This window comes from Marinobacterium sp. LSUCC0821 (assembly GCF_012848475.1).
GTDB lineage: Bacteria > Pseudomonadota > Gammaproteobacteria > Pseudomonadales > Balneatricaceae > Marinobacterium_E.
On the sequence record NZ_CP051666.1, the window covers coordinates 147501 to 205171 of the forward strand.

At 47.0% G+C, this 57671-nt stretch carries 58 protein-coding genes and 2 rRNA genes (2 of these 60 cut by a window edge); 38 read left to right on the forward strand and 22 right to left on the reverse strand.

Annotation, left to right across the window (positions count from 1 at the left end; all coding sequences use genetic code 11):
- The 3 genes from HH196_RS00775 to HH196_RS11530 form a co-directional block, all read left to right on the forward strand.
- Positions 1 to 2674 (forward strand): 23S ribosomal RNA (locus tag HH196_RS00775); it begins 213 nt to the left of the window's first position.
- Positions 2675 to 2833: 159 nt separating this feature from the next.
- Positions 2834 to 2949, forward strand: a 5S ribosomal RNA gene (gene rrf / locus HH196_RS00780).
- 556 nt (positions 2950 to 3505) lie between these two features.
- On the forward strand, positions 3506 to 3709 hold the full coding sequence (locus tag HH196_RS11530; RefSeq protein WP_248276907.1) for a succinate dehydrogenase assembly factor 2: 204 nt from the start codon (positions 3506 to 3508) through the stop codon (positions 3707 to 3709).
- 399 nt (positions 3710 to 4108) lie between these two features.
- On the opposite strand, the gene nadB is transcribed toward HH196_RS11530, so the two are convergent.
- Positions 4109 to 5716 (reverse strand): L-aspartate oxidase, encoded by a 1608-nt coding sequence (gene nadB / locus HH196_RS00790; RefSeq protein WP_169450205.1) that lies wholly within the window; start codon positions 5714 to 5716, stop codon positions 4109 to 4111.
- Positions 5717 to 5961: 245 nt separating this feature from the next.
- Between nadB and rpoE the strand changes: the two genes are divergently transcribed.
- The 18 genes from rpoE to rlmB all read left to right on the forward strand — a co-directional run bounded on the left by rpoE (position 5962) and on the right by rlmB (position 24115).
- The gene (rpoE, locus tag HH196_RS00795; protein WP_248276908.1) at positions 5962 to 6510 is read left to right on the forward strand and encodes an RNA polymerase sigma factor RpoE; all 549 of its coding nucleotides are present in this window, start codon (positions 5962 to 5964) and stop codon (positions 6508 to 6510) included.
- Between the two features lie 18 nt (positions 6511 to 6528).
- Positions 6529 to 7320, forward strand: a complete 792-nt coding sequence (locus HH196_RS00800) for a MucB/RseB C-terminal domain-containing protein (RefSeq protein WP_169450207.1) — start codon at positions 6529 to 6531, stop codon at positions 7318 to 7320.
- Complete coding sequence (locus tag HH196_RS00805; protein WP_169450208.1) at positions 7321 to 7749, forward strand: SoxR reducing system RseC family protein; 429 nt, start codon at positions 7321 to 7323, stop codon at positions 7747 to 7749. It begins immediately after the preceding gene.
- Between the two features lie 48 nt (positions 7750 to 7797).
- Positions 7798 to 9186: a DegQ family serine endoprotease gene (locus tag HH196_RS00810; protein ID WP_169450209.1), complete on the forward strand. Its 1389-nt coding sequence runs from the start codon at positions 7798 to 7800 to the stop codon at positions 9184 to 9186.
- Between the two features lie 107 nt (positions 9187 to 9293).
- Positions 9294 to 11093: a translation elongation factor 4 gene (lepA, locus tag HH196_RS00815; protein ID WP_169450210.1), complete on the forward strand. Its 1800-nt coding sequence runs from the start codon at positions 9294 to 9296 to the stop codon at positions 11091 to 11093.
- A 5-nt stretch (positions 11094 to 11098) separates the two neighbouring features.
- Positions 11099 to 11887: a signal peptidase I gene (gene lepB / locus HH196_RS00820; RefSeq protein ID WP_169450211.1), complete on the forward strand. Its 789-nt coding sequence runs from the start codon at positions 11099 to 11101 to the stop codon at positions 11885 to 11887.
- A gap of 21 nt (positions 11888 to 11908) precedes the next feature.
- On the forward strand, positions 11909 to 12280 hold the full coding sequence (locus tag HH196_RS00825; RefSeq protein WP_169450212.1) for a DUF4845 domain-containing protein: 372 nt from the start codon (positions 11909 to 11911) through the stop codon (positions 12278 to 12280).
- Positions 12277 to 12954: a ribonuclease III gene (rnc, locus tag HH196_RS00830; protein WP_169450213.1), complete on the forward strand. Its 678-nt coding sequence runs from the start codon at positions 12277 to 12279 to the stop codon at positions 12952 to 12954. The genes HH196_RS00825 and rnc overlap by 4 nt, the downstream gene beginning before the upstream one ends.
- Positions 12955 to 12956: 2 nt before the next feature.
- Positions 12957 to 13859: a GTPase Era gene (gene era, locus HH196_RS00835; RefSeq protein ID WP_169450214.1), complete on the forward strand. Its 903-nt coding sequence runs from the start codon at positions 12957 to 12959 to the stop codon at positions 13857 to 13859.
- A gap of 3 nt (positions 13860 to 13862) precedes the next feature.
- Positions 13863 to 14564 carry a DNA repair protein RecO gene (gene recO / locus HH196_RS00840; protein WP_169450215.1) on the forward strand — a complete coding sequence of 234 codons (702 nt, stop codon included), beginning with the start codon at positions 13863 to 13865 and terminating at the stop codon, positions 14562 to 14564.
- Positions 14565 to 15317, forward strand: a complete 753-nt coding sequence (gene pdxJ, locus HH196_RS00845; protein ID WP_169450216.1) for a pyridoxine 5'-phosphate synthase — start codon at positions 14565 to 14567, stop codon at positions 15315 to 15317.
- A complete protein-coding gene (gene acpS, locus HH196_RS00850) occupies positions 15314 to 15691 on the forward strand; it encodes a holo-ACP synthase (protein WP_169450217.1) in 378 nt (125 codons plus the stop codon). The genes pdxJ and acpS overlap by 4 nt, the downstream gene beginning before the upstream one ends.
- Before the next feature lie 68 nt (positions 15692 to 15759).
- A complete protein-coding gene (cysM, locus tag HH196_RS00855; RefSeq protein WP_169450218.1) occupies positions 15760 to 16659 on the forward strand; it encodes a cysteine synthase CysM in 900 nt (299 codons plus the stop codon).
- A 78-nt stretch (positions 16660 to 16737) separates the two neighbouring features.
- A complete protein-coding gene (relA, locus tag HH196_RS00860; protein ID WP_169450219.1) occupies positions 16738 to 19011 on the forward strand; it encodes a GTP diphosphokinase in 2274 nt (757 codons plus the stop codon).
- On the forward strand, positions 19011 to 19820 hold the full coding sequence (mazG, locus tag HH196_RS00865) for a nucleoside triphosphate pyrophosphohydrolase (RefSeq protein WP_169450220.1): 810 nt from the start codon (positions 19011 to 19013) through the stop codon (positions 19818 to 19820). Before relA ends, mazG begins: the two co-directional genes overlap by 1 nt.
- A 43-nt stretch (positions 19821 to 19863) precedes the next feature.
- Positions 19864 to 22464 (forward strand): phosphoenolpyruvate carboxylase, encoded by a 2601-nt coding sequence (ppc, locus tag HH196_RS00870; RefSeq protein ID WP_169450221.1) that lies wholly within the window; start codon positions 19864 to 19866, stop codon positions 22462 to 22464.
- 133 nt (positions 22465 to 22597) lie between these two features.
- Entirely contained in the window at positions 22598 to 23254 is a 657-nt protein-coding gene (gene adk, locus HH196_RS00875) for an adenylate kinase (protein WP_169450222.1), read from the forward strand.
- A gap of 123 nt (positions 23255 to 23377) precedes the next feature.
- Entirely contained in the window at positions 23378 to 24115 is a 738-nt protein-coding gene (rlmB, locus tag HH196_RS00880) for a 23S rRNA (guanosine(2251)-2'-O)-methyltransferase RlmB (RefSeq protein ID WP_169450223.1), read from the forward strand.
- Here rlmB and HH196_RS00885 read toward each other — a convergent pair.
- From HH196_RS00885 to HH196_RS00905, 5 genes are read right to left on the reverse strand one after another with little or no spacing between them, the layout of a single operon-like run.
- A complete protein-coding gene (locus tag HH196_RS00885; protein ID WP_169450224.1) occupies positions 24107 to 25255 on the reverse strand; it encodes an acetate/propionate family kinase in 1149 nt (382 codons plus the stop codon). The genes rlmB and HH196_RS00885 overlap by 9 nt on opposite strands.
- Before the next feature lie 2 nt (positions 25256 to 25257).
- Positions 25258 to 26196, reverse strand: coding sequence for a bifunctional enoyl-CoA hydratase/phosphate acetyltransferase (locus HH196_RS00890; protein ID WP_169450225.1), 939 nt, complete (start codon positions 26194 to 26196; stop codon positions 25258 to 25260).
- An 8-nt stretch (positions 26197 to 26204) separates the two neighbouring features.
- A complete protein-coding gene (locus HH196_RS00895) occupies positions 26205 to 26570 on the reverse strand; it encodes a histidine triad nucleotide-binding protein (RefSeq protein ID WP_169450226.1) in 366 nt (121 codons plus the stop codon).
- A gap of 13 nt (positions 26571 to 26583) precedes the next feature.
- Complete coding sequence (locus HH196_RS00900; RefSeq protein ID WP_169450227.1) at positions 26584 to 27198, reverse strand: LysE family transporter; 615 nt, start codon at positions 27196 to 27198, stop codon at positions 26584 to 26586.
- Between the two features lie 30 nt (positions 27199 to 27228).
- A complete protein-coding gene (locus HH196_RS00905) occupies positions 27229 to 28272 on the reverse strand; it encodes a YeeE/YedE family protein (protein WP_169450228.1) in 1044 nt (347 codons plus the stop codon).
- A gap of 260 nt (positions 28273 to 28532) precedes the next feature.
- Between HH196_RS00905 and HH196_RS00910 the strand changes: the two genes are divergently transcribed.
- Positions 28533 to 28988 carry an SRPBCC family protein gene (locus tag HH196_RS00910; protein WP_169450229.1) on the forward strand — a complete coding sequence of 152 codons (456 nt, stop codon included), beginning with the start codon at positions 28533 to 28535 and terminating at the stop codon, positions 28986 to 28988.
- A gap of 105 nt (positions 28989 to 29093) precedes the next feature.
- Here HH196_RS00910 and HH196_RS00915 read toward each other — a convergent pair whose 3' ends face one another.
- Positions 29094 to 30005 (reverse strand): LysR family transcriptional regulator, encoded by a 912-nt coding sequence (locus HH196_RS00915; protein ID WP_169450230.1) that lies wholly within the window; start codon positions 30003 to 30005, stop codon positions 29094 to 29096.
- Between the two features lie 131 nt (positions 30006 to 30136).
- On the opposite strand from HH196_RS00915, the gene ttdA reads away from it, so the two are divergent.
- The 7 genes from ttdA (at position 30137) to HH196_RS00950 (ending at position 37481) form a co-directional block, all read left to right on the forward strand.
- Positions 30137 to 31036 (forward strand): L(+)-tartrate dehydratase subunit alpha, encoded by a 900-nt coding sequence (ttdA, locus tag HH196_RS00920; protein ID WP_169450231.1) that lies wholly within the window; start codon positions 30137 to 30139, stop codon positions 31034 to 31036.
- Positions 31033 to 31641 carry a L(+)-tartrate dehydratase subunit beta gene (gene ttdB, locus HH196_RS00925; RefSeq protein ID WP_169450232.1) on the forward strand — a complete coding sequence of 203 codons (609 nt, stop codon included), beginning with the start codon at positions 31033 to 31035 and terminating at the stop codon, positions 31639 to 31641. Before ttdA ends, ttdB begins: the two co-directional genes overlap by 4 nt.
- 89 nt (positions 31642 to 31730) lie before the next feature.
- Positions 31731 to 32711: a TAXI family TRAP transporter solute-binding subunit gene (locus HH196_RS00930; RefSeq protein WP_371807843.1), complete on the forward strand. Its 981-nt coding sequence runs from the start codon at positions 31731 to 31733 to the stop codon at positions 32709 to 32711.
- Between the two features lie 98 nt (positions 32712 to 32809).
- Positions 32810 to 35038, forward strand: coding sequence for a TRAP transporter permease (locus tag HH196_RS00935; RefSeq protein WP_169450233.1), 2229 nt, complete (start codon positions 32810 to 32812; stop codon positions 35036 to 35038).
- 62 nt (positions 35039 to 35100) lie between these two features.
- Positions 35101 to 36168 carry a tartrate dehydrogenase gene (locus HH196_RS00940; protein WP_169450234.1) on the forward strand — a complete coding sequence of 356 codons (1068 nt, stop codon included), beginning with the start codon at positions 35101 to 35103 and terminating at the stop codon, positions 36166 to 36168.
- 10 nt (positions 36169 to 36178) lie between these two features.
- Positions 36179 to 36580 (forward strand): hypothetical protein, encoded by a 402-nt coding sequence (locus HH196_RS00945; RefSeq protein ID WP_169450235.1) that lies wholly within the window; start codon positions 36179 to 36181, stop codon positions 36578 to 36580.
- A 49-nt stretch (positions 36581 to 36629) separates the two neighbouring features.
- A complete protein-coding gene (locus tag HH196_RS00950; protein ID WP_169450236.1) occupies positions 36630 to 37481 on the forward strand; it encodes an oxaloacetate decarboxylase in 852 nt (283 codons plus the stop codon).
- 69 nt (positions 37482 to 37550) lie between these two features.
- Here HH196_RS00950 and purD read toward each other — a convergent pair whose 3' ends face one another.
- The 8 genes from purD to accB all read right to left on the reverse strand — a co-directional run bounded on the left by purD (position 37551) and on the right by accB (position 45404).
- A complete protein-coding gene (purD, locus tag HH196_RS00955; RefSeq protein ID WP_169450237.1) occupies positions 37551 to 38834 on the reverse strand; it encodes a phosphoribosylamine--glycine ligase in 1284 nt (427 codons plus the stop codon).
- Positions 38835 to 38855: 21 nt separating this feature from the next.
- Positions 38856 to 40433, reverse strand: coding sequence for a bifunctional phosphoribosylaminoimidazolecarboxamide formyltransferase/IMP cyclohydrolase (gene purH / locus HH196_RS00960; RefSeq protein ID WP_169450238.1), 1578 nt, complete (start codon positions 40431 to 40433; stop codon positions 38856 to 38858).
- A 23-nt stretch (positions 40434 to 40456) separates the two neighbouring features.
- On the reverse strand, positions 40457 to 40726 hold the full coding sequence (fis, locus tag HH196_RS00965) for a DNA-binding transcriptional regulator Fis (protein ID WP_169450239.1): 270 nt from the start codon (positions 40724 to 40726) through the stop codon (positions 40457 to 40459).
- 36 nt (positions 40727 to 40762) lie between these two features.
- A complete protein-coding gene (gene dusB / locus HH196_RS00970) occupies positions 40763 to 41737 on the reverse strand; it encodes a tRNA dihydrouridine synthase DusB (RefSeq protein ID WP_169450240.1) in 975 nt (324 codons plus the stop codon).
- Between the two features lie 139 nt (positions 41738 to 41876).
- A complete protein-coding gene (locus HH196_RS11535; RefSeq protein WP_248276867.1) occupies positions 41877 to 42626 on the reverse strand; it encodes a DUF3426 domain-containing protein in 750 nt (249 codons plus the stop codon).
- A gap of 3 nt (positions 42627 to 42629) precedes the next feature.
- Positions 42630 to 43520: a 50S ribosomal protein L11 methyltransferase gene (gene prmA, locus HH196_RS00980; protein WP_169450241.1), complete on the reverse strand. Its 891-nt coding sequence runs from the start codon at positions 43518 to 43520 to the stop codon at positions 42630 to 42632.
- Between the two features lie 61 nt (positions 43521 to 43581).
- Positions 43582 to 44925: an acetyl-CoA carboxylase biotin carboxylase subunit gene (gene accC / locus HH196_RS00985; RefSeq protein ID WP_169450242.1), complete on the reverse strand. Its 1344-nt coding sequence runs from the start codon at positions 44923 to 44925 to the stop codon at positions 43582 to 43584.
- Between the two features lie 23 nt (positions 44926 to 44948).
- Complete coding sequence (gene accB / locus HH196_RS00990; RefSeq protein ID WP_169450243.1) at positions 44949 to 45404, reverse strand: acetyl-CoA carboxylase biotin carboxyl carrier protein; 456 nt, start codon at positions 45402 to 45404, stop codon at positions 44949 to 44951.
- Between the two features lie 317 nt (positions 45405 to 45721).
- Between accB and HH196_RS00995 the strand changes: the two genes are divergently transcribed.
- Both HH196_RS00995 and HH196_RS01000 read left to right on the forward strand, forming a co-directional pair.
- On the forward strand, positions 45722 to 46765 hold the full coding sequence (locus HH196_RS00995; protein ID WP_169450244.1) for a DUF2333 family protein: 1044 nt from the start codon (positions 45722 to 45724) through the stop codon (positions 46763 to 46765).
- A 2-nt stretch (positions 46766 to 46767) separates the two neighbouring features.
- Entirely contained in the window at positions 46768 to 47535 is a 768-nt protein-coding gene (locus HH196_RS01000) for a ParA family protein (protein WP_169450245.1), read from the forward strand.
- 46 nt (positions 47536 to 47581) lie between these two features.
- Here the strand turns inward: HH196_RS01000 and HH196_RS01005 are convergent, their stop codons facing one another.
- The 3 genes from HH196_RS01005 to HH196_RS01015 form a co-directional block, all read right to left on the reverse strand.
- A complete protein-coding gene (locus HH196_RS01005) occupies positions 47582 to 48142 on the reverse strand; it encodes a hypoxanthine-guanine phosphoribosyltransferase (RefSeq protein WP_169450246.1) in 561 nt (186 codons plus the stop codon).
- 103 nt (positions 48143 to 48245) lie between these two features.
- Positions 48246 to 48779 (reverse strand): inorganic diphosphatase, encoded by a 534-nt coding sequence (gene ppa / locus HH196_RS01010; RefSeq protein WP_169450247.1) that lies wholly within the window; start codon positions 48777 to 48779, stop codon positions 48246 to 48248.
- 81 nt (positions 48780 to 48860) lie between these two features.
- Complete coding sequence (locus HH196_RS01015; protein ID WP_169450248.1) at positions 48861 to 49841, reverse strand: class 1 fructose-bisphosphatase; 981 nt, start codon at positions 49839 to 49841, stop codon at positions 48861 to 48863.
- 144 nt (positions 49842 to 49985) lie between these two features.
- On the opposite strand from HH196_RS01015, the gene mpl reads away from it, so the two are divergent.
- Genes mpl through HH196_RS01040 form a run of 5 tightly spaced genes read left to right on the forward strand, consistent with a single transcriptional unit; the run spans position 49986 to position 54260 of the window.
- On the forward strand, positions 49986 to 51362 hold the full coding sequence (gene mpl, locus HH196_RS01020) for a UDP-N-acetylmuramate:L-alanyl-gamma-D-glutamyl-meso-diaminopimelate ligase (protein WP_169450249.1): 1377 nt from the start codon (positions 49986 to 49988) through the stop codon (positions 51360 to 51362).
- Positions 51362 to 51985 (forward strand): flavin prenyltransferase UbiX, encoded by a 624-nt coding sequence (locus tag HH196_RS01025; RefSeq protein ID WP_169450250.1) that lies wholly within the window; start codon positions 51362 to 51364, stop codon positions 51983 to 51985. Before mpl ends, HH196_RS01025 begins: the two co-directional genes overlap by 1 nt.
- 15 nt (positions 51986 to 52000) lie before the next feature.
- Complete coding sequence (gene tsaB / locus HH196_RS01030) at positions 52001 to 52690, forward strand: tRNA (adenosine(37)-N6)-threonylcarbamoyltransferase complex dimerization subunit type 1 TsaB (RefSeq protein WP_169450251.1); 690 nt, start codon at positions 52001 to 52003, stop codon at positions 52688 to 52690.
- Positions 52687 to 53496, forward strand: a complete 810-nt coding sequence (locus HH196_RS01035) for an undecaprenyl-diphosphate phosphatase (RefSeq protein ID WP_169450252.1) — start codon at positions 52687 to 52689, stop codon at positions 53494 to 53496. The genes tsaB and HH196_RS01035 overlap by 4 nt, the downstream gene beginning before the upstream one ends.
- A complete protein-coding gene (locus HH196_RS01040; protein WP_169450253.1) occupies positions 53493 to 54260 on the forward strand; it encodes a class I SAM-dependent methyltransferase in 768 nt (255 codons plus the stop codon). The genes HH196_RS01035 and HH196_RS01040 overlap by 4 nt, the downstream gene beginning before the upstream one ends.
- On the opposite strand, the gene HH196_RS01045 is transcribed toward HH196_RS01040, so the two are convergent.
- A complete protein-coding gene (locus HH196_RS01045) occupies positions 54257 to 54463 on the reverse strand; it encodes a SlyX family protein (RefSeq protein WP_169450254.1) in 207 nt (68 codons plus the stop codon). The two genes, HH196_RS01040 and HH196_RS01045, sit on opposite strands and share 4 nt — an antisense overlap.
- A gap of 133 nt (positions 54464 to 54596) precedes the next feature.
- Here HH196_RS01045 and HH196_RS11610 point away from each other — a divergent pair, with 133 nt between their 5' ends.
- Positions 54597 to 55025 carry a cold-shock protein gene (locus HH196_RS11610; RefSeq protein ID WP_305791997.1) on the forward strand — a complete coding sequence of 143 codons (429 nt, stop codon included), beginning with the start codon at positions 54597 to 54599 and terminating at the stop codon, positions 55023 to 55025.
- Between the two features lie 113 nt (positions 55026 to 55138).
- The gene (locus HH196_RS01055) at positions 55139 to 55825 is read left to right on the forward strand and encodes a hypothetical protein (protein WP_169450255.1); all 687 of its coding nucleotides are present in this window, start codon (positions 55139 to 55141) and stop codon (positions 55823 to 55825) included.
- On the opposite strand, the gene HH196_RS01060 is transcribed toward HH196_RS01055, so the two are convergent.
- From HH196_RS01060 to gatB, 3 genes are all read right to left on the reverse strand, one after another.
- The gene (locus HH196_RS01060; RefSeq protein ID WP_169450256.1) at positions 55788 to 55949 is read right to left on the reverse strand and encodes an oxidoreductase-like domain-containing protein; all 162 of its coding nucleotides are present in this window, start codon (positions 55947 to 55949) and stop codon (positions 55788 to 55790) included. The genes HH196_RS01055 and HH196_RS01060 overlap by 38 nt on opposite strands.
- A gap of 19 nt (positions 55950 to 55968) precedes the next feature.
- Positions 55969 to 57336 carry an FAD-binding oxidoreductase gene (locus HH196_RS01065; protein ID WP_169450257.1) on the reverse strand — a complete coding sequence of 456 codons (1368 nt, stop codon included), beginning with the start codon at positions 57334 to 57336 and terminating at the stop codon, positions 55969 to 55971.
- 102 nt (positions 57337 to 57438) lie between these two features.
- Positions 57439 to 57671 carry the final stretch of an Asp-tRNA(Asn)/Glu-tRNA(Gln) amidotransferase subunit GatB gene (gatB, locus tag HH196_RS01070; RefSeq protein ID WP_169450258.1) on the reverse strand. Its footprint extends 1222 nt past the window's final position, so only the last 233 of its 1455 coding nucleotides appear in the window; its start codon lies beyond the right edge, outside the window; the stop codon is at positions 57439 to 57441.

The window sequence follows — 57671 nt, forward strand, 5'->3', positions numbered from 1 at the left end:
AAAAGAAATCAACCGAGATTCCCTTAGTAGCGGCGAGCGAACGGGGACCAGCCCTTAAGCTTGATTGGTGGTAGTGGAACGCTCTGGAAAGTGCGGCCATAGTGGGTGATAGCCCCGTACACGAAACTGCCTTTTAAGTGAAATCGAGTAGGACGGGACACGTGTTATCCTGTCTGAATATGGGGGGACCATCCTCCAAGGCTAAATACTCCTGACTGACCGATAGTGAACCAGTACCGTGAGGGAAAGGCGAAAAGAACCCCTGTGAGGGGAGTGAAATAGACCCTGAAACCGTGTACGTACAAGCAGTGGGAGCCGACTTAGTTCGGTGACTGCGTACCTTTTGTATAATGGGTCAACGACTTACTTTCAGTAGCAAGCTTAACCGAATAGGGGAGGCGTAGGGAAACCGAGTCTTAATAGGGCGTATAGTTGCTGGGAGTAGACCCGAAACCGGGCGATCTATCCATGGGCAGGTTGAAGGTTGAGTAACATCAACTGGAGGACCGAACCGACTACCGTTGAAAAGTTAGCGGATGACCTGTGGATCGGAGTGAAAGGCTAATCAAGCTCGGAGATAGCTGGTTCTCCTCGAAAGCTATTTAGGTAGCGCCTCATGTCTCACCTTGGGGGGTAGAGCACTGTTTCGGCTAGGGGGTCATCCCGACTTACCAACCCGATGCAAACTCCGAATACCCAAGAGTGCAATCATGGGAGACACACGGCGGGTGCTAACGTCCGTCGTGAAAAGGGAAACAACCCAGACCGCCAGCTAAGGTCCCAAACTTCTAGTTAAGTGGGAAACGATGTGGGAAGGCTTAGACAGCTAGGAGGTTGGCTTAGAAGCAGCCACCCTTTAAAGAAAGCGTAATAGCTCACTAGTCGAGTCGGCCTGCGCGGAAGATATAACGGGGCTCAAACTAGAGACCGAAGCTGCGGATGCTGTAAAGCATGGTAGAGGAGCGTTCTGTAAGCCGTTGAAGGTCAAGCTGTAAGGCAGGCTGGAGGTATCAGAAGTGCGAATGTTGACATAAGTAACGATAAGGGGAGTGAAAAACTCCCCCGCCGGAAGACCAAGGGTTCCTATCCAACGTTAATCGGGGTAGGGTGAGTCGACCCCTAAGGCGAGGCTGAAAAGCGTAGTCGATGGGAAGCAGGTTAATATTCCTGCACCTCACATAACTGCGATGGGGGGACGGAGAAGGTTAGGCTAGCACGGCGTTGGTTGTCCGTGTTTAAGGATGTAGGTTTAGGGCTTAGGCAAATCCGGGTCCTTCTAAGACTGAGATCTGATGACGAGTCGCTATATGCGATGAAGTAGTTGATACCAAGCTTCCAGGAAAATCCTCTAAGCTTCAGGTTATGTGGGATCGTACCCCAAACCGACACAGGTGGTCAGGTTGAGAATACCAAGGCGCTTGAGAGAACTCGGGTGAAGGAACTAGGCAAAATGGCACCGTAACTTCGGGAGAAGGTGCGCCGGTTTTGGTGATGGGACTTGCTCCCTAAGCTGAGGCCGGTCGAAGATACCAGGTGGCTGCGACTGTTTATTAAAAACACAGCACTCTGCAAACACGAAAGTGGACGTATAGGGTGTGACGCCTGCCCGGTGCTTGAAGGTTAATTGATGGGGTTAGCGTAAGCGAAGCTCTTGATCGAAGCCCAAGTAAACGGCGGCCGTAACTATAACGGTCCTAAGGTAGCGAAATTCCTTGTCGGGTAAGTTCCGACCTGCACGAATGGCGTAACGATGGCCACACTGTCTCCACCCGAGACTCAGTGAAATTGAACTCGCTGTGAAGATGCAGCGTACCCGCGGCTAGACGGAAAGACCCCGTGAACCTTTACTATAGCTTCACACTGGACTTTGACCTTACTTGTGTAGGATAGCTGGGAGGCTTTGAAACTTGGACGCCAGTTCGAGTGGAGCCAATCTTGAAATACCAGCCTGGTAATGTTGAGGTTCTAACTCTGGTCCGTAATCCGGATCGAGGACAGTGTGTGGTGGGTAGTTTGACTGGGGCGGTCTCCTCCCAAAGAGTAACGGAGGAGCACGAAGGTACCCTCAGCATGGTCGGAAATCATGCAATGAGCGCAAGAGTATAAGGGTGCTTGACTGCGACACAGACACGTGGAGCAGGTACGAAAGTAGGTTCTAGTGATCCGGTGGTTCTGTATGGAAGGGCCATCGCTCAACGGATAAAAGGTACTCCGGGGATAACAGGCTGATACCGCCCAAGAGTTCACATCGACGGCGGTGTTTGGCACCTCGATGTCGGCTCATCACATCCTGGGGCTGAAGCCGGTCCCAAGGGTATGGCTGTTCGCCATTTAAAGTGGTACGCGAGCTGGGTTTAGAACGTCGTGAGACAGTTCGGTCCCTATCTGCCGTGGGCGTTTGAGATTTGAGAAGAGTTGCTCCTAGTACGAGAGGACCGGAGTGAACGAACCTCTGGTGTTCCGGTTGTTTCGCCAGAAGCATTGCCGGGTAGCTACGTTCGGACGGGATAACCGCTGAAAGCATCTAAGCGGGAAGCCTCCTTCAAGATGAGATCTCACTGGGGCCTTGAGCCCCCTAAAGAGCCGTTCAAGACTAGGACGTTGATAGGCTGGGTGTGTAAGCGTTGTGAGGCGTTGAGCTAACCAGTACTAATTGCTCGTGAGGCTTGACCATATAACGCCAAAGCTGTCTGAGTGCATAACATCAGATGAACAGCTGAATGGTAACGTAAGATCGCAAGATCAGATCGATCCGGTTGTAGCTTGTATGATCGATACAGACAATTGATTACAGTTTCAAGGTTAACGTGAAAGCGGTAACCAACCAGTTTTGCCTGGTGACAATAGAGACATGGAACCACCTGATCCCATCCCGAACTCAGTCGTGAAACGTGTCATCGCCGATGGTAGTGTGGGGTTTCCCCATGTGAGAGTAGGTCATTGCCAGGCACCTAATAAACAAAGAACCCCAGTACCGAAAGGTCCTGGGGTTTTTTGTTTATCATGGGCAATGCCCCACTCTGCACTACAACGGGTCCATGTGACAAACCGATGCTCTGCAAGAGCAGGTTTGGACGTTGGCTATGCCAACGCCCGTAGGGTCAGAACCATAGGTTCTGATCATTGTAGGTCATTGCCCACTCCGTTAGACAAACTTGGCGCCAGTCCATCATTTTTATACACCGCTGCGCGGTGATCGCGGGTTACTCGGGTAAAACCCTCGCCCTTCGGGCCAGCTAAAGCTGTTCAAAACTGATTGATCAGTTTTGTTTCCGCTTCGCGTTAATGCGCTCCTACGTCCGAGCGAAGTAGGGAGGCTCTGCCAACTGCACCAGCAGATGACAGGATAAATCCTGTCACCAATACACAACCATCCCAACAGCTAATGGTGAATCCACCAGTTTTAGACTACACTTCACACCTCTTGAAAATCACCTTTAATGGAGTATGTGTGGTGTACAGCGAAGAGGCTATTCGTCGTTTAACGTGGCAAGCTAGGCGTGGGATGTTGGAGTTGGATGTCCTGTTTGTTCCCTTTATGGAGAAGGCTTTTCGTGGTTTAGAAGATGATGATAAGGATCGCTTCGTTAAACTTCTTGAGTGTGAAGACCAGGATCTATTTATTTGGTTTATGCAGCGTGGTGTGCCTGAAGACCCGGAATTGGCTAAGGCAGTGAAAATGGTCTTGGCCTTTGTTCAGTCCAAGTAAGTTCCAGCTACAAAGTCCACCCATAGAGCGAGTCTCTTTACTCGCTCTGATAGTAACTATCACTGCTGTTTATTTACTATCATCAGTTGCTCTATTTTCACTCGTTGTGATCGTAGCATTCGCAACACTCATCTATCTTCTTTATCCGATTGGGCGCAGTCGATATCTCGAGCTTACCTGGAATCCCGTTTCATCCTCAGTTGTTCTTTTTGATCAGAAAGGGGTGGCCGCTCAGGTTGAAGCCTTAGAGCAGGTTATACGCTTACCCTGGTTGGTGGCTCTAAGGGTTAGAGTGTTGGGCAGGTACCAATCAGATTGGATTTTTTGTTGGCGTTTTTGTTGTTCTGATAATGAGTGGAGAAAGCTTCAGGTGTTGGCGAAGCTATCCCCACTGTTTGATCAAGAGCTGACAGGCCAGATGTAATTTTCAGGCACTAAGACAGTGTCGTATAGGTCTGGTGAACTCTCTGGGTAATCGATTGTATAGTGCAGACCGCGCGATTCCGTACGAGCCATCGCGCAGCGAATAATTAGCTCTGCAACTGTCACTAAGTTTCGAAGTTCAATTAAGTACTTACCTACTTTGTAGTTGCTGTAATAGTCGTTTATCTCTTTTTTAAGTAGTTCAACGCGGTGTTGGGCGCGTTCTAAACGCTTATCACTCCTTACAATACCAACGTAGTCCCACATGAAACGTCTCAATTCATCCCAGTTGTGTGAGATCACAACATCCTCATCTGAATCTGTTACCTGAGTCTCATCCCATGCCGGGACATCCGGAAAAATGATCTCGCTCTTAGCTAACTCTTCAGCGATGCGCTTGGCTGCTGATGAACCGTATACGACACACTCAAGCAGAGAGTTAGATGCCAGGCGGTTGGCACCATGAAGCCCTGTAAAAGATGTTTCTCCGACTGCGTAGAGGCCATCAATATCTGTTTTGCCGTCAATATCGGTCATAACGCCACCACAGGTGTAATGTGCTGCTGGAACGACAGGGATCGGCTCTTTCGTTATGTCTATGCCGAGCTCTAAACAGCGACTATAGATAGTAGGAAAGTGCTCTTTAATAAACTCTGCAGGCTTATGAGAAATATCTAGGTGTACGTACTCACAGCCGATACGTTTCATCTCATGGTCGATAGTGCGTGCCACTATGTCTCGTGGCGCTAGCTCTGCTCGCTCATCAAATAGGTGCATGAAACGAGAACCGTCAGGAAGTTTCAATAGGCCGCCTTCACCACGTACCGCCTCCGAAATCAAAAACGCTTTCGCTTTTGGATGGTAGAGGCAAGTGGGATGGAATTGGTTGAACTCCATATTTGCGACCCGGCAGCCTGCACGCCAAGCCATGGCAATACCATCACCGGATGCTGCTCCATCTGGGTTCGTAGTATAGAGGTAGGCCTTCGAGGCACCGCCAGTCGCTAATATGACGCTTTTAGCTAGGAATAGATCTACCTGACCTGTCGCTTGGTTATGGATATAGGCGCCAATACAGGCGTTTTTACCAAGACCAAGCTTGCGGCGGGTAATGAGATCGACGGCGATACGATCTTCAAAAAGCTCTATATTACTAGCTGCTTTTGCCTGTTGAATTAGAGTTTGTTGGATTGCTTGGCCTGTAGCATCAGCTGAGTGAAGGATGCGTCGATGAGAGTGCCCACCTTCTTGCGTGAGGTGGTAGTGGTCATCCTCTTTTGTAAAGGGTACGCCCTGGTTGATGAGCCACTGAATACTCTTTGGGCCATCTTTTACGGTGTGTTCAACGGAGTCATGATGGCTAAGTTGTGCGCCGGCAACCAGTGTATCTTGAATATGATTTTCAGAGCGATCTTCATCCGAGAAAACGCCCGCAATACCACCTTGCGCATACCAGGTAGCACCCTGTTCAAGCTTCCCTTTACTTAAAACTTGTACCCTTAGATGTGATGGAAGGTTGAGTGCTGCTGTCAGACCTGCTGCGCCACTTCCTATGATCAAAACATCTGATTCAAATCTTGCCATTTAGTTATCAATACTTCCGTGAATTGGGGCTCTATTATGCGAAGAGATTAAGCTTTACGTAAGGTTTTTTTAAAAAAAGTCGAAATACTCGGGAACTTTTTCGAAAAAATACAATCTTAGTAGGTGTAAGGCACTGATTAGGTTGAAATTACGCGGCAATAACCCCGATACTGTATGCCTCTAGCCGATCTTCGGCAACTATAGGAAACGGTGTGACGGATTCGAGCCACAAAATTACTGATCAGATGCTGGTTGAACGTGTTCAAGCAGGGGATCAGCGTGCGTTTGATCTACTTGTTAAACGCTACCAGCACAAGATTATTGGGTTGGTTCAGCGTTATGTACATGATCATAGTGAATCACATGACGTGGCACAGGAAGCGTTCATCAAGGCCTACAAGGCCCTAGCGAATTTTAGAGGTGAGAGCGCCTTCTATACTTGGTTGTATCGAATCGCCATTAATACGGCAAAGAATTACCTAGTATCGAAAAGTAAGCGCCCACCTGGCACAGATGTAGATTTAGATGATCTTGATTCTGTAGCTGAGTTAACAGATCTCGATACGCCAGAAAATAATCTGTATCGAGATGAGATGCTCGAGGTGATGAATAGAACCCTCGAGAATCTTCCTGAAGAGCTTCGAGTTGCATTGCAACTGAGGGAGCTTGAGGGGATGAGTTACGATGAAATTGCTGAAGTGATGGGGTGTCCAATTGGCACTGTTCGTTCAAGAATTCATCGAGCTCGTGAAGCGATTGATAATGAATTGAAACCGTTGCTCTCCAATAATTGAGAGCGTTGAGGACCTAAGATGGCGACCAATACGGAAAATTTATCTGCACTAATGGATTCTGAACTTAATGAGTTCGAATTGCGTCGTACGCTTAAGCGTTGCGATGAAAATAGTGAAGATGCTGATACCTGGCGTCGTTACCACCTTGCTCGTACGTTGATGCGTGAGCAAAATGTTAGCTCAACAATCGATATCTCTGCAGGCGTAATGGCTGCAATCACTGAGACAGAGCAACGTGAAGTTTCAGAGACTCCACGTTCTAAGTGGACATCACTTACCAGCATGGGGCTTGCAGCATCGCTCACACTTGCTGTCATGATCGGTCTTAACAACAGTAATTTCACGGATGTGAATACGTTGAGCCAGAGCGGTGTTATTGAGCGTTCAAACAGTAACTCTAGCCTGATGCGTACATCTCTTTCGGGTGCTGAAACTATAAATGATTCGGCTCCATCTCTAGAGGTCATTCGACTCTCAGAAGGGTTGCGTGGTCAGATAGATGAGCATAAGGCGCTTCTTGCTGGCTCTAATGCTGAGTGGCAGGTTGATTGGCTGCCAGCAGGTTTTGAGAAGGTATCCGATCGTGTAGCGCAGGATTCTCAAGCGATTCTATTCAAAAAGGGTAATCAATCGCTGACTGTGGTTGTTAAACCGCTGACGGAAGCTTCTCCAGCAGAGGGTGCCTTTGTTGAACAGGGTGTTGTTGCTGTAGGTCGCGCAGTTGATCAATACTTCGTCTCTGTAGTTGGTGATCTTACTTTGAGTGACGCCGATCGCGTGGCTGCTAGCGTGGTACACAAATCACTTTAAATGATCGAAGAAACAGCTCTAGTCTCTCAAGTCGATGGATCGCGTGTTTGGATAGAAGTTGATCGCCGCAGCGCTTGTGCTGCTTGTGCCTCCGCTGATGGCTGTGGTCAAAAGCGGATTAACGACTGGTTCCCTTCCAAACGTGTCACAGTTGAAGTTGATAATCCCAACAACCTAATTGTCTCTCCTGGCCAAACTGTCACAGTGGGTCTTGAAGAGGGGGCTTTAGTGAAAGCTTCTCTCATACTCTACCTATTACCGCTTTTAGGTTTAATTCTCTCCCCAATCCTAATATCTATTTTTGGTTTTTCAGAAATTTTTCAGATACTCAGCGCTATCCTTGGTTTCAGTGTCGGGCTGCTATTTACCAGAGCTCTCGGCCGCAAAGGTGTTGCAGCGGGTGACTTACGTCCACAACTGCTTCACTGATTAAGTTGGAGATTTTTCTCCCTTATTTGAAACATTGAGGAAGTTGTTATGTCCCTTTTTCGATCATCAATATTTATAGTAACGCTGTTTGTATCTTCTATCGGTTGGGCAAAGGATTTGCCGAACTTTACCCAGCTCGTTAAAGATCTATCCCCGTCGGTTGTTAACATTAGCTCTATTCAAAATGTAAAACCGAATAGCGAAATGCAGATGCAAGGCCCAAATGGTGAGCAGATTCCTGAGATGTTCAGGGATTTCTTCCGAGGTTTTCAAAACCCGGACCAGCCTAGAACCCATCCGCAATCCTTAGGCTCTGGCTTTATCATATCTGCCGATGGTTATATTTTGACCAATCATCACGTAATTGATCAGGCCGATCAGGTGTTAGTGCGACTCAATGATCGTCGTGAAATAGAGGCCAAGATTATTGGTTCGGATAAGCGCTCAGATGTCGCCCTTCTTAAAGTAGATGCATCGGATCTTCCAGCGCTTAAAATTGGTAGCTCCGCTGACCTTGAGGTGGGTGAGTGGGTGCTTGCGATAGGTAGCCCCTTTGGTTTCGATTCAACAGTGACTGCAGGGATCGTGAGTGCTAAAGAGCGCTCTTTGCCAGGCGACTCATATGTACCATTCATTCAAACAGATGTAGCCATAAACCCAGGAAACTCGGGTGGTCCGCTATTTAATATGGATGGTGAGATTGTGGGTATTAACTCACAGATCTACACCCGTTCTGGTGGATTTATGGGTGTCTCTTTCTCGATTCCAATTGATGTGGCTATGGAAGTTGCAGATCAGCTGAAAGAGAAGGGATCTGTTACCCGTGGTTGGTTGGGCGTTGGTATTCAAGAGGTGACGCGCGATTTGGCAGAGTCCTTTGGTCTAGATAAACCAGCGGGTGCATTAGTGGCGCAGGTTATGCCGGATAGCCCAGCACTGGCTGCAGGTTTTGAAGCGGGTGACGTTATTTTGAAGTTTAACGGTCGTGAAATTGGTCTCTCTTCTGAATTGCCAGCTCAGGTTGGTCGTGTAGCGCCAGGTGAGAAAGCGAAGGTAGAGATATTCCGTGCCGGCAAACACAAAGTTATGACGGTTGAGATCGGTGAGTTGCCATCACAAGAGGTGCTCGCGAGTTCTGCCAATCCGCCAGAGCCTAAAGCGACAAAGAGCCTGGGGTTAAATGTTCGTGATTTAGATTCACAGTTATCTGAACGTTTAGGCGTCTCTTCTGGGGTATTCGTTGAGCAGGTCTCTAGTGGTCCTGCTGCGAACGCAGGTATTCGTCAAGGTGACGTTATAACCTCGCTGGCGGGTAGCGAAATAGATTCGGTTGAAACACTGAGTTCGGTTGTGGCCGATCTGCCTTCTAACAAACCTGTTCCGGTTCGTGTGCTGCGTGCTGGTAACCCAGTCTTTATGGCGATTCGAGTTGAATAAATCTTGCGTTAGCTAACTGCTACCGTTTCTATCTATAGGGCGTGATTTCTAGTAGAATCACGCCCTTAATTTATTTAGTGCTTGCATCTCTAAAGGTTCTTATCCGAGTGAGTAATTTAGATCACATACGTAACTTCAGTATCATCGCCCATATCGACCACGGTAAGTCGACTTTAGCTGATCGTATTATCCAAATTTGTGGTGGTCTTTCTGACCGTGAAATGGCTGCGCAAGTCCTCGATTCGATGGATATCGAACGTGAGCGTGGTATCACAATCAAAGCTCAAAGCGTGACGCTGAATTACACTGCGCGTGATGGTAAAACTTACCAGCTAAACTTTATCGACACGCCAGGACACGTAGACTTCTCTTACGAAGTATCTCGTTCACTTTACGCCTGTGAAGGTGCGCTTCTTGTTGTGGATGCTGCGCAAGGTGTTGAAGCTCAGTCTGTTGCAAACTGTTATACAGCGATTGAGCAAGGTCTTGAAGTACTTCCAGTCTTGAACAAGATGGATTTGCCACAGGCGCAACCTGAAGTTGTCCGCCAAGAGATTGAAGAAGTTATTGGTATCGATGCATCGCATGCAGTGCCTTGTTCAGCTAAGACAGGCATGGGTGTTGAAGATGTTCTCGAAGAGTTAATTACCGCTATTCCACCACCTAAGGGTGATCGTGAAGCACCATTGCAAGCGCTTATTATCGACTCATGGTTTGATAACTATCTTGGCGTCGTGTCATTGGTGCGTGTTACTCAGGGTACTCTGCGTCGTAAAGATAAAATCTTAGTTAAATCGACCGGTCAGAGTTACTTGGCCGAGATGGTCGGTGTATTTACTCCAAAACAGACAACGACTGATCTTCTACAGGCGGGCGAAGTAGGTTTTGTAGTCGCAGGTATTAAAGACATTCATGGTGCCCCTGTCGGTGATACGCTGACGCACCAGAAGACCCCTGACGTAGATGCGCTACCTGGTTTCAAAAAGGTGCAGCCGCAAGTCTACGCAGGTCTCTTCCCAACGAGCTCAGATGACTATGAAGATTTCCGTGAAGCGCTTGATAAACTGACGCTCAACGATGCTTCGCTGTTCTTCGAGCCAGAGACATCTGATGCTCTGGGCTTTGGCTTCCGTTGTGGCTTCTTAGGCATGCTACATATGGAGATCATCCAGGAACGTCTTGAGCGTGAGTACGATATTGACCTCATCACCACTGCTCCCACCGTAGTGTACGAAGTAGAGATGAATAACGGCGACGTGATCCACATAGATAGTCCATCAAAACTGCCGGATCCAGGCGGCATTCGCGAGATGCGTGAGCCTATCGTTGTAGCGAATATTCTAGTGCCACAGGACTATCTAGGCCAGGTAATAGGTCTCTGTGTAGAGAAGCGTGGCGTGCAGAAAAACATGCTCTTCGTCGGCAAGCAGGTACAGCTTCAGTATGAACTACCGATGGCGGAAGTGGTCCTCGACTTCTTTGATCGTCTGAAGTCTGTCAGCCGTGGTTATGCATCGCTTGAGTACAACTTTGTTCGCTTTGAAGCTGCTAAGTTGGTTCGCATGGATATCCTAATTAACAATGAGAAAGTAGACGCACTTGCGGTTATCTTGCACAGAGATAACTCGATGTACCGCGGCCGTCTTCTTTGTGAAAAAATGAAAGACCTTATTCCACGTCAGATGTTTGATGTTGCCATTCAAGCGGCGCTGGGTGGAAAGATTATTGCCCGTACAACCGTCAAAGCTCTTCGTAAGAACGTACTAGCGAAGTGTTATGGTGGTGACGTGAGTCGTAAGAAGAAGCTTCTTGAGAAACAGAAAGCGGGTAAGAAACGCATGAAGCAGGTCGGTCGCGTGGAGATTCCTCAGGACGCCTTCCTTGCAGTTCTTAAAGTAGATGGCTAATAGATATGAATTTTGATTTTGCGCTAATCCTAGTTGTTGTCACGCTGGTTACCGGTATTCTTTGGGCCGTTGATCTTCTCTTCTTCGCTTCTAAACGCAATCGAAAAGATGGCGCTTTAGGTGATAACAGCTTAGGCGGTGAAGTGGCTAAACCTTACTGGGCTGAGTTTTCGAGTTCAGTTTTTCCTGTATTAGCTGCAGTGCTTGTATTGCGCTCTTTCATCTATGAACCCTTCCAAATTCCTTCAGGTTCAATGTTGCCTACCCTAAAGGTTGGTGACTTCATTCTGGTAAATAAATATCACTACGGGCTGCGCACACCGGTTGGCAATATCAAGTTTCTAGATAACAACGAACCACAGCGTGGTGATGTGATGGTGTTTAAATATCCAAAAAATCCAAGCATCTACTATATTAAACGTGTGATCGGTCTGCCTGGTGATGAGATTGTTTACAAAGACAAAATGCTGTTTGTAAACGGTGAGCTGCAGGCACAAACCCTGTTGGCACAGATGCCGCCAGTTGAACCTAAGCGTCTGTTGGTTAATGAGAATCTTTCAGGCGTTGAACATGAGATCTACCGTGATACTCAGGCGCCTGTTATGTCTGGTGGATGGAAGGTGCCTGAAGGTCACTACTTTATGATGGGTGATAACCGTGATAACAGTAACGACAGTCGTTACTGGGGTTTTGTTCCTGATGAGCTAATCGTTGGTAAAGCGGTAAGTGTCTGGATGCACTGGCAGCAACTTCTTAGCATTCCTGATTTCACGGTAATGCGATCGATCCAATAACGAAACCTTCTGGAGGTCGTGATGAATCGAAATAGCCAAAAAGGTATAGGTGGTTTAGCGCTAATGGTACTCCTCTTTTTAGGGGGTGTCGTATTTAGCATGGGGATGAAACTTTTCAGCCCCTATACCACTCACGAGACGGTTAAGTCTGTTGTTCAATCTGTATCTGTGGATCCAACAGAGCTTGCCAAACCCAACGCTGAAATTCGTCGTGATATCGAGCGTCGTTTCACAATCAATCAGGTCAAGTTGCCGGATCGTGATTCCCTACAAATTATTCAGAACGAGAGTGAACTTACATTCTTGCTCGACTATGAAGTGCGCGTCCCAATGTTTTTTAACATTGATGCCGTTGTGATGTTTAAAGAAGAGTTTAAAGCGACTAAACCTTGATCCGACCAGTAACTGAACTTTATCGAACCCTAGGGTACACCTTCAAAGATGTAACCCTGCTTGAACTTGCGCTAACTCACAGAAGTTGTGGCAAGCGCAATAATGAGCGTCTCGAGTATCTAGGTGACTCGATTCTTAACTTTGTTATAGCTAACGCGCTATTTCATAAGTTTCCAGAGGCTAAAGAGGGTGAGATGAGCAGGCTGCGTGCCAAGCTCGTTAAAGGTGAAACACTTGCCGTGATTGGTCGTGAGTGGGGATTGGGTGATTACTTGCGTCTTGGCTCTGGCGAGTTGAAAAGCGGTGGTTACCGTCGGGACTCTATTCTTGCAGATGCAGTTGAAGCTATTATCGGATCTATTCACGAAGATGTTGGCTTCGATGAAGCTGCTTCATTTGTCCTTGCCCATTTTGAGAAGCGTTTAGACGAGTTGGATCTGCAAACTTCCATTAAAGATTCTAAAACGCGCCTTCAAGAGTTTTTACAATCGCGTCGTAAACCTCTGCCAGAGTATCAGCTCGATAAGGTAGAGGGTGATGCACATGATCAAACTTTCTTTATTAGCTGTAACGTGGCTCTGCTAAGTACACCAACCAAAGGTGTTGGAAGCAGTCGTCGCCAAGCTGAACAAGAGGCTGCAAAAGCAGCGCTTAAAGCCCTGGATGTGAAATAGGTATGGATAATCAAACTCGTTGTGGTTATGTGGCTATCGTTGGTCGACCTAACGTTGGTAAAAGTACCCTGCTTAATAGAATTCTTGGGCAAAAGCTCAGTATCACATCTAAAAAGCCGCAAACAACACGCCACCAAATTCTAGGTATCAAAACCGAAGATGAGTTGCAGGTTATCTATGTGGATACACCTGGGTTGCACAATGACACGGGCGGTAATGCACTCAACCGCTACATGAATAAAGCTGCCAGTGAAGCGCTGCGTCATGTTGATCTTGTGGTCTTTATTGTCGATCGCACCGCCTGGACAGATGAGGATCAGATCGTCCTTGAGAAGCTTGAACATGTTAAATGTCCGGTGATTTTGGCTGTCAATAAAGTCGACATTCTTAAGGAAAAAGAGAGTTTATTGCCTTGGATTGAGTCGTTGAACACCAAGCGTGAGTTTGATCAGATCATTCCTATCTCGGCACACAAAGGGCATAACGTTGATCAACTTGAATCTGCAGTAGAGAGCTACATGCCTGAAGGGATGCACTTCTATCCTGAAGATCAGATCACCGATCGCAGCTCGCGCTTTGTCGCTTCTGAATTAGTGCGCGAGAAACTGATGCGTAACCTCGGAGATGAAGTTCCTTACGGTACAACTGTTGAGATCGAAGAGTTCACCCAAGACGAACGTGGTCTATTGACCATCAGTGCTCTCATTCTTGTTGAGCGTGAGGGACAAAAACGCATCGTGATCGGCGATAAAGGTGAGCGTATCAAAGTGATTGGCCGTGATGCGCGCTTGGACATGGAGAAGATGTTCGACGCCAAAGTGATGCTTAATCTTTGGGTTAAAGTTAAGCGTGGTTGGGCTGATAATGAGCGTGCCCTTGCTAGTTTAGGCTACCGTAACGACTAATTAATGGCCGCTTATCCGGATCAAGTTGCAGCCTATGTGCTGCACGTTAGACCCTATCGCGAAACCAGCGCACTCGTAGATTTACTGACGCTTGAATTTGGAAAAATTTCTGTTGTTGCTAGAGGTGCTAGGCGCCCTGGTTCCCAGCTGCGTCATACTCTGCAGCCATTCAACGCACTCTCTATCCGTTTTTCTGGTCGATCAGACTTAAAGACCCTCAACCAAGCAGAGTCTGTTGAGGTTTTGCCTACTTTAGCAGGTGATGCACTTTTATGTGGTCTCTATGCCAATGAGCTTCTAGAGCGATTACTGCACCCAGCAGAACCCATACCGCAACTTTTTCTCTATTACCGTTATCTGTTAAATGAATTGCGTTCGGGTGCTTCAATTGAGGAGACTTTGCGTATATTCGAGCAGAAGCTTTTAAAAGAGCTTGGGATCTGGGTCGATCTATCAGGGTGTAGCGAAGCCTACTATCGTTATGACGCTGGTTTAGGGCTAAGGGTCGCACTTGATAGTTCTTCGGCTCACTATACGGGAGAGCAGCTTCGCGCCATTGAGATTGGCGAGTATACTGAAGCAACGACTAAACGTGCCGCTAAAAAACTGATGCGGGCATTAATACAGGAACAGTTGGGTGATCGCCCATTAAGAGCTCGCGAGTTGTTCAAACCGCGAGTAAGAGAAGTCACAGGAGATAACTAGGTGCTACATCCAAACCGCATTCTGCTCGGTGTAAATATTGATCACATCGCAACACTTCGCCAAGCACGTGGCACTCAATACCCAGATCCAGTTTATGCTGCATCGATTGCAGAGCATGCTGGTGCTGACGGTATCACTGTTCACCTTCGTGAGGATCGTCGCCATATTCAGGACCGCGATATTCGCCTGCTTGCGCAAACGCTGCAGACTCGAATGAACTTCGAGATGGCTGTGACTGACGAGATGGTCTCCTTTGCTGAAGAGATTAAGCCTGCACACGCCTGTTTAGTTCCAGAAAAACGTGAAGAGCTCACCACTGAGGGTGGTTTAGATGTGATTGGTAATGAACAAAACATTGCTAAAGCCTGTCAGCGCCTAGCTTCAGTGGGTGTAGAGGTCTCTCTCTTTATCGATCCAGATAACCAGCAGATTGATGCCGCTAAGCGCTGTGGTGCACCAGCGATTGAACTGCATACAGGTGCATATGCAGACAGTGAAGGCGCAGAACAATTGGCTGAATTTGAGCGTATCAAGGCAGCCGCTGAGTATGCATTTTCAATTGGTCTAATTGTTAATGCGGGTCACGGTCTGCACTACCAGAACGTTGAACCGATCGCTGCTATTCCAGAGTTGAACGAGCTTAATATCGGTCATGCCATTATTGCTAGAGCGCTATTTACTGGTTTGGATCAAGCGGTTCGTGAAATGCGAGACCTAATGCTAAATGCACGAGCGATGGCGGAGTCGTTGTGATTAAAGGGATTGGCCTCGATATTGTTCAGATAGATCGTATCGAGTCTGCTCTTACTCGCACAGATGGCTTTGCCGCACGCATCTTAAATGATCGTGAGCAGCTGGAGTTTCGTGTTTCGAAACAGCCCGCACGCTTCTTAGCGAAACGTTTTGCAGTCAAAGAGGCGGTATCTAAAGCACTGGGTACCGGTATTGGTCGTGGTGTTAGTTTTCAAGATATTGAGCTAATGAAGCGCGAGACTGGTCAGCCTTATATTGAGCTTTCAGGTGGTGCTCAGGAAGTCTCTGATAAGCTGGGTATTAGTGATTGGTTCATAAGCTACAGTGATGAGCAAAATTATGTAGTTGCTCAGGCGGTAGGTGAGGGGCATTAATATCAAGCTTTGCCCACTACATACTGATAAAATAGCTATAAAAGTATTTACACATATAAGATTTTGATATGAAAAGCAGCGATTACCCAACTATTGCACAGTGCGTTGGCAATACTCCACTCGTTCGGCTTCAGCGTATTGAAGCGGCTAACAACAATATCATTCTCCTCAAATTGGAAGGCAATAACCCTGCTGGTTCCGTAAAGGATCGTCCTGCGCTCAGTATGATAGAGCTAGCTGAAGAGCGTGGTGATATTAAGCCAGGTGACACGTTGATTGAGGCGACGTCAGGTAATACCGGTATAGCCCTAGCAATGGCAGCTGCAATCAAGGGTTACACACTCAAATTGATCATGCCAAATAACATGAGTGAAGAACGTAAGTCAGCGATGAGTGCCTATGGCGCTGAGCTGATCGAAGTGACGCAGGCTCAAGGTATGGAAGGTGCTCGCGATCTTGCGGATGCAATGCAAGCGCGCGGTGAAGGTAAGGTGCTTAACCAGTTTGGTAATATGGATAACCCAGAGGCGCACTACCGCACAACCGGTCCAGAGATTTGGCAGCAAACCCAGGGTGAAGTCACCCACTTTGTCAGTTCGATGGGTACCACGGGTACCATTATGGGCACTTCACGTTTTCTGAAAGAGAAGAACCCTGCAATACAAATTGTAGGATTGCAGCCATCTGAAGGTTCACAAATCCCAGGAATTCGTCGTTGGCCTAAAGAGTATCTACCAACAATTTTCGAAGAGAGCCGTGTCGATCAGGTACTTGATGTCTCTCAGAAAGAGGCGGAAGATACAATGCGTCGTCTGGCGCGTGAAGAGGGAATCTTTTGTGGCGTCTCGTCAGGTGGTTCAGTTGCTGGCGCATTGCGTCTAGCTGAAACGGTTAACGATTCGGTGATTGTGGCCATTATTTGTGACCGTGGTGATCGTTATCTCTCCACAGGTGTTTTTTCAAAATAACGTTTTACTCGTTACACGTTATTCAGAGTTGGACTGTAGTTTGAGTCCGCTACTCGGTGTTGTTAGGAGTAGCCAAGAATGGTTAAGGTTCGCGAAGAGCAACCAATACGTCAGGATGGCTCGGTCGATTTAGATCTTTGGATTGACCGCCTTCCAGATGATTTTAGTTTTGAAGATGAAGAGCGCTTTAGATCAGCCTGTTCACTTGTAGAGTCATCTCTAGCTGAAGAGAGTGAAGCAGGTGAGGCCTGGGCTCCTGGTCAGAATGCTTTTGTTACTGGGCTTGAGATGGTCCAGATTCTAGTCGATCTTCAACAGACCGAAGAGACGCTATTAGCTGCGCTACTTTACCGTGCAGTGCGTGAGCGTCGTATTCCCCTCGAACGTATCAAAAACCGTTTCGGCAAAGAGGTTGCACACCTAATTGATGGTGTGTTGCAGATGGCCGCTATTGGCACTCGTAAAAATCCTCGTGGTGAAGATGATGTACTCGGTAGTGGCGCAAGTCAGACGGATAACGTCCGTAAGATGCTTGTAGCCATGATCGATGATGTACGTGTAGCGCTGATCAAATTGGCTGAACGTACCTGTGCTATTCGTGCCGTCAAAGACGCAGATCGTCGTAAGCGCTTTATTGTTGCCCGTGAAGTATTTGATATCTATGCCCCGCTGGCACATCGATTGGGCATAGGTCATATCAAGTGGGAGCTGGAAGATCTATCCTTCCGCTACCTTAAGCCAAATGACTACAAAGGCATCGCTAAGCTTCTTGCAGAGAAACGTCTAGATCGCCAGCAGTACATCTCAGATGTGGTATCACTCCTTAAGGATAAACTTAAAGAGGCGGATATCGAGGGTGAAGTTTCGGGTAGGGCGAAGCATATCTACAGTATCTGGCGAAAGATGCATCGTAAGAACATCGATTTTAGCCAGGTATATGATGTGCGCGCCGTGCGTATTCTGGTTCCAGAAATTCGTGATTGCTATACGGTGCTCGGTATTGTGCATGGTGCTTGGCGTAATATCCCACACGAGTTTGATGACTATATCGCGTCACCTAAACCAAACGGCTATCGCTCGTTGCATACCGCTGTTTTCGGTCCAGGGTCACAGGCGCTCGAGATCCAGATTCGAACCTTTGCTATGCACGATGAGGCTGAGTTAGGTGTATGTGCCCACCACCTTTATAAAGGTACAGATACTCGCTCTCGCTCGGATGGCTATGAAGAGAAGATCTCCTGGCTACGTCAGGTACTTGAGTGGCATGAGGATCTGGGTGATACCGAAACCCTTGGTGAGATGCTGCACTCTGATGTGACTCAAGATCGTGTCTATGTATTTACACCTGATGGTCACGTTATCGATCTCCCTGTTGGCGCTACACCTGTTGATTTTGCATACCGTGTCCATACTGAAATAGGACATCGTTGTCGTGGAGCGCGCGTATCGGGTCGTATCGTTCCGCTAAACCGCCCATTAAAGACGGGCGATCAGGTTGAGATTATGACCACCCAAGAGGAGAGACCAAGTCGTGACTGGCTCAACTCAAACTTGGGTTATGTCACCACCTCGAAAGCGCGTGCGAAAATCGCCCATTGGTTCAAAACTCAAGCAAAAGATCAGAATGCTGATGCCGGTCGTGACATCATTATTCGAGAGTTTAAACGTCTTGCTCTCAATGTAGCTGATGCTGATTTGTCCTCAATTGCTAAGCGCCTGCGCCACAAGAGTGCCGATGATATGTATGCGGCTTTGGGTGCGGGGGACCTTCGTATAGCGCAAATCATATCTGCTGCTCAAGCTAGAGAAGAGGAGGCACAGCGTGACTCCCAGCTCGATCTCAATGTGCCTGCTACGCATGACAAATCAACGAGTTCGAAAGCTGCTAACTCTTCAGGAGTGCAGGTTCTGGGTGTTGGTAACCTGCTGACCCAATACGCGAGCTGCTGTAAGCCTGTGCCTGGCGATGAGATTATTGGCTTTGTTACCCAAGGCCGTGGTGTATCGATACACCGTGAAGATTGTCGTGATCTCCAACGACTCCGTGAGAAAGAGCCTAACCGAATTATCCAAGTGGATTGGGATGATCAGGCTGAAATTACATACCCGGTAGATATTGTTATAGAAGCTTATGACCGTTCTGGTCTTCTGCGTGATGTCATGATTGTGTTAGCAAACGAGCGAATCAACGTGCTCGCAGCTAATACGTTGACGGATAAGCACAATAACCAAGCCAACCTTGCACTGACATTAGAGATCAGTCGACTTGATAAACTAGGCAAAGTGATGGATCGCATTAATCAGATCCCTAACGTAAGTGACGTACGTCGTGAACGGTCGGGAGCGCATTAATGGCTAACTATACACTCAAGGATCTTATCTACCTTATGGAGCGACTACGTTCTCCTGAGGGTGGATGTCCTTGGGATCTTGAGCAGACCTACGCCACGATTGTTCCTCATACGCTCGAAGAGGCCTATGAGGTTGCCGATACGATTGAGCGAGAGGACTGGAGTCATCTTGAGGATGAGTTAGGGGACCTGTTGTTTCAGGTTGTTTTCTATACTCAGCTAGGTCGTGAAGATGGCCGCTTTAACATGGACACTGTGATACAAGGTTTGTGCGAGAAGTTGGTTCGTCGCCACCCGCATGTTTTTCCTACAGGGGAACTCTATGCAGATAGCAGTGACGTCGCCATTGAGGTTAGCGCTGTAAATCAGCAGTGGGAAGCGATAAAACAGCAAGAGCGTGACAAAAAAGAGCGTGCTCGCATACTTGATGAGATTCCACTCTCACTCCCAGCTATGTCGCGTGCTGTAAAGCTTACAAAACGCGCTTCTAAGGTGGGTTTTGATTGGGATGACGCCTCAGGTGTTTTAGATAAAATTGAAGAGGAGTTGCTCGAGCTTCGTGAAGCGATGGCTATTGGTAACTCCCAAGAAGTGCGTGAAGAGTTAGGCGATCTTATCTTTGCTATGGCCAATCTGGCTCGTAAGCTCGATGTAGATCCTGAAACAGCAGTTCGCGAAACCAACAGTAAGTTCGAACGTCGCTTTAACTATGTTGAAGATCAGGTACTCGCTTCTGGTAAAGAGTGGGCAACATACGATCTACAACAGTTAGACCTCTGGTGGGATGAAGCCAAGGAGAAGGGACTTTAATTATAAGGCGCTTTAATTAACTAATTGGCGAAGAGAGGGTCCAATGAGTTCACTTCATGAAGATTTACGAGATGATGTTAGACGTCTCGGTGATAGTTTAGGTCGAACAATATCAAACGACCTTGGTCCTGAGATGGTCAATACTATCGAGCAGATCCGTCAGCTCGCTAAAGAGGGGCGCTTAGAGGATGAGTCTGGGCCTCTGCAAAAGGCGTTAAAGGCTCTCCCAGATCAGCAAGTTCTTCCTGTCGCTCGTGCATTCACTCAATTCCTGAACTTAGCCAATATTGCTGAAGAGCATCACAGGGTAAGACGTCATCGTCAGGCGCAAGGAAAAAAACGCCGTGAAGATATCGAAACCCTTGTCGCGGGACTTAATTTAAAAGGGATAGACTCAGACGCTATCCATCAACAACTGTGTGATCTCGATGTTGAGCTTGTGCTTACAGCTCATCCAACTGAAGTCAATCGTCGAACCTTAATCAACAAGTACGATCAGATCACAGAGTGTCTAGAGATGCTCGATCATGGCATCGATAGCTCATCTCGCCTTGATGAGTTAATCAATCAAATTTGGCATACAGACGAGATTCGAAAGCAGCGCCCAACGCCTGTCGATGAGGCTAAGTGGGGCTTCACAACGATTGAAAACTCGTTGTGGAGTGCTGTTCCTGCATTTTTAAAATTGTTAAGTCAGCAGATGGAGAGCTCGCTTGGTAAGGGGCTACCTCTGCATAAATCTCCGGTGCGGTTCTCCTCTTGGATGGGTGGCGACCGAGATGGTAACCCTAATGTGACAGCCAAAGTGACAGAAGAGGTGTTGTTGCTGGCGCGTTGGCAGGCGGCCGACCTCTATTTTAACTCTGTGGATGAGTTGCGTTCAGAACTCTCCATGAGTGCCGCATCAAGTGAACTACTTGCTACGGTTGGCAATGTTTCAGAGCCTTACCGTGCGCTATTAGGCACTCTTCGCTCTAAGTTGTCTGAAACACGCCAGTTACTTCAGCTAACTCTCAAAGGAGAGTTAGAAGATCCTGAATTACCAATTACAACATCAAGTGATCTACTTGAGCCTCTCATGCTCTGTCATCGATCCCTAGCTGATTGTGGGATGCATTTGATCGCTAAGGGAAAATTGGAGGATTTGATTCGTCGTGTCGCCTGTTTTGGTGCAACACTGATTAAGTTGGATATTCGTCAGAACTCAGAGGTTCATGCGGAACTTTTAAATGAGATCACAGAGTTTTATCAGTTGGGCTCTTACCTCGATTGGAGTGAGGAGCAACGTCAAAGTTTCTTGCTAAAAGAGCTACAAAGTCAGCGTCCAATTTTGCCCAAGAGCTGGGCTCCTTCGGCAGTTAGCCAGGAGGCGATCGATACCTTCAGGGTCATTGCAAAAACAGCACCAGAAGCGTTAAGTACCTATGTCATATCAATGGCTAGTCAGCCTTCAGATGTTCTGGCTGTAATACTGATGCTTCGCGAGTTTGGTACTCAACATAATTTGCCTGTCGCGCCACTCTTTGAAACCCTTGCCGACTTAGATAATGCTCCTGCAGCGATTTCAGCGCTTTTGGATATTCCTTGGTATCGGGATTATATCCAAGGTCGACAACAGGTGATGATTGGTTACTCAGACTCATCAAAAGATGCCGGGCAGATAGCTGCGGCTTGGGGGCAGTATCGAGCTCAGAAAGCACTATCGGCTCTCTGTCATGAACGAGCAATTCAACTGACGCTGTTCCACGGACGTGGTGGTACTGTTGGGCGTGGTGGTGGTCCAAGTCATACTGCAATTCTGGCTCAGCCACCGGGTTCTGTTTCTGGCAGCCTTCGCGTGACAGAGCAGGGGGAGATGATTAGGTTCAAGTTTGGTGTTCCTGATCTAGCTATTCGTAATCTTTTCCTCTACACGGGTGCCGTATTAGAGGCGAGCTTATCTCCTGGCCCAGAACCTAAGGATGCTTGGGTAGTCTTTATGGACCAGATGGCGAATGATGGACTGAAATCCTATCGTGCAGTGGTTCGTGATGACCCTATGTTTGTTCCATATTTTCGTGCTGCCACACCAGAACAGGAGTTGGCTAAACTGCCGTTAGGTTCAAGGCCAGCCAAACGTAAGGTGGATGGTGGAGTAGAGAGCCTGCGCGCTATTCCATGGATTTTTGCATGGACTCAAATTCGCCTCATGCTTCCCGCTTGGTTGGGTTCCGATGACGCTCTTGGGAACGCAGTCGCTGCTGATAAAGGTGAACTGTTACGGGATATGTATAAGAATTGGCCATTTTTTGCCGCTTATGTTGACCTGTTAGAGATGGTTTTAGCCAAGACGGATGCAGGTATTTCAGAGTACTATGAGCACCGTTTAGTTTCTGCAGAGCTTCGTGTTTTGGGCTCAAGCCTTCGACAGAGACTAGAGAAGTTAACCGAACTGCTGCTTAGCCTCAAAAGTGAGAAGAGTTTGTTAAGCAGTGCACCAGTGATTAAACAATCGATAGAGGTGCGTAATCCCTACTTGGATCCACTGCATCTGCTGCAGGCGGAGTTGCTATTCAGAGATAGGAATCAACCAGACTCAACCCTTGAGCAAGCGTTGATGGTCTGTATGGCCGGTATATCTGCCGGAATGCGAAATACAGGTTAACAATTTCTTATGACAAAAATGCCCGCTAGGCTATGGTCGTATGGTATTTTAGCGGGCAATAATTTAACGTCAGTTACAGAATTTTTTGGTGTCGCACTGGCTGCGGCCTTTTTATTTTTAAGGAGTTACTTTAATGCGAATTATTCTTCTCGGAGCACCAGGTGCCGGTAAGGGGACTCAAGCTCAGTACATCACTGAGAAGTACGGTATCCCACAGATCTCCACTGGTGACATGCTTCGTGCTGCGGTAAAAGCTGGTACCCCGCTGGGTATTGAAGCTAAGAAGGTAATGGACGCGGGTGGATTGGTATCTGACGATATCATTATCGGTCTTGTTAAAGAGCGTATCACCGAGTCAGACTGTGCTAACGGTTTCCTATTTGATGGTTTCCCACGCACTATTCCTCAAGCAGATGCATTGAAAGAAGCGGGTGTAGAGCTAGACGCAGTTGTTGAAATCGACGTTGCTGATGAAGAGATCATCAAGCGTATGTCTGGTCGTCGTGTTCACCCTGGTTCAGGTCGTACCTACCACGTGGTATTTAATCCACCAAAAACTGAAGGTAAGGACGATGTCACAGGTGAAGACCTAGTACAACGTGAAGATGATAAAGAAGAGACAGTTCGTCTACGTCTAAACGTATACCATGATCAGACTAAACCACTGATTAGCTACTACCGTGGTTGGGCAGAAGCAGAGGCTGCAACAGCACCTCGTTACATTTATGTGCCAGGTGTAGGTTCAGTTGATCAGATTCGTGATAACGTATTTGAAGGTCTAGCTGGCTAAGTTACCTCATATATCATTAAAAGCCGCGATTAATATCGCGGCTTTTTTGTTTCTATCTGCTCTTCAGGGATGTGCCTTGCTTGGCGTTTATTGGATAATAGAGCTCAATTAATTGGAGCAGTTATGAAATTCGAAATGGTCTTTGGTATTCACGCAGTCACTACACTTCTTAGTCGTGACCCAGAACGTGTGAAAAAGTTGTTTGTTGTACAGGGACGACTGGACCAAAAGATTGAGTCTATTCTGGATCTGGCTGCTGGGCAGGGAATCAGCGTCGAGCGTGTCAATAAAAACCGTTTAGACGATCGAGTACAGGGTGTGCACCAAGGCGTTGTAGCTGAAGTGAAACCTATGCCACAGTTGGGCGACAAAGAGCTTGATAACCTGCTTGATCAAATTTCAGGAACACCGCTACTTTTAGTTTTGGATGGTGTGACGGATCCACACAACTTAGGTGCATGTTTGCGAACGGCCGATGCGGCGGGTGTTCATGCAGTGATCGCGCCCCGTGATAAATCAGCACCATTAAATGCAACCGCTTCTAAAGTGGCTTGTGGTGCTGCTGAGGCAATTCCATACTTCCAGGTAACCAACCTTTCAAGAACACTGACTCAACTTCAAGAGCGTGGTATTTGGATCGTTGGAACAGCGGGCGAAGCGGATGCAACGATCTACCAGTCAGATCTTAAAGGTCCTTTGGCGCTTGTGATGGGTGCTGAAGGGAAGGGGATGCGTCGTTTAACGCGTGAGAACTGTGATCTGTTGATCAACATTCCGATGGCGGGTGAGGTATCAAGTCTGAATGTTTCGGTTGCAACCGGTGTGACACTATTTGAAATTGTGAGACAGCGCCTAAGCTAGGGCTGTCGCATATTTCGCAAGCATCCACTCCTCATCGGTAGGGACGACCTGAACCCTAACCTTTGATTCAGCAGTAGCGATCTCTATTTGGTTGCACTGATTAAGCTCGCTATCTATCGCTAATCCTAGCCATTCAAGTTGATTACACACTTTTTCACGGATAAGAGGGGCGTGTTCACCCACGCCACCAGTGAAAATCACTCGATCTAAACCACCTAAAATCGCCGCCAAACGGCCGATTTCTTGGGTAATGTGATAGCAGTAGTAATCGACGGTAAATTTCGCTTCCTCTAGATCCGATTCGAGCAGCGTTCGCATATCACTGCACAGGCCAGATAGACCTAGCCAGCCGCTCTGTTTGTAGAGAAGTGTTTCGAGCTGATTTGCATCCATCCCTTCACGCAACAAATGAATCATTACGCCTGGATCTAAGTTTCCAGTACGTGAACCCATGGGTAAGCCGTCGACTGCTGAGAAGCCCATGCTGGATGCTTTCGACTTGCCGCCCATCATTGCACAGGCAGAAGAGCCTGCACCCAAATGCAGTGCGATGGTTCTCTCATTTGAATTTATAGCGAGCTGCTGTGACTCAGAGATATAGGCATACGATAGCCCATGAAAACCATAGCGACGAATACCCATATCGCGAATCGATTTAGGCAGCGCATAGCTGGTTTCAAGCGCTGTTTGGCCAGCGTGAAACATCGTATCAAATGAGACAATATTGAGTGACTCAGGGTGTGCCTCACGAACCTGCTCAATCAAACGAATATTGAATGGTTGATGCAGCGGTGCGAGCGAGTTGAAGCTCTTTAATTGCTCAAGAATTTCATCATCAACCACTTCAGATTTAGAGAAAATACCACCACCATGCACTACGCGGTGTGAAACGACTAATGAGTCATCCTGTAGTTTAAATCGGTTAAAAAGAAGCTCCACAACCTGCGCATGAATCTTTGCAGGATCTGTGAGATCTACATTCGAAATATCGATGCACTCTCCATCTACCTGAAGTGATAGATGTGGAGAGCCAACTCCCGTCAGCGAAGCACTGGCAAGTTTGCTTAACACGCCATCCTGCTCTTTATAGAACGCAGCTTTTAAACTGGATGAGCCTGCATTGAGGGTGAGGATATTCATGATTAGATCTTGCGGCGGTGATGCACCATGTATGATGCCAATGCACAGCTTGCTAAGCGAGCTACTACACCATCTGCACGGCTTGTTAGAATAATGGGAACACGAGCACCTACTGCAATTCCTGCTGACTTAGCACCAGCAAGATAGATCAGCTGTTTAGCGATCATGTTGCCGGCCTCAAGATCAGGGGCTACTAGAATATCGGCCTCCCCAGATACCGGAGAGTTGATATGTTTATCTATGGCAGCTTGGCGAGAGATGGCGTTGTCGAAAGCGAGTGGGCCATCGATAATTCCGCCGGTGATCTGTCCACGATCTGCCATCTTACAAAGTGCAGCAGCATCTAGCGTGCTCTGCATGTTGGCTTTAACTTTCTCTACTGCAGCTAGTACGGCAACTTTTGGGTTCTCATTACCTAGAGCATGAGCAAAGTCGATTGCGTTTTGTACAATGTCACGCTTCATCATCAGATCAGGAGCGATATTAATTGCAGCGTCGGTGATGATCAGAGGCTTGTGATAGCTAGGGACATCAAAAACAAAAATGTGACTTAAGCGTCGTTCAGTTCGCAAGCCGCTGCGTTTATCGAGGACTGCTGAAAGTAGTTCAGAGCTCCCAAGAGAGCCTTTCATCAAACTATCGCCTTCACACTGCTGTATCAACTGACATGCGACTTCAGCCGCTTCATGACTGTGTTCTGTATCGATAAGGCGAAAAGCCTTGATATCAGCATTGAGCTCCTCAGCAGCAGCTTCAATTTTGGCTTTAGGGCCAACCAGCGTTGGCTCTATCAGACCTTGCTCTGCGGCCTCTAAAGCACCGCCGAGACCATTGCCATCAACCGGATGCACAACCACCGTTCTAATAGGCTTTGCATGTCGCGCCTGTTCGATAAAGAACTCTAGCTGATTGTTTTGTGGCAGGTCTTTAATCACAGTCATTTTAGATCCTATAGTGGCGTCTTAAGGGTGTCAGTGTATGGCGGCCATCCCATCGCTTTACCACCTAGAAGGTGAAGGTGAATGTGGTACACCGTCTGACCACCATGATCGCGACAATTGATGACAGTTCGGTAACCATCTGCAGAAAATCCTTCCTGACGTGCGATTTTTGCAGCCGCAATGTTCAGATGGCCAAGTACTTCTGCGTCTGCATCGGTGGCGTCATCAAGAGTCGAGATATGTTTGCGTGGAATCACTAGACCATGAAAAGGGGCCTGTGGGTTGATATCCATAAACGCGATGACGTGTTCATCTTCGTAAACGCGCTTGGCTGGAATTTCACCAGCGACAATTTTACAAAACAGACAATCCATGCCTAACTCCTTATTAAAGTGTTGCAGTAGACAATACCAGACCGGCCAGTATCAGTGCACTCCCAGATGCCCGATTTAGCCAGGCTCTTCCTTTTGGATCTTGAACAAACCTACGCAGACGTGCAGCGATACCCGAGTAACCGGTCATCACTATCCAATCAACTAATACAAGCGTCAGGCCAATAATCCAAAGCTGAGGTGCTTGAGGCTCTGCTGGATTCAAAAATTGCGGTACTAGAGCTAGTAGAAACACCATGCCCTTAGGGTTGGTGATATTAACTAAATAGGCGCGAATGAAGCGCTCTCGCTTCTTAAGAGGCTCAGCATTATGAAGTTCGAGCTCAGCCTGCGAACGGATAATCTGTATACCCAGCCAAATAAGGTAGGCGGCACCTATGTATTTAATGACTGTGAATAGAATGGGTGAGGTTGCAATGAGTGCCCCTAAGCCAAGTGATACCACCAGCATCTGGGTGCCATAGCCACAAATAAGGCCAAACACAGCTGGTGCTGCACCTCGTAAACCATTTGAGAGCCCAAAACTCACAGCGGTAGCAAAGCCTGCGCCAGGGGATAGCGAGATCATGATGGCTGCGCCTAATAGGGCAAGCCAGAGTTCAAAGGACATAGAAATTGCTCAGTAGTTAGAGCGGATAATTTAGGCTGTCTCGCGACGGTAGTCGAGTACCCTGTCAGTGATACCAGCACTTAGCCACATGAAGAACAGTGCGACCCAAGCGGTGAGGGCCATAACTGCACCACCAGTAACACCTGCGCCGACTGCGCATCCGCCTGCAAGCATGCCACCAAATCCCATGAGTGCTGCGCCGACCAAGTAGCGTGTTAAGCCTGTCTGCTCCGTAAAGGTTTGAATAACAAACTCTTTAGTCAGCCATGAAGCGAGGAAAGATCCTGCAAAAACACCCAAAACAATGCCGATATCAAAAGAGAATGGGAATTCAGGTTCGTTAATCAGTGCCATCAATGTATCGGCAGAAGGGCCCGTAAAGCTGACACTCTTGACAGCGATAATGTCGAAAGAGTTGGCTGCATGCCAAGAGGTGAGCCCCCAGCCAAGCGCGATACTACCGCCAACAACGACAGCGCCAAATTGGTAGTACCCCTTGGTTCTGTTTTTGATGGCTAAATAGATAGCGGCGATAAATAGAAGTACTCCCATAGCGATTGCACCATACTCTGGAAGGTACATTGAAAGGTCGCGCGAACTCCCCTCTACTAGCCACCATGAAGAGGCTTCGCTTCTAGCGGGTGAAAGAATGCCGCGCAGAGCAGCCTGGGAAACAATCGTAACCACCAGTCCGGCAACCAGTGCGCGAAGGTTGCCTGTGGCAGAGAGAACAAGAAGACGACTCGCACAGCCGCGAGCCATGACCATTCCGATGCCAAATAGCGTACCACCAAGGATAGCTCCGGACATTGAGCCTGTGGTCACGAGTTGACGAATACTGCTCTTCTCAAGATTGCCATTGAGCATCAGCAACTGAGTCAAGATAAGCGCCGTAGAGAAGGTGAACAACCAAATCGAAAACTTAGCACCTGGTTTATTGCGCCAAAATTCAATACAGGCAGCGCGCAAACAGAAGCGACTCTGTTGCGCAAACGCCCCGAATATCAGACCTGTTACAAGTCCTAAAAATAGCGCGACCTCTTCGCTGGTAAACTGTTCAAAAAACTCTGGCATCACTCAATCTCACAGGTGTTTGCGCCATTTTGCCTTGGCTGATGTAAGAACGCGAATTAATTCAATTAACAGTTGATGGTGATCAATTTTGGAGCCCTGTGATCACTAATTAAGGAATTATCAGTAATTCCTATTCAACGGCTGCTCACGACCCAAAACGGTCCATTAGAAGGTCAATATTTGGCCCATAGGCGACGGTTCTATCGAGCCTCTATACGCTATACTTATTTTTATATTATTTAATAAAAGGATCACGCTTTATGACGGCTAACACTGGTTCCGTGAAACTTCATAGGATTCTTAGAGCACCTGTATCTCTTGTATTCAAAGCATTCACAGATAGGGGGGCGTTGGAGCGTTGGTTACCACCACACGGTTTTACAGGCTCAATTCACGAATTCGATGTCCGTGTAGGAGGAGGCTATAGAATGTCCTTCACCAATTTTGGGACAGGGAGTTCTCATTCTTTCAGTGTCAGTTACACTGAGTTAACTCCCAACGAAATGATTCAACATACAAATAAATTTGATGATGAAAACCTAAAGGGGGAAATGCTTGTAACTATCCACTTGAAATCCGTTTCTTGTGGTACGGAACTTTTAATAACTCAAGCAGGTATTCCCTCAGTTATACCTGAAGAAGGGTGTTATTTGGGATGGCAAGAATCCCTTGATCAACTTAAAAATCTTGTTGAGCCTGATATCCCTGATCACTAAAAAGGTATTAAGTAGTGAAGTGCCAATACGTCAAGAATGTGCCGTTAAGCGAAGCTTAGCTGAGCGGTCAAAGACGACCCATGGCGGACTCTAAGAGAGCCAAATTTACCAATAATCTGTGCTCGTTGTTTGGGTAAGGAAAGAACTTTCTAAATGATCAAGAAATAGAGCAGTTCTGGTTGCTAGCCTAGCTTTCTGTTGATACACAGCATAGATATCTGCTGCAGGAGTTTCATAATCTTCTAACACTAACTCAAGTGCTCCCTCACGGATGTGCTTGGCTAAATCCCATTGCGCGCGCATCACTAGGCCATGTCCATCTATAGCCCACTGCAAAGCGACCTGGCCATCATTACTGCTAAGTTTTACAGGCACCCTAATACTATGAACATCATTACCTTTAGAAAGTCGCCATAAATTTGCTGTCTCGTCATTCTGACGCAGAGCTATAGCTTTGTGATTTAGAAGATCGTTTGGTGTCTCAGGTCGTCCAAACTGATCGAGATACTTAGGACTCGCACATATAAAACGCCTGTTTGGTGCGATCTTTCTTGCAATCAAGCGAGAGTCAGGAAGTTCACCAAATCTAATTAGGATGTCTACAGCGTCATCTGGTGGCAATACATGCTTATCGCTCAGTGTTAGCCTGACTGCTAAGTCGGGATGCAAGTCAGAAAATTCAGATACTAGAGGGGCTATATATTTGCGTCCAAAACCCAATGGTGCATGGATGTTTAATTGCCCAGCTGGATTTGAGCTTTGGTTGCGAATGGCTTCCTGCATTAAATCCATATCACTGACTAGCTTTTGGGCATAGCTCAAATAGATTTCCCCCTCTGGCGTCAGCGAAATCTTCCTTGTTGTTCTATTGATTAACTTAACACCCATCTGATCTTCAATTGACGCCAATTTTTTTGTGGCAGCAGAAGGAGTGATATCCATTTCCAAAGCTGTTGCTGACAATGATCTTTTTTGACAGAGGCTGATGAAGAATCTCATCGATGCTGCAGAGTCCATTATTTCCTCAAAAGAAATTCTGTTGTGAGTAAAAGTAATATTATCTGAGAAATTCACTCTTTAATATGACCAAACACAATAATTATCGAAGAAGCGAATTGAATGCTTCTTTAAGCAACGAGGAAATAAGCGTGGATAGAACTGCTGCTACTGAGTCGCTAACTGACACTCTGGCTAAGTTTACTGCCTACATCGGCAAACGACTCCCCACTGATGTTAAGCAAAAGCAAGCTGAATTAAGAAAGAAAGAAACCAATCCCATGGCGATTGAAATCTTTGATGTTATGGCTGAAAACCAAGAGCAAGCTGACAAGCTTGATAGACCTAGTTGTCAGGATACTGGTGTTATTCAGTATTTCATTCAGGCAGGTTCAGGCTTTCCTATGCTTGGTGAACTCGAGACTATCCTAGAAGGTGCTACTCGAGGGGCAACCGAGATTGGTCCACTTCGACACAACGCAGTTGAATCATTCATCGAGAAAAACACAGGAACTAACACAGGTTCTAAAATTCCTTGGTTAGACTGGGAAATTATTCCTGGTGAAGATTACGCGATCATTGATGTCTACATGGCAGGCGGCGGCTGTACTTTACCTGGTGCTGCAACTGTATTGATGCCAGGTCAGGGGTACGAAGGCGTTGCTGAATTTGTACTCGATGTAATGACATCTCGTGGTCTAAATGCATGTCCGCCACTACTTGTTGGTGTGGGCGTTTCTACCTCAGCTGAAACGGCAGCAAGGCTTTCTAAGAAGGCGATTCTTAAGCCTGTTGATGCGCGCAATCCCAACGAACAAGCAGCTTTGCTAGAAGACTTGCTTACCGATGGTATCAATGAATTAGGTATCGGTCCTCAGGGTCTAACTGGTGACAACACTGTAATGGGTGTGAACATTGAGTCGTCTGCTCGTCACCCATCGACTATCGGTGTTGCAGTGTCTACAGGTTGCTGGGCTCACCGTCGTGGTCGTATCAAGATTAATGCCGACCTCTCTTACGAAATCCTATCTCATGAAGGCGTACAGCTATGAAAAAGATCCTAAAAACTCCGATCTCAGCAGAAGATTTAGAAGATCTTAAAGTAGGTGACGTTGTCTATCTAGACGGCACTTTGGTGACTTGTCGTGACGTAGCACATCGCCGATTGATTGAACTTGGTCAGGAACTGCCAGTTGATATTAGAGGCGGTGCTATTTTTCATGCTGGACCAATCGTGCGTGAAAAAGAAGATGGTTCCTACGAAATGGTTTCCATTGGGCCAACTACCAGTATGCGTATGGAAAAGTTTGAACGCGAATTCATCGCTCAAACAGGGGTGCGCTTGATCATCGGTAAAGGTGGAATGGGGCCAGAAACTGCAGCAGGTTGTCAGGAAAACAAAGCAGTTCATGCAGTATTTCCAGGTGGATGTGCAGTGGTAGCAGCGACCAAGGTTGAGGCGATCGAAGGTGCTGAGTGGAAAGATCTTGGTATGCCAGAAACTCTTTGGGTTAACCGAGTTAAAGAATTCGGTCCTTTGATTATTTCGATCGATACCCACGGCAACAATATCTTTGAGATCAATAAGAAAACTTATAACGAGCGTAAAGCTGGTGTTCTCGCCAAGATCAGCGAGAAAGTTAAGTTCATTAAATAATTTGGTTGAGGGTGCCATTCATCCTCGAAATTTTGTTTCGGACCACTAGGAACGTAACATTAACTCTAAAACTCGCAATGGAGAGTAATATGACAATAATGAAAACTCTTAGCATGTCAGTGGCTTTAGCAGTCGCTTCAACTTCTGCACTTGCTGTTGATAAATCTGGCTGGCCTGATAGCTTCACTGTCGGCACAGGATCGCAGGGTGGTACTTACTTCGGTTATGGTACTGCTTGGGCGAACATCGTTGCTGAGGAAACTGGTGTTCCTGGTGGTGCAGAGGTTACTGGTGGTCCAATGCAGAACATGGCTCTAGTTCATACGGGTGATAACTCATTCGGTATGACTACTATGGGTCCTGCTCGAGAGTCTATCGATGGTAAAAACGCTATTGCTCCAGGTCTGCCAATGACCAATGCATGTGCGATGTTCCCTATGTATCAAACTCCATTCTCAATCACTACGCTGAAGTCTTCTGGGATTACTAAGGTTTCAGAAATTCCTGCTGGTGCGAAAATTGGTTTTGGTCCAGCGGGTTCAACTTCTGATACGTACTTCCCACGTATGATGGATGAAGCTCTTGGAGTTAAGTTCGAACGTCGTAATGGTGGTTGGTCTGATCTAGGTGGTCAGCTTCAGGATGGTCTTCTTGATGTTGTAGCATTTGCTGCAGGTGTTCCAGTTCCTGCTGTAAGTCAGCTGGAAGTGCAGACTGATATTAATATCATTGAATTCACAGAAGAGGAGCAGGCGAAAATTACTGCAGCCTTCCCTGTGTCTAAATTTGATATTCAGCCAGGTGCATACAAAACTCTAACTAAACCAGCTCGCTCTGTTTCTATGTGGAACTTTGCGATTGCTAACTGTGACCTCCCTGAATCATTCGTTTATGAAGCTGTTAAGGCTGTAATGGGTGATAACGCACGTATGGTTAAGGCGCATAAAGCTGCTAAAACTACACTTGCAGAACACTGGGATAAAAACGGATTCATGCCATGGCACCCAGGTGCTGCTAAGTGGTTCAATGAAAACGGCGGTAACATTCCAGCTAGTCTGATCCACAAATAATAGATCCACGACCTACAGTTCGGTTTCTTGACTAAGCACCTGGAAACCGAACTTTCTTCTTAATCTTGGTCGATATTGTTCGACGTGAAGGTTTAGCCATGACTGATAAGAATAACGCTCTCCCAGACGATGATCATATGATTGCTCACGGTGTCGATGATGAACCCGTAGAATCGAATCGTCGAATTTATACTGGAAAATCGTTCCAATTTGTTACGTTTGCAGCTGTTATTTATGCTGCATTCCATATGCTGGCACTTAATGGTGTTGGGATTAAAGCTCTTACAGGTGGATTGGTTGATATACCATTCTTACCAGATTTCCCAATTGAAACTTGGAATTTCCGTATTGCCCACGTAGCGGGTGCACTGATTCTTGGCTTCTTGATGTTCTCTTCAACTAGATTCCCTGAAGAGGGGGAGAAGTCTAACAAGGGCGTTAGATTTTTAGCATACCCTCTGCTTGTTAGCGCATTGTTTTCGCTTGGTATGGCTTTGTACTTCGCTTGGGAAATTGCTTCTGGAACCATGTGGAACGGAATCGACAAGGGTATTCGTTTTAACGAAATTTGGTTATTTGGTACTCCACTATGGATTGCTACAGCTGGATCAATTCTCCTCTCATGGTTCGATCGTCAAAGTCGTGGTCGATTTGCGCCACATGACTTTGTGTTGGTTGTTTGTTGTCTTGCAGTTGCAACTTACCTAATCACTATTTATGGCACTTTAATGCGCAACTCAACAGGTACTGCCTTTGCTCCTGTGGGTATATCTATGGCTGCTGTAGCAGGTACGGCTCTGATTATGGAGCTTACACGCCGAGTTGCGGGTTTGGCACTTGTTGCGATCGCTTCAGTATTCCTGGTTTATGTATTTATTGGTGAGTTCCTACCTGGCTTCCTAACTTCGCCTCCTATTTCGTGGGAGCGCTTCTTTAGTCAGGTATATACCGATGCTGGCGTACTTGGGCCAACGACATCAGTATCTTCAACGTACATCATTCTCTTTATCATTTTTGCTGCTTTTCTTCAGGCATCAAAAGTGGGTGATTACTTCGTTAACTTCGCTTTCGCAGCTGCAGGTAAGGCTCGTGGCGGTCCAGCTAAAGTGGCAATTTTTGCCTCTGGTCTAATGGGTATGATCAACGGGACATCAGCAGGTAACGTTGTTGCGACTGGATCTCTTACTATCCCGCTAATGAAAAAGGTTGGATATCACAAGAACACCGCAGGTGCGATTGAAGCGGCGGCATCTACTGGCGGTCAGATTATGCCTCCGATTATGGGTGCGGGTGCATTCATCATGGCAGAGGTAACTGGTATTCCTTACTCGGATATCGCAATCGCTGCTGTTATCCCAGCCATTTTGTACTTCGTTTCAATCTACTTCATGGTGGATTTTGAAGCAGCCAAAATGGGTATGAAGGGTATGCGTGAAGATGAGCTGCCAAAAGTGGCTAAGCTGGCTAAGCAAGCCTACCTATTCCTTCCTATCTTAATCCTGATAGTTGCTTTGTTCATGGGTTACTCTGTTATTCGTGCGGGTACTCTTGCAACAGCTGCTGCTGCCGTTGTGAGTTGGTTCTCTCCATACAGAATGGACCTCAAGCGAATCTATAGTGCATTTGAAATTGCAGGGCACATGTCTATTCAGATCATCGCTGTCTGTGCATGTGCAGGCATTATTGTGGGTGTTATCTCACTTACAGGTGTTGGTGCTCGCTTCTCAAATGTTCTTCTAAGCCTCGCTGATGCATCACAATTGCTAGCCTTGTTCTTTGCAATGTGTATTGCGATCTTATTAGGTATGGGTATGCCAACTACCGCCGCTTATGCAGTGGCTGCTTCAGTAGTTGCACCTGGCTTAGTTGATTTGGGTATCCCACTGCTGACAGCACACTTCTTTGTGTTCTATTTCGCAGTTGTGTCTGCAATTACTCCTCCTGTAGCACTAGCGTCCTTTGCAGCAGCAGGTATTTCTGGTTCGAATCCGCTTCAGACATCTGTAGCGTCATTCAAAATCGGTATTGCAGCGTTTGTTGTACCATTCATGTTCTTCTACAACTCAACTTTGCTAATGGAAGGTGAGTGGCTACATGTACTGCGTTCTGGTACGACTGCAATTGTAGGAATATTCCTTCTTGCTGCAGCTGTGCAAGGCTGGTTTATCGGAGCACGTGCAAATAACTTCTACCGCATACTTTTAGTAGCCGCAGCATTTATGATGATTTCAGGTGGTCTTATGACCGACCTAATCGGAGTGGCAATAGCAGTTGGAGTTGTGTTGCTACAGCGAGCTACTCGCGACCGAAATCAAGCAGTCGCTTAATCAAAGTCGTCTTTAGGACCTCGGTCTTAAAGACGACTCTCCCCAACTAAAAGGCAGATTTTATGGCTTTTCGTATAGCAATAATTCCTGGCGATGGCATCGGTAAAGAAGTAATACCCGAAGGTATTAAAGCTCTGAACGCTATTTCAGAAAAATATGACGTGATATTTGAGTTTCAGTCATTCGAATTCTCTTCATGTGAATATTATTTGAAACATGGAAAGATGCTTCCAGATGATTGGAAGGAAATACTTTCAGGTTTTGATGCAATCTTTTTTGGGGCTGTGGGTTGGCCTGAAGCAGTTCCTGATCACATCTCATTATGGGGATCTCTTCTTAAATTCAGACGAGAGTTTGATCAATACGTTTGCCTTCGACCTGTCAGGTTGATGCCTGGAGTGGTATCACCATTGGCGGGCAGGAAGGTGGGTGATATTGATTTCTACGTTGTTCGTGAAAATAGTGAGGGCGAATACTCCAGTGTTGGTGGTGTTCTATATGAAGGGACTGATCATGAGACGGTGCTGCAGGAATCCATTTTCACTAAGCGAGGAGTAAACAGAATTCTCAGTTACGCCTACGAATTAGCGATGAAACGAGAGAAAAAGCATGTAACTTCTGCAACCAAATCTAACGGGATCTTTCACTCCATGCCATTCTGGGATCGGTGTGTAGAGGAGTTTGCAGAAATCTATCCTGAGATCACAACGGATAAATATCATATCGACATTTTAGCGGCACAATTTGTAATGAACCCTCAGCGTTTTGATGTGGTGGTGGCTTCAAATTTGTTTGGAGATATCCTTTCAGATTTAGGTCCAGCTTGTACGGGCACAATAGGAATTGCCCCGTCGGCCAATATTAATCCTGAACGTGATTTTCCGTCCTTATTTGAACCAGTACATGGTTCAGCTCCTGATATTTATGGGCTCGGAATTGCCAACCCTATTGGTCAAATCTGGAGTGGCGCGATGATGCTTGATCATTTAGGGCTGCCAGAAGCTGCCGCAGATGTAGTTACGGCAATAGAGCAGTGTTTAGTGAATGGAATTAAAACCCCTGATCTTGGTGGTACATCCACAACACAAGAAGTCGGATCAGCAATAGCTGAAACGATTAAATCTATATAGGAAGGTCAACGTGTCTACATATCCAAATATAAATAACAAAAAGAATTGGATTGGGTTAGTGAATAGTCTGAGTTCAGTCAACCTCAATGTGATAGAAGTAAATATCACTATGGGCTCAATGCACTTGCTTGGTCAGAATCCAGCTAATATGCACACTTCAAATATTTATGATTTGATTATGGAACTAGAGGGAGACTTAAGATCATCATTTAGTGATTTCTTAATGTCGCAAAGTTCTGTTCTCGAACTTCGAGTATGCTCAGATGAAACTGATTTTAGGAATGTGTATCTAAAACTAACATCAACTAATTCTTTTGAGATTAAAGGTTTTCAAAAAAATCTGTTAATAATCGAAGATGTAACTGATAAAAAAGAAGCAGAGCTAGATGCGCTACAGATGGCTTGTTGCTAACAATATTTCTAAAATGTAATACCTATTTGACGGACATGGAGCGTTCTAAATGACCAATTTTTCCCGCTTAGTTAATAGCATCGATGGTTATGAGCTCTTGGCTTCTTCATACAATCCCATCGTTGCAAGAATGGCACGTGATACTGGTTTTACATTCGGCATGATTGGTGGCTCGATTGCTTCAATGAGCACAATTGCAGCTCCTGACTTAATGCTCCTCACCTCAACTGAATTAACCGATCTTGTTAGAAGAACTTGTCAGGCGTCAGATCTAAAGATTGTCGTAGATGGTGATGGTGGTTACGGGAATGCGTTAAATGTTATTCGTACTGTTCGTGACTTGCAGATGGCTGGAGCTACAGCAGTTACTCTGGAAGATACATTGCTACCCATCACATATGAGCAAAATGGTGTTCGTGTCATATCGATTGAAGAACAAGTTAACAAGCTTAAAGCAGCATTAGACACTCGACTTGATGATTCTTTTGGAATCATAGCTCGCACCCAAGTCCTTCCCAATGACTCAAGTGAATCAATAGCATCACGTGTGGGGCAATATGCTTCTACTGGGGTGGACATGATGTGTATAGCTGGCAGTGTTAATTCAGAGCAGCTTAGGGTTATTGCGGAAGCATCCAATAAGCCCATTATGATGATTACTTACGGACAATCATTTGATTTCACGGATGATTTTTTGAATGAGGTTCAAGTTAAATTTTTGCTAACAGGACACACTCCATTTGAGAATGCGATGATCGCAAGTTACAACGCGTTGGTAGACCTGGCGGGCATCGGCGAGCATGTTTCGCGTGATGGATATGCCCAGTTTATTCGTAAATATATTGATCAGGATAGATACGGAAGTGCTACTGAGAAGTATATGAACATAAAGGCTAAGTGACGGCTTTGTGCCGATATGAGACAAAAAAGGAGAGCATTTGCTCTCCTTTTGTTTTACCTGGTTAGGTGTTTACGCTTTTTCGCGGGCGATCGCTCTGTAAGCGATATCGGTGCGGAAGTAGGCGTCTTTCCAGCTTACTTGCTTTAGAAGTTCGTAAGCACGAGCTTGTGCGTCTGTCACTGTGTCGCCAAGTGCGGTCACACAAAGAACACGACCGCCGGCTGTCACAACATCATCACCATTTAAGGCTGTGCCTGCATGGAAGATTTTGCTATCAGCTGGAAGGGACGCAGGAAGTGAAATCACATCCCCTTTATTGTAGTCGCCAGGGTAGCCGCCTGCAGCCATAACAACACCAATTGATGGGCGTGGATCCCATTTAGCTGTGGTTTTATCTAGCTCGCCACGAAGGGCTGCTTCGCAAAGTTCAACAATGCTCGACTGAAGACGCATCATGATAGGTTGCGTCTCTGGGTCACCAAAGCGGCAGTTGTACTCAATCACTTTAGGTGTGCCATCGGCAGAAATCATGAGGCCTGCATATAGGAAGCCAGTGTATCGGTTACCTTCTGCAGCCATACCGCGAACGGTTGGGTAGATCACTTCGTCCATGATGCGCTGGTCGATTTCTGACGTTACGACTGGAGCAGGGGAGTAAGCTCCCATACCGCCGGTGTTAAGGCCAGTATCGCCATCACCCACACGTTTGTGGTCTTGGCTGGTTGCCATTGGAAGTACGTTTTCGCCATCGACCATGACAATGAAAGATGCTTCCTCTCCATCAAGGAACTCTTCGATAACAACACGGCTACCAGCATCGCCAAAGGCGTTGCCAGCTAGCATGTCTTTAACAGCATCTTCAGCCTCTTGCAGTGTCATCGCAACGATAACGCCTTTACCAGCTGCAAGACCGTCGGCTTTAACAACGATTGGTGCGCCTTTCTCACGAAGGTAGGCCAGTGCTGGCTCGATCTCTGTGAAGTTTTGGTACTCTGCAGTTGGAATCTGCTGGCGTGCTAGGAAGTCTTTAGTAAACGCTTTAGACCCTTCAAGCTGTGCAGCGCCCGCTGATGGGCCGAAAATTGCTAGACCTTCTGATTGGAAGTAATCCACTACACCATCTACAAGAGGTGCTTCAGGACCTACGATGGTCAAAGCAACGCCATTCTCTTTGGCGAAGTTGGCCAGTGCAACTTTGTCCATGACATCGATAGCGACGTTTTCAATACCAGCTTCAATCGCTGTGCCTGCATTTCCTGGAGCAACAAAGACAGTATTTACACGTGCATCTTTAGCAGCGCTCCAAGCTAGAGCATGTTCACGGCCACCTGAGCCAATCACTAGAATATTCATATCGTTTAATCCCTTTAACGCTTAGTGGCGGAAGTGGCGCATGCCAGTGAATACCATCGCCATGCCATGCTCATCAGCAGCATCGATAACCTCTTGGTCACGCATTGAACCGCCTGGCTGGATAACGGCTTTGATACCCGCTTCAGCTGCTGAATCGATACCGTCACGGAATGGGAAGAATGCATCAGATGCCATCACTGAACCAGCAACCTGAAGGCCTTCGTCATCTGCTTTAATACCAGCAATTTTCGCCGAGTATACGCGGCTCATCTGGCCTGCACCGATACCGATAGTCTGGCCATCACGTGCGTATACAATTGCATTCGACTTAACGAACTTAGCAACTTCCCAGCAGAATAGTAGATCACGGATCTCCGCTTCAGTCGGCTGGCGCTTAGTGACGATCTTAAGATCTGATGCGCCAACCATGCCAAGATCACGGTCCTGAACAAGAAGACCGCCATTAACGCGTTTGTAGTCGAAAGCAGCGCCAGGTTGTGCTGCAAACTCACCACACTCAAGTAGGCGGACATTCGGCTTAGCTGCAACGATGTCAGAGGCTTCTGCAGTGACTTTAGGTGCAATGATTACTTCAACAAACTGACGGTCAACAATCGCTTTAGCTGTGTTGGCATCTAATTCACGGTTGAACGCGATAATGCCGCCAAATGCTGAGGTTGGGTCTGTCTGGAATGCGCGGTTATACGCTTCAAGAATGTCGCCACCAATAGATACGCCACATGGGTTCGCGTGTTTCACGATTACACAAGCTGGCTCTTTGAAAGATTTAACACACTCAAGTGCTGCATCTGTATCAGCCACGTTGTTGTAAGAGAGTTCTTTACCCTGCAGCTGGCGAGCAGTTGATACGCTCGCTTCCGTTGCGTTCTCTTCAACGTAGAAAGCAGCGCGCTGATGCGGGTTTTCGCCGTAGCGCATATCCTGAACTTTAACGAACTGTGTGTTGAAGGTGCGTGGGAATGTCTCTGGCTCTTCAACGCCAACACGAGCACCAAGGTAGTTAGCGATCATGCCGTCATATGCAGCTGTGTGTTCAAATGCTTTAACTGCAAGGTCGAAACGAGTTGCGTAAGTTAGACCCTGGTTCGATTTTAGCTCAGCAACAATTGAGTCGTAGTCCGATGCGTTAACCACAATCGCTACATCTTTATGGTTTTTAGCAGCAGAACGAACCATAGTCGGGCCGCCGATATCGATGTTTTCGATCGCCATAGGTAGGTCACAATCTGGACGAGCTACCGTTGCTGCAAATGGGTAGAGGTTAACAACAACCATATCGATTGGATCAATACCATGTTCAGCCATTACAGCATCGTCAGTGCCACGACGACCAAGAATACCGCCGTGTACTTTTGGATGTAGCGTCTTCACACGACCCGCCATCATCTCTGGGAAGCCTGTGTAGTCAGAGACTTCAGTCGCGGCGATTCCCTCATCGCAAAGAAGCTTGTAGGTACCGCCGGTAGAGAGAATCTCAACACCGATTGATACCAATTCGCGAGCAAACTCAACGATACCAGTTTTATCAGATACGCTGATCAGAGCGCGGCGAACAGGGGAGAATGTTTGGTTAGACATTTTCAGTTCCATGCAAAGGGGATTTAAAGAAGACCGTACTGTTTAAGTTTTTTGCGAAGAGTGCCGCGGTTAAGGCCGAGCATCTCAGAGGCGCGTGTTTGGTTGTCACGGGTGTAGCGCATCACAGCTTCAAAAAGAGGCGCTTCAACCTCGTTTAATACCATCTGGTAAACGTCAGTGGCGTGTTGACCATCTAGAGTTTTAAAGTAGCTGTTTAGTGACTCCTCAACGCTGTCGCGAAGGCGGGTTGATGCTACTGGTGATGCTGCTGGTGTTGACTCTTCGAATTGCATTACTTCTCTACTACTCACTTCAGATTTACCTTGTACTTAAGCTGCTTGGTAGCGGTTGAAATAGGCTTCAATCGCATCAAGCTGAGCTTGCGGTGTTTCTAGTTGATTAAAATTGTTTCTAAACTCACGACCCGCTGGGTCCGATTGCAAATACCAGCCCAGATGTTTACGGGCAATACGAACTCCCATGACGTCTCCATAAAAGTTATGGAGTTCGAGGATGTGCTTGCGAAGAATAGCGAATACTTCATCCTGGGAAGGCGAGGGTAATAGCTCGCCTGTTCGCAGGTAGTGATCAATCTCACGGATCAACCAGGGTCTACCCTGTGCAGCACGGCCTATCATCACGGCATCTGCGCCAGTGATATCTAGGACCTGTTTTGCCTTCTCAGGGGAGGTGATGTCACCATTTGCGATCAATGGAATCGATATCTGATCACGAACCTGTTTAATGGTTTGATACTCTGCATCACCAAGATATTTGTCAGCGCGGGTGCGGCCATGGATTGTCAGTGCGGCTATGCCTGCTTGCTCTGCAATCTTTGCGACTGTGACAGCGTTTCTATTCTCTGGAGACCAGCCGGTACGAATCTTTAAGGTGACAGGTAGATCAACTGCGTCGACAACCGCGTAGAGGATCTCCTCAACAAGCGCTTCGTCTTTCAGAAGTGCAGAACCAGCCGCTTTATTGCACACTTTTTTAGCAGGGCAACCCATGTTGATATCGATGATTTGGGCGCCGCGTTCAGCATTTAATCGTGCTGCCGTTGCCATCATTTCAGGATCGCCACCAGCAATTTGCACGGCGCGTGGTTCAGCTTCACCTTGATGGTTTAAGCGGTAGCTCGACTTTTTAGTGTGCCATAGTGATGGGTCTGATGTGACCATCTCGGAAAAGACCAAGCCTGCTCCAAGTTCACGACACAACTGTCGGAACGGACGATCGGTAACCCCGGCCATAGGTGCCAGTGCAACTCGTGTGTCGAGATTGTAGGGGCCGATCTTGAGCATCAAAAACCTGTCTCTTTTCGCATGTTTAGTGAAACATGCGGGTGTTTGAAAGGGGCGTAATGATACTCTTCTGAGCCTCCCCCTCCAAGGTTTTTTTGAATAAAAAATGATCAATTTGCCGTTGACAGCGGCTCAAATATCAGCGTGTTTTGGGTTCTGCTAACGCTGCTTGGTAGCTAGCAATTGCATCCGCTGGTTTGGTGACAGATAGCTCTATCTCCAGAGGTAGTTTGGATCTCAGTGTTTTGCTGTAAGAGTCGCTCATGTATTCATCAGGTTCATAGGTGCGACGGCTTATCAGATTACCCTGAAGGTTTTTGAAACTGAGCTCTAGGGCTGGGTAGGGCTGATCAAAGGCGGAGCTGTTCTCTACCCTCACTCTTACCTCTAGCATCTCTGAATAGCGGGGGTGGTCTCGGACGATTGTGTCTGAAACCTCAAGAAGTTTCAGTCCCTCTTTTGAGGAAAGCTGACAATCCACTTGGTCACATAGGTGCCAGTAGATGGGTCTAAGTCTGATCTCATTAGCTAGTGTAGCTCTCTCAAACCATAGGTACTGCCCGGCAAGGAGAAGGACTGAACTGGCGATAAGTAAAATCAACATCGCTGAAATAATTGGGGAGGGTGAAGATTTATATTCGCGATGCAGAAGTATCGGCTCTGCCTTAAGTAATGGCGTGCTTTCGATAGGCTCATTCGCTAATTCTGCCGAAATATCTGTCAGTTCAGTTTCAGTAATTTTGGCTGCAATATCGGTTACTACTTCAGGGTTTTGCGCATTAAAAACAGTTAAACAGTGCCCACAGCGAACTTTTCCTTTCGCCAGTCTCAGTTGACCATCTGTCACCCTAAAGGTGGTTTGGCAAGCGGGGCACTCGGTAACTTGCATCGATTATCTCTTGGTACCTGAAAGTCTTATCCAGTCATCTTTTTGAGCGGCTGGTTCCATATCGAACCACTCTGAGTATGTCGTTAGCAGTGCTTCAGCCTGTTCAAAAAGTAGGCCTGAAAGCACGATCTTTCCACCTGATTTAACCAGTTTGGCAAGGCTTGGGGCAAGCTCTTTGAGCGGGCCTGCAAGGATATTGGCGATAACCAGATCAACCGCCTCAGCTTTAAAATCTTCTGGGAAGAATACGGGCATCTTATCAAGTGAAAGATTGTTTCTACCTAGGTTATCTTTGGTTGCTTGTAGCGCTTGTGGGTCAATATCAACGCCAGATACGTTTGTTGCTCCCAATAGAATAGAGGCGATGCCAAGAATACCGCTGCCGCAACCGTAATCGATTACAGAACGCCCTGTAAGAGGCTCTGTAGCCAACCACTCCAAACAGAGTGCTGTTGTTGGGTGGGTGCCAGTACCAAACGCCAGGCCTGGATCTAGCATTAGATTGACAGCGTTGCTATCTGGAACATCACACCAGCTTGGACAGACCCAAAAGTTAGGGCCGAACTGCATTGGGTGGTAATGGGTCATCCACTCACGCTCCCAATCCTTATCTTCAAGAATCTCAGCTTTAAAGTGGGTCTTCTCACCTGAACTGATCTGCTCTTTTGCCTGGTTCAGAAGTGCGAGAGTCTCTTCAAGATCGTGTTCAGCAGCAAATAGACCGGTAATGGTTGTCTCTGACCAGAGGGGTGTAGTCCCTAACTCAGGCTCAAATATTGGTTGGTCTTTTGCATCTTGATAGGTAACAGCAGCACAGCCGGCAGCGAGTAATAGGTCTTCGTATTGCTCTGCGACATCGGGTGAGGTGGTTACATTTATCTGAAGCCAAGGCATAGTTTTGTCCAGTAAGTAAAGATAGAAAAGCCCGCTACTGCGGGCTTTTTCAGTGCGGCTATTATAGCCCTAATTTCTTCTCGAGGTAGTGGATGTTAACACCGCCTGCTTCGAAGTGGGTATCACGCATGATGTCATGGTGAAGAGGGATATTGGTGCGGATACCATCAATAACCATCTCATCAAGAGCATTGCGCATACGTTGCATTGCTACGGCACGATCTTCACCGTATGTGATCAATTTAGCGATCAACGAATCGTAGTGAGGAGGTACGGTGTAGCCAGCATATAGATGCGAATCTACGCGGATACCATTGCCGCCAGGTGCATGGAAGTTATTCACTTTACCTGGTGATGGCATAAATGTTTTTGGATCTTCAGCGTTGATACGACACTCAAAGGCGTGGCCTTGGAGTTTCACATCTTCCTGTTTAATTGAAAGTGGAAGACCTGATGCAATACGTAGCTGCTCTTTTACGATATCGACGCCAGTAACCATCTCTGTCACTGGGTGCTCTACCTGAACTCGAGTGTTCATCTCGATGAAGTAGAAGCCGCCATCTTCGTATAGGAACTCGAAGGTACCAGCGCCGCGGTAACCGATCTCAATACACGCATCGACACAAGCCTGAAGCACTTTAGCGCGCGCTTCTGGATCTAGATGTGGTGCAGGTGCCTCTTCTACAACCTTCTGGTGACGACGCTGTAGTGAGCAGTCGCGATCGTAAAGGTGGATAGCGTTACCCTGACCGTCGGCAAGTACTTGAATCTCTACGTGGCGAGGTTTCTCAAGGAACTTCTCCATGTAGACAGTGTCGTCGCCAAAGGCTGCTTTCGCTTCAGACTTGGTTACCTGAACTGCGTTAACGAGGTGAGCTTCAGTATGAACAACGCGCATACCACGACCACCGCCGCCTGCAGCAGCTTTGATGATGACCGGGAAGCCGATACGTTGCGCAATCTTGTGAAGCGCTTCGTTATCGTTCTCTGGTAGTGGGCCGTCAGAACCTGGCACGGTAGGTACACCGGCTTTCTTCATCGCTTCGATTGCAGAAACTTTGTCACCCATCAGGCGAATAGTATCTGGACGAGGGCCAATGAAAGTGAAGCCAGAACGCTCAACCTGCTCGGCAAAGTTAGCGTTTTCTGCAAGGAAACCATAACCAGGGTGAATACCAACAGAATCTGTAACTTCTGCAGCAGCAATGATTGATGGAATGTTTAAGTAGCTCTGCGCAGATGAAGCAGGGCCGATACATACGGCTTCGTCAGCAAGACGAACGTGCATAAGGTCACGGTCTGCTTGCGAGTGAACAGCTACTGTTTTAATGCCTAGCTCTTTACAAGCTCGCATTATTCGCAAGGCGATTTCGCCTCGGTTTGCGATGAGGACTTTATCCAGCATGATGGAAGATCCTTTCTTGAAAGTTAGGCAATTACAACGAGTGGCTGATCAAATTCAACCGGCTGACCATCTTCAACAAGAATGGCTTCGATAACACCTGATTTATCAGCTTCGATCTGGTTCATCATCTTCATCGCTTCCACGATGCAGATAACGTCACCTGCTTTAACTGTTTTGCCTACTTCGATGAATGAAGGAGCGCTTGGAGCAGGTGAGCGGTAGAAGGTGCCGACCATTGGAGAGTTAACTGTGTGGCCTGCGATTGCTGCTGGCGCTGCTTCTACTGCTGCTGGAGCTGCCGCTGGAGCAGGTGCCGCTGCAGGTGCTGCATATTGAGCTGGAGCCATCATTGGAGCAGCCATTGCTACTGAACCACCGCGGCTAATGCGTACAGATTCTTCGCCCTCTTTGATCTCAATTTCGTTGATGTTTGACTCTTCAAGAAGCTCGATCAATTTTTTTACTTTGCGAATATCCATGTGTTCCCCCGGTAAAGCGCTGAAACTGCTAACTTGTGGCTAATTTAGCGCTATATGTTGTGAAATTGCGTTTAAAACACTGCTAATTAAACTGTTGGTTAGTTTGCAATAAATGCAGCCGTTTTGTCTAGTTAGTTAGTCGAGTAAAATCGCTATTTTCTGGTATTTAGGCAGTTTTTGCCGACAATTTCCGCTAATTTGGTTAATTAATGTCCAAATTCTTATGGTGCCTAAATTATGCTGGTGAATAGTCTAATTGACCGCTGTTTAAAGATTGTTCATAGTGCAGTGCAGCATAATGTTTTGTGAGGTTTTTTATGCGTTCTATTTACCGTGCGTTTATTGATTTTTTGGATCGTATCACCAGCTCTAAAGGCGGTGTCATCGCTAAGGTTGCGCTATCTCTATTTACCCTCTATCTAGTTGGTGCAGTTATTGTCGGTATCTACTGGAGTTGGACGCCTGATATCTACTCTGTGAAAGCTGATACAGATGCTAAGTTGAGTGCGCAAAACCAGACTACAGTTGTCGGAAGTTACACGACCGGTACGTTAATTACGTTGACTGAAACGCTTTTGGATAAGCAGGGCGGCTATCTATCAAACGACCGTTTCCCACCTGGGTTATGGCTAGATAATGTCCCTAACTGGGAGTTTGGTGTATTGGTTCAGATTCGTGATTTGAGCCGTGCAATGCGTAAGACGCTGAGCCGTTCGCAATCGCAATCGACTGAGCAGGCTGATCTAGCAAGTGCTGAACCTAAACTCCATTTTGATAACAACTCATGGCTGATCCCTTCAACTGAGAGTGAGTACCGTGATGCACTGATCCATTTAAAGGCTTATCAGTTGGCTTTAGCTAAGCAAGATGAGTCGCAGGCGCAATTCTATGCCCGTGCAGACAATCTAAAAGATTGGCTGGGAGATGTTTCAACTCGCTTAGGGAGCCTCTCACAAAGATTGAGTGCAAGTGTAGGGCAGCGTCGCATCAATACAGATTTGGCTGGTACAGAAGCTGCTGCACAATCTACTTCAACTGCGGCTGAGATTGAGATTCAAACACCTTGGCTTGAGATCGATAACGTGTTCTATGAAGCGCGTGGTACGGCATGGGCGTTAATTCATATCTTAAAAGCGGTTGAACTCGATTTTGCGCAAAGTCTGGAGCGTAAAAACGCAGTGGCAAGTTTGCGACAGATTATTAGAGAACTAGAGGCGACTCAGGCAACTATTTGGAGCCCTATGATTCTCAATGGGACAGAATTCGGTCTATTGGCTAACCACTCGTTAGTCATGGCTTCTTATATATCGCGTGCAAATGCGGCAATCATTGATCTTCGCGATCTACTTTCGCAGGGGTAATTATGCGTAGAGTTGTATTTAACCAAAAGGGTGGTGTAGGTAAATCGAGTATTACGGTTAACCTCGCTGCCATTAGTGCAAATAGGGGGCAGAAAACCCTCGTCATCGATCTCGATCCGCAGTGTAACTCAACGCACTACTTGCTGGGCGATGATTCTGATAAGCCTGAGCTCGATATCTACAACTTCTTCGACTCGACATTGAGCTTTCAGCTCAACAAGGTTGCTGGCGCAGATTATTGCTACGCTACTCAGTTTAAAAACTTAGATATCATTCCAAGTAACCCCAACTTAGGTGACTTGCAGTCTAAGCTTGAGTCTAAGCATAAAATCTACAAGCTACGCGAACTGTTAGATGAACTTGCTGAGCAGTACGATGCAATCTATATCGATACTCCGCCGGCATTTAACTTCTTCTCGCTATCAGCGCTCTGTGCGGCGGATCGCTGTCTGATTCCATTTGATTGCGATGAGTTTGCTCGCCAGGCCCTATATAGCCTTCTCCATAATATACAGGAGACGCGGGAAGATCATAATGAGTCGTTGTTGTTGGAGGGAATTGTAGTGAACCAATTCCAGCCTCGGGCATCGTTACCGCAGAAGATTATCGATTCGTTAGTCGAGCAGGACCTTCCTGTGCTGCAGAGTAAAATCCCAGCATCAGTGAAGATGAAAGAGTCGCACATGGTGGCTAAGCCACTTATCAACTTTGCGCCTAAGCATAAGTTGACCGAATCCTTTGTTGATCTGTTCGATGAGTTATCTAAATAGCTGTAAGTTGATATAAAAACGCCCAGCTATTGCTGGGCGTTTATGTTTAAAGACCTTTGACTGCAAATATGCCTGGTGCGTTTCGCCAGTAGCCTTTGTAATCCAAGCCGTATCCGAAGATGTAGCGATCAGGAATTGTTAGGCCCGTGAAGGCTGCTTGCATTCCAGGTACTGCTTTGCGGTCGTGGATTTTATCGATAAGTACCACTGACTCGACGCTCTTAGCGCCGCCATCTTGTAGGTGCTTCATCACTTCGTGCAGGGTGTGGCCCTCATCAAGAATGTCATCTACGACTAGGACATCACGATCTTTGTAATCGATCATTGGTGGAACTTTCCACTCAAGTTCGTGACCTGAAGTGGTGTTTCGGTAGCGAGTAGCGTGCAGGTAACCAGCTTCAAGTGGGAAATTGAGGCGAGTTAAGAGCTGACCACAAATCACAAGCCCACCGTTCATAATCGTAAAGATGACAGGATCACGATCAGCATACTGCTCTGTGATCTCATTCGCTAATTTGGTGATGGCTGCATCAACCTCAGAATTAGAGAAAAGTAGATCGGCTTCGATGTATACGCGTTTGATCTCTTCTAGATTAGGGCGACTCATTTTGTGCTCCGGTCTTTAAAAGCTGACTAAGCAGGCAATTTTACCTGTTTAATTAAAAAAAGCCCGACCCACTTCAGCAGGCCGGGCTCTTTTTAAGTGTTATTTATTTAGCGGCTTCGTATGCTGCTGCAGATTTCATGATTGCATCACGAGCTGCTGCTGCATCTGACCAGCCTTCAACTTTAACCCACTTACCTTTTTCAAGTTTCTTGTAGTTCTCGAAGAAGTGAGAGATCTGATTTTTAAGAAGATCAGATAGGTCGTTAACGTCGTGGATGTCGTTGTAAGCCTGGCTTAGTTTCTCGTGAGGAACTGCAACTAGCTTAGCGTCTTCGCCAGCTTCGTCAGTCATGTTCAAGATGCCAACTGGACGACAACGGATTACAGAACCAGTCATTACAGGGTGTGGTGTAAGAACTAGAACGTCTAGTGGGTCACCATCGTCTGCAAGTGTGTTGTTTACGTAGCCGTAGTTCGCTGGGTAGAACATTGGTGCAGCCATGAAACGGTCAACGAAGATTGAATCAGAATCTTTGTCGATCTCGTATTTTACTGGAGAGCTCTCTGCTGGAATCTCGATAATTACGTAGATGTCGTTTGGCAGATCCTTACCTGCTGGTACTTTTTCAAAGCTCATGCTTAGTCCCTGTTAAAAGTTAACAAAAATATTTGCGCGCATTATATGCACATTTTGCGTTAAGCGGAATTCGACTTAGCGCTAGTTTTTCTTACCTTCGCGGTGGTAGGCCTTTAGGGTCTCTACCTCCTTAATTGAGCCTAGAGCAACGGAAACGCGCTGGTGAATATGCTCTGGCTGAACGTCTAGAATGTCGTCGTAGCAAGTGGTTGCGCCACCGCCGGCTTGTTCAATTAGAAGGCTCATTGGGTTGCCTTCATACATCAGACGAAGTTTGCCTGGTTTAGACGGGTCACGGTTATCCCAAGGATAAGTAAAGATACCGCCTCGGGTTAGGACACGGTGAACTTCAGCCACCATTGATGCTACCCAACGCATGTTGTAGTTCTTTTCACGAGGACCTTCGGCTCCAGCAATTAGGTCGTCAATGTAGGACTGCATCGCTGGCTCCCAGAAACGGCGGTTTGACATGTTGATGGCAAACTCAGAGGTCTCTTTAGGGATGGTGACGTTCTCTTCAGTAAGAATGAAGTCGCCAGTGTGGGCCAGCGTGAACATGTTCACGCCTTTGCCTGTGGTGAGTGCAAGCACTGCAGATGGACCGTAGAGAACATAACCGGCAGCAATCTGTTTGCGGCCTGACTGTAGAAACTCTTCTGTCTCTTGTTTCGCCCAAGGTTTAGGCGCTTCAATGATTGAGAAGATGGTACCTACAGATACGTTAATATCGATATTCGATGAGCCATCCAGAGGGTCGAAGGTCACTAGAAAACGACCGTCGCGATCACCCCATACCGGCTCATCTTCCTCTTCTGATGCAACGCCACGCACCAGACGGTTATCTAGAAGTACCTTTTTAATGATATCGTTCGACACGATATCCAGTTTTTTCTGAGTCTCACCTTGTACATTGGTGAGTGTGCTTGTGCCGAGTACGCCAGCGAGTGCGCCTTCACGAAGTTGAAGGGCAACCTCTTTACAGGCAATCATCAATACTTCGATAACCTCGACTAGGTCATCATCCGTTTTGTTGTGTTTCAAGAAAGAGCTTAGTAGCTGCATATTCAGCGCCTCGGATAGCTTAGAATAAAAAAGAGAACCAAATTATAGGCAAATTGGTGACTTTTTGCATTTGCGTAATGGAAAATTACTTTAAAATTACCAATAGTTTGATGAAATTACAGAATTCAACGAAGAGATAGCAAAGTGCACATTCATTTTCTCGGTATTTGCGGCACATTCATGGGGTCCCTTGCGATCTTGGCGAGAGAGCTTGGTAATAAGGTGACCGGCTCAGATCTTCATGTCTATCCTCCAATGAGCACTCAACTGATTGATGCGGGCATTGAGATCATTGAGGGGTATGCCCCATCGCAACTCGATAGCAAACCTGATCTGGTTATCGTTGGTAATGCGATGTCGCGAGGTAACCCTTGCGTTGAAGCGGTTCTGGAACGTGGTATCCACTACACATCTGGTCCGCAATGGTTGCACGATCACCTTCTACAGGATCGATGGGTGTTGGCGGTTTCAGGCACACATGGCAAAACTACAACCGCTACCATGTTGGCTTGGATTCTAGAGTATGCCGGAATGAAACCGGGGTTCTTGATTGGTGGTGTGCCGCTCAATTTTGACTGTTCAGCTCGCTTGGGTGAAACGGACTTTTTCGTTATTGAGGCGGATGAATACGACACAGCCTTCTTTGATAAGCGCTCTAAGTTTGTTCACTACGCACCTCGAACATTGGTGATTAACAACCTTGAATTTGATCATGCTGACATCTTTGATGATCTTGCAGCGATTCAAAGACAGTTCCACCACCTAATGCGACTTCTCCCTCCCTCAGGGCTTGCTATCTATCCGGATGAGCAGGTATCGGTTCAAACAGTGATTGAACAGGGTGCTTGGTCTTCTCTGCAGAAAACTCATGCTGTTAAGGGGCAGGATGGTGGCTGGTTATCCGCGTTGAATAACGCGGGGGATCGATTTGAGATCGGCTTGAGCGAAGCGGGTGAGGTGGTTGATCAAGCAGTTGTCGAGTGGTCACTAAGTGGTGAGCATAATCAGCGTAATGCCCTGCATGCAGCTCTTGCCGCACGCCATGTCGGTATACCCTTTGCTACCTCTGCTGAAGCCTTGTGTAAATTTCAAAGCGTCAAGCGTCGCATGGAGTATTTGGGTGAGTTTGGCGGTGTGCATCTTTATGATGATTTTGCCCATCACCCAACTGCAATCGCCACTACGTTGGAAGGCATGCGCGCCAAGGTGGGATCTGATCGTTTATATGCAGTGATAGAACCCCGTTCCAATACGATGAAACGAGGTGTGTTTAAAGACTCATTAGCAGGATCTGTCGCTCAAGCTGATGCAGTATTCTGGTATCAGCCAAAGGATCAAAGCTGGTCTTTGCTGGATTCATTGTCCACCGCTGGTGATAATCAAAGTGTATTTGATGAACTAGAGCAGTTGATCAACAGAGTAGTCGTCTCGGTTGAGCCGGGGGCGCATGTGGTCATCATGTCTAATGGTGGCTTTGAGGGTGTCCATCAACGACTAGCGGATGCTTTTAAGGGGAAGTGATGTCTACTAAGTTCGAAAAAAGAGTTTCTCTCGCATTCACAGGAGCCTCGGGGCTGCAATATGGCTTGCGACTGTTAGAGGTTTTGCTGGCGCAAAATGTTCAGGTCTATTTGATGATCTCTAAAGCTGCGCAGGTTGTGGCAGCTGCAGAGACAGATCTTAATCTGCCAGGAACCCCTGAAGCGCAGCAGCAATATTTGGCCGAGCTTTATAATGCGCAGCCAGATCAGTTGAAGGTATTTGGTAAAGAGCAGTGGTTCGCGCCTGTCGCATCTGGCTCGGGTGCACCTTCTGAAATGGTGGTCTGTCCTTGTAGTACCGGTGCCTTGTCGGCTATTGCGACGGGAGCAAGTAACAACCTGATTGAGCGTGCTGCTGATGTGGCGCTTAAGGAACGTCGTAAATTGCTTTTGGTTCCACGTGAAGCCCCGTATTCGGAAATCCACCTGGAGCATATGTTGAAGCTGACGCGTATGGGCGCAGTTGTTATTCCAGCCTCTCCCGGTTTCTATAACAAGCCGCAAAGCGTGCAAGATATGATCGATTTTGTCGTTGCGAGAATTCTATCTCAGCTCAATATTGATCACAGTTTAATGCCTCGTTGGGGCGAAGATTTAGCCTGATTTTTAAGGATTTTTATGGCCAATATATTGGCACTGGATACATCGACGGATGCCTGCTCTGTTGCGTTACTTAAAGGTGAAACCGACTTTGTGAAATTTGAGATAGTTCCACGCCAGCATACCCAACGGCTTCTGCCGATGGTGGAGGAGCTGCTTACAGAAGCTGCAATCAAAGTTTCCGATTTGGATGTGATCGCATTTGGTCGAGGCCCTGGCTCCTTTGCTGGTATTCGCATCGCTGCTGGAGCTGCACAAGGGTTAGCGGTGGCTTTTGAAACCCCTATGGCCCCTCTGTCGACACTAGAGACACTGGCTTATCAGGCTTTGGCTATCTCTCCTGATAGTTCATATATTCTTGCGACCCTCGATGCTCGAATGGACGAGATCTACTCTGCACTTTATGCGGTTGAAAATGGCACGTTAGTTGCAGTAACCGATGAGATAGTTTGTGCTCCCTCGGCTTTAGAGCTGCCTGAGAGTGTCTCAGGCTGCTTTGCGGTCGGTGGTGGTATGAACTACTTCAGTGATCTTACTGCAAAGGTTCAAGGACAAATAGCTAAGCATGATGCGACCCTATATCCAGATGCGAAGCAGATGTTGAGTTTGGCTTTGCAAAAGTTTGATCAAAATTTAATCGTTCCACCTGAAGAGGCTCTGCCTGTTTACGTTCGTGAAGGCAGTTGGAAAAAAAGGAGTGAGCAGTGACGCTTACAGATTGGATACACACCGTACTTTTAGCTCTTATCCAGGGGCTTACAGAGTTTTTGCCTATTTCAAGCTCTGCTCATTTGATACTGCCGTCGCAACTCCTAGGTTGGGAAGATCAGGGATTAGCTTTTGATGTTGGTGTTCATGTGGGAACCCTTGTTGCGGTTTTGATCTATTTTAGACGTGAAGTTACCCAGATAACGATTGCATCTTTAGCCTCTTTAACGGGTAAGCGATCTGATGATGGGCGCCTTGGTTGGATGGTTGTCTTGGCAACCATTCCTGCAGTTGTAGCGGGTTTTCTACTTGGTGATCTGGTCGATCTTTACGGCCGTTCAATACTCGTCATTGCAGCGACCACTATTATCTTCGGTCTTCTTTTGGGGTGGGCTGATGCAACGAACCGTGCAACCCGAGTCATGCAAAGTTTGGGTTTGAAAGATGCTGTCATTATCGGTTTTGCTCAGGCTATTGCACTGATTCCCGGTACATCGCGTTCAGGTATCACGATTACTGCAGCTTTAGCTTTAGGCTTTGATCGCCAAAGCGCTGCTCGTTTTTCCTTTCTTCTATCGATTCCTGTCATTCTAGGCGCCGGTTTGCTGAAAAGTATGGAGTTGTTAGGTGCAGGTGCTGACGCTAATTGGCAAATGGTTGGTTCTGGAGCTGTTCTTGCTGCTCTAAGCGCCTGGGCGTGTATTCATATCTTCCTAGGTGTGCTTGATCGTGTCGGCATGAAGCCGTTTGTAATTTATCGATTGTTACTGGGCATCACACTGCTTGTTGTTTGGGCTTTGGGATGAAAATCGCTCTCCTCTGCAGTGATGATGATCTAGCTATTGAAGCAGAAGGGTTGGCACAAAGGCTTCAATTACCCCTTGTTTCAGTCGCTGAAGATTATGATTTTCTGCTAGAGGTGCAGGCCTCAGGTATTGGTCTAGTGCAAACAGGCCCTAAAGCGCCGGGTGCCGTGCGTGTAGATTTCGATTCAGGTGCCGTTGCTCACCGTCGCAAATTTGGTGGGGGTATGGGGCAGCAGATCGTCAAGGCTTGTGGTGTAAGCTCATCATTCAAACCCTATATTGCAGACCTAACTGCGGGTTTAGGACGTGATAGTTTTGTACTCGCAACAGTTGGTTGCAGAGTTCAAATGGTGGAGCGCTCTCCAATTGTACATACTCTATTAGAAGATGGTTTGCAGCGAGCATCTTCTACTGATGACTCCGAACTTGCAGAGATTATCGCTCGCATGTCTCTGCAGGCAGGGCAGGCGACTGACTTTTTGAGTAATACATCAGAGAAATTTGATGTGATCTATCTCGATCCGATGTTTCCGCACACTGATAAAAGCGCACAGGTTAAAAAAGAGATGCTCGCTTCTCGCTCTGTTGTAGGGGCTGATGAAGATAGCGCTGCTTTGCTTGAGGCTGCGCTGGCTGCTGACCCCTCGCGGATTGTCGTGAAACGTCCTCGCAAGGCTCCGGTTATTGAGGGGCCAAAACCCAGTTACTCGTTGGAAGGTAAGTCTGGGCGTTTTGATATCTACGCAAAACGTAAGCTGGGTTAATAGTGCGGTGGTGGCACATTAGCCTCTGGTGCTGCGCCTGAATTGTCACCATCTTTAATCTGTTCGTGCAGGATTTTGACCATCCGTTTTAGCTGATCTATCTCCTTGGCTTGTAGAGCAACCTCTTCGCTCAGTTTGTCGATGCTATCTTCCTGAAAAGCCACTCGAGCTTCTAAATCGTCTAATTGAGAGCTATTACTCATTGCAATCTCTAGTAAGTTGTTGAAAAAAATTAACTAATACGCTATATCTGACGTTCTTCTGAGCCAATAGTTTACGGCGAGGAAGAGTGTGCAACAGCAAAATAGTAAGAAAAAGTTTATAGGTGGTAAACCGGTGATTAAAAATATCATTATCAGTATTATTGCGGCAGCTGTCATTGCGGCAGCGGGTCACTTTTTTAAAGCTGAGTCTCATTACCTGCCAGTTCTGGCAGTTTCATTCATTACAGTGTTAGTTAGTACTATCATTGCAGGCTCTGGAGCGGGTTCATTCGGTGGCTCTTATTCAGGTGCGCGCGTTAATGGTGCTGATGAAGAAGATGATGTCGATGATGGTCGTGAAGTTGGAACAGTTAAATGGTTCAACGTAGCGAAAGGTTTTGGCTTCATTACACGTTCTAACGGCGATGATGTGTTTGTTCATTTCCGTAATATTCGTGGACGTGGTCATCGCTCTCTTAATGAAGGGCAACGTGTACGTTTTAATGTGCATGACAGTGATAAAGGTCTTCAAGCAGAAGACGTTTCTATTATTCGTCAGTAATTTTAGAAAATCACAAAAAGGCAGCTTCGGCTGCCTTTTTTGTCTCTGTTAAGTTTCAGTTCCCTATAATCTTCTAAGTGGTTTGTTACACTTTGCTGAGCGAGGTGAAAAATTTGAAATATCTTACGTTTGTAGTTTGGTCTCTGTTATCTGGCACGTTAGTCGCGGGCGAGTGTCACAATAGTTTTCTGACTTCAGCTGAAGGGAGTCACGACTTCAAGGTATCGTTCAACGGTATCTCGGGTAGTGGCGAGGTTGGATTAAAGCGTCAGAGTGACGGGAGCTATCTATTCAAGCAAGAGTTAGGTCTGCTTCTTGGTACCCTTAAAGTCGATAGCCGCTTGGAGCTCTCGAATGATCGCTTGACGCCTCTCTCTTATCGGGAGGAGCAGAAGGGGATGGGTAAGAAATTGACCACCATGACGTTTGCAGATGGCCGGGCGGACATTCAGCGTAAGGGGAAGAGCTACAGCTTTGATGTTCCCAGTCAGTTCCAAGATCAGTTGAGTCAAACACTACATTTGCAAATGACTACGGCCTGTTCGCCTGAGCTTACTCAAATTGAAATGAGTGTTGCCTCCCCTAAACGCCTCAAGCAGGTCACGTACCAGCGTAAAGAGGATGTGTCTTTATCCCAGCGGTATAACGGTTTAACGGCGCAGCAGTGGGTCTATGAAGAGGGCGAGACGCGGGATACGTTATTGCTGTTACCTGCGCTCAACAATCTCTTGGTGCTGCTTGAGCACCAAGATGAGGGTGATGTTACGCGTCTGGAGTTGAAGGAGTTGCCTCCGGGTTAAGCTTCTTCTGCTCGGCTTCATAAGCTTTGAAAGCCGCTAGCTCTTCGCTATAGGTATCCCATACGCAGGGCTCGCATCCGCTTTCGCAGCACTCGTAATCTGCAGGAGGGGTTGGCTTTTCCATCTTTGCTCCAGTGGATCTATTAGATAATTTTTCCTGGGTTTAGAATCCCTTTAGGGTCTAGTGCAGCCTTTATTGCTCGCATTACATCAAGCTCGGCATCTTGTCTGCTAAGATGGATGTAAGGTTTTTTGCTCAAGCCTATACCGTGCTCTGCTGATACTGATCCTTTGTACTTAGCAAGGATTGCATAGACAACCGTGTCGATCGCTTTCTTATCTTTAACCGGGCCGACACAGAAGTGAATGTTGCCATCACCTAAGTGACCAAAGGTGAGGCAGGTTGACTCTGGGAACTGCTCAGCTAGCGCTTCAGCCACTTCATTGGTATACGCTTCCATGTGACGTAGAGGTAGGCTGATGTCGTATGGGATTAGAGGGCTAAACGCAGCAACCATCGCCTCTATGTCATCACGCATCGCCCACAGTGCGTTCGCCTGTTGTGAGGTTTCTGCAATTACTGCATCGGCAATGACACCCTCTTCCATGAGCTCCCCAAGTACCTCGATAAATTGCTCTCGGCCTCGCTCCTCATCAACACACTCAGATTCTACCAATACATAGTAGGGGAGTGAGTCATCGACAAACTTTTGATGATTGCCCGTGTCATGCACCATAAATTTGTAGAAGCTGCTCCATAGTGCTTCAAATGCTGAGAGTTTGCCCTCTAAACGCTGCTTCAGCGCGTTCAAAAGCGTAAGCATCTGGTCAAAGCTCTCTACGCCAACTAATGCTGTTTGGCGAGCGGGTGCAGCCGGCCAAAGCCTTAAGACAGCGCGTGTGATGATCCCTAGTGTGCCTTCAGACCCAACAAAAATCTGTTTTAGGTCGTACCCCGTGTTGTCCTTGATGGTCTCTTTTAGATTGGTGAGAATGCGGCCGTCGGCAAGAACGACTTCAAGTCCAAGTACCTGGTCGCGCGCCATGCCGTAGCGAATAACTTTGTTACCACCTGCGTTTGCACCCAGCATGCCTGCAACCTGCGCTGAACCGCGTGCACCCCAATCAACGGCAAAAAGAAGGCCTTTCTCAGCAGCTGCATTTTGCAGATCTTCAATTACGACCCCTGCTTGCACAAGTGCGGTAGAACCTTTCTCATCGATAGATTCAATCGTTCGCATACGCTCAAGGGTTAGTACGAAATCACCCTCGGTCGCTTTGGTTGCATCAGCAAGGCCAGTCATACCCGCTTGCGGAATGATGGTTTGGCCAGCTTCATTACAGAGCGCCAGTACCTGCGAGAGCTCTTCCGTAGACGCTGGGCGAATAACTGCAGCAGCAGGGCAAGAGCCTTTGCTCCAGCTCTCGTTTGGGCGCTGTGCGACACGTTCGTCTGTTATTAATCCGTTATCGCCAACAATCGAATGTATCTTGCTTAGAAGTTCGCTCATGGAGTTTGCTCTTTAATGGGTAAATTTTAATTTTAGGGCAGTGTAGCTGGTTTGGTAAAACAAAAAAGCTCGGATCAACCGAGCTTTTTAAAGCTTATGCAATTAGTCGCAGAGAGCATCTAGTTTCTGTTTGAGCATGCCAGTTACCGCACCAGGGTTTGCCTTGCCGCCAGAAGCTTTCATGACCTGCCCCATAAAGAAGCCGATCATTTTGCCGCGTTTATCAGGTTCAGCCGCTTTGTACTGATCAACCTGAGGTGTACAGCTGGCAATGACGTCGTCGATGATCGACTCGAGTGCACCAGTGTCGGTCACCTGTTTCATGCCCTGGGCTT

Coding starts and splice junctions, on each gene's coding strand:
- HH196_RS11530 (WP_248276907.1), top strand. CDS start 3,506: ATGTTGGAGTTGGATGTCCTGTTTGTTCCCTTTATGGAGAAGGCTTTT.
- nadB (WP_169450205.1), bottom strand. CDS start 5,716: ATGGCAAGATTTGAATCAGATGTTTTGATCATAGGAAGTGGCGCAGCA.
- rpoE (WP_248276908.1), top strand. CDS start 5,962: ATGCTGGTTGAACGTGTTCAAGCAGGGGATCAGCGTGCGTTTGATCTA.
- HH196_RS00800 (WP_169450207.1), top strand. CDS start 6,529: ATGGCGACCAATACGGAAAATTTATCTGCACTAATGGATTCTGAACTT.
- HH196_RS00805 (WP_169450208.1), top strand. CDS start 7,321: ATGATCGAAGAAACAGCTCTAGTCTCTCAAGTCGATGGATCGCGTGTT.
- HH196_RS00810 (WP_169450209.1), top strand. CDS start 7,798: ATGTCCCTTTTTCGATCATCAATATTTATAGTAACGCTGTTTGTATCT.
- lepB (WP_169450211.1), top strand. CDS start 11,099: ATGAATTTTGATTTTGCGCTAATCCTAGTTGTTGTCACGCTGGTTACC.
- HH196_RS00825 (WP_169450212.1), top strand. CDS start 11,909: ATGAATCGAAATAGCCAAAAAGGTATAGGTGGTTTAGCGCTAATGGTA.
- era (WP_169450214.1), top strand. CDS start 12,957: ATGGATAATCAAACTCGTTGTGGTTATGTGGCTATCGTTGGTCGACCT.
- recO (WP_169450215.1), top strand. CDS start 13,863: ATGGCCGCTTATCCGGATCAAGTTGCAGCCTATGTGCTGCACGTTAGA.
- cysM (WP_169450218.1), top strand. CDS start 15,760: ATGAAAAGCAGCGATTACCCAACTATTGCACAGTGCGTTGGCAATACT.
- relA (WP_169450219.1), top strand. CDS start 16,738: ATGGTTAAGGTTCGCGAAGAGCAACCAATACGTCAGGATGGCTCGGTC.
- mazG (WP_169450220.1), top strand. CDS start 19,011: ATGGCTAACTATACACTCAAGGATCTTATCTACCTTATGGAGCGACTA.
- ppc (WP_169450221.1), top strand. CDS start 19,864: ATGAGTTCACTTCATGAAGATTTACGAGATGATGTTAGACGTCTCGGT.
- adk (WP_169450222.1), top strand. CDS start 22,598: ATGCGAATTATTCTTCTCGGAGCACCAGGTGCCGGTAAGGGGACTCAA.
- rlmB (WP_169450223.1), top strand. CDS start 23,378: ATGAAATTCGAAATGGTCTTTGGTATTCACGCAGTCACTACACTTCTT.
- HH196_RS00885 (WP_169450224.1), bottom strand. CDS start 25,255: ATGAATATCCTCACCCTCAATGCAGGCTCATCCAGTTTAAAAGCTGCG.
- HH196_RS00890 (WP_169450225.1), bottom strand. CDS start 26,196: ATGACTGTGATTAAAGACCTGCCACAAAACAATCAGCTAGAGTTCTTT.
- HH196_RS00895 (WP_169450226.1), bottom strand. CDS start 26,570: ATGGATTGTCTGTTTTGTAAAATTGTCGCTGGTGAAATTCCAGCCAAG.
- HH196_RS00900 (WP_169450227.1), bottom strand. CDS start 27,198: ATGTCCTTTGAACTCTGGCTTGCCCTATTAGGCGCAGCCATCATGATC.
- HH196_RS00905 (WP_169450228.1), bottom strand. CDS start 28,272: ATGCCAGAGTTTTTTGAACAGTTTACCAGCGAAGAGGTCGCGCTATTT.
- HH196_RS00910 (WP_169450229.1), top strand. CDS start 28,533: ATGACGGCTAACACTGGTTCCGTGAAACTTCATAGGATTCTTAGAGCA.
- HH196_RS00915 (WP_169450230.1), bottom strand. CDS start 30,005: ATGGACTCTGCAGCATCGATGAGATTCTTCATCAGCCTCTGTCAAAAA.
- ttdB (WP_169450232.1), top strand. CDS start 31,033: ATGAAAAAGATCCTAAAAACTCCGATCTCAGCAGAAGATTTAGAAGAT.
- HH196_RS00930 (WP_371807843.1), top strand. CDS start 31,731: ATGACAATAATGAAAACTCTTAGCATGTCAGTGGCTTTAGCAGTCGCT.
- HH196_RS00935 (WP_169450233.1), top strand. CDS start 32,810: ATGACTGATAAGAATAACGCTCTCCCAGACGATGATCATATGATTGCT.
- HH196_RS00940 (WP_169450234.1), top strand. CDS start 35,101: ATGGCTTTTCGTATAGCAATAATTCCTGGCGATGGCATCGGTAAAGAA.
- HH196_RS00950 (WP_169450236.1), top strand. CDS start 36,630: ATGACCAATTTTTCCCGCTTAGTTAATAGCATCGATGGTTATGAGCTC.
- purD (WP_169450237.1), bottom strand. CDS start 38,834: ATGAATATTCTAGTGATTGGCTCAGGTGGCCGTGAACATGCTCTAGCT.
- purH (WP_169450238.1), bottom strand. CDS start 40,433: ATGTCTAACCAAACATTCTCCCCTGTTCGCCGCGCTCTGATCAGCGTA.
- fis (WP_169450239.1), bottom strand. CDS start 40,726: ATGCAATTCGAAGAGTCAACACCAGCAGCATCACCAGTAGCATCAACC.
- dusB (WP_169450240.1), bottom strand. CDS start 41,737: ATGCTCAAGATCGGCCCCTACAATCTCGACACACGAGTTGCACTGGCA.
- HH196_RS11535 (WP_248276867.1), bottom strand. CDS start 42,626: ATGCAAGTTACCGAGTGCCCCGCTTGCCAAACCACCTTTAGGGTGACA.
- prmA (WP_169450241.1), bottom strand. CDS start 43,520: ATGCCTTGGCTTCAGATAAATGTAACCACCTCACCCGATGTCGCAGAG.
- accC (WP_169450242.1), bottom strand. CDS start 44,925: ATGCTGGATAAAGTCCTCATCGCAAACCGAGGCGAAATCGCCTTGCGA.
- accB (WP_169450243.1), bottom strand. CDS start 45,404: ATGGATATTCGCAAAGTAAAAAAATTGATCGAGCTTCTTGAAGAGTCA.
- HH196_RS00995 (WP_169450244.1), top strand. CDS start 45,722: ATGCGTTCTATTTACCGTGCGTTTATTGATTTTTTGGATCGTATCACC.
- HH196_RS01000 (WP_169450245.1), top strand. CDS start 46,768: ATGCGTAGAGTTGTATTTAACCAAAAGGGTGGTGTAGGTAAATCGAGT.
- HH196_RS01005 (WP_169450246.1), bottom strand. CDS start 48,142: ATGAGTCGCCCTAATCTAGAAGAGATCAAACGCGTATACATCGAAGCC.
- ppa (WP_169450247.1), bottom strand. CDS start 48,779: ATGAGCTTTGAAAAAGTACCAGCAGGTAAGGATCTGCCAAACGACATC.
- HH196_RS01015 (WP_169450248.1), bottom strand. CDS start 49,841: ATGCAGCTACTAAGCTCTTTCTTGAAACACAACAAAACGGATGATGAC.
- HH196_RS01025 (WP_169450250.1), top strand. CDS start 51,362: ATGTCTACTAAGTTCGAAAAAAGAGTTTCTCTCGCATTCACAGGAGCC.
- tsaB (WP_169450251.1), top strand. CDS start 52,001: ATGGCCAATATATTGGCACTGGATACATCGACGGATGCCTGCTCTGTT.
- HH196_RS01040 (WP_169450253.1), top strand. CDS start 53,493: ATGAAAATCGCTCTCCTCTGCAGTGATGATGATCTAGCTATTGAAGCA.
- HH196_RS01045 (WP_169450254.1), bottom strand. CDS start 54,463: ATGAGTAATAGCTCTCAATTAGACGATTTAGAAGCTCGAGTGGCTTTT.
- HH196_RS01060 (WP_169450256.1), bottom strand. CDS start 55,949: ATGGAAAAGCCAACCCCTCCTGCAGATTACGAGTGCTGCGAAAGCGGA.
- HH196_RS01065 (WP_169450257.1), bottom strand. CDS start 57,336: ATGAGCGAACTTCTAAGCAAGATACATTCGATTGTTGGCGATAACGGA.